The organism is Gemmatimonadota bacterium (genome assembly GCA_030747075.1).
Classification (GTDB): Bacteria; ARS69; ARS69; order ARS69; family ARS69; genus ARS69.
This window is the reverse complement of sequence record JASLLL010000018.1, coordinates 1-48,985: the sequence shown is the minus strand read 5'-3', so window position 1 is coordinate 48,985 and position 48,985 is coordinate 1. Positions and strand designations below refer to the sequence as shown.

38 protein-coding genes are annotated in these 48,985 nt (G+C 66.2%); 10 read left to right on the top strand and 28 right to left on the bottom strand.

Going from position 1 to position 48,985, the window contains the following annotated elements; genetic code table 11:
- Both QF819_07275 and QF819_07270 read right to left on the bottom strand, forming a co-directional pair.
- A partial coding sequence (locus tag QF819_07275) for a hypothetical protein (GenBank protein MDP6802961.1) occupies window positions 1-792 on the bottom strand: 792 nt, incomplete at its 3' end.
- A 404-nt stretch (window positions 793-1,196) separates the two neighbouring features.
- Window positions 1,197-3,488 carry a DUF5916 domain-containing protein gene (locus QF819_07270; protein MDP6802960.1) on the bottom strand — a complete coding sequence of 764 codons (2,292 nt, stop codon included), beginning with the start codon at window positions 3,486-3,488 and terminating at the stop codon, window positions 1,197-1,199.
- Between the two features lie 220 nt (window positions 3,489-3,708).
- Between QF819_07270 and QF819_07265 the strand changes: the two genes are divergently transcribed.
- Both QF819_07265 and QF819_07260 read left to right on the top strand, forming a co-directional pair.
- Window positions 3,709-6,675: a FlgD immunoglobulin-like domain containing protein gene (locus tag QF819_07265; protein ID MDP6802959.1), complete on the top strand. Its 2,967-nt coding sequence runs from the start codon at window positions 3,709-3,711 to the stop codon at window positions 6,673-6,675.
- Window positions 6,676-6,928: 253 nt separating this feature from the next.
- The gene (locus QF819_07260; GenBank protein MDP6802958.1) at window positions 6,929-7,666 is read left to right on the top strand and encodes a hypothetical protein; all 738 of its coding nucleotides are present in this window, start codon (window positions 6,929-6,931) and stop codon (window positions 7,664-7,666) included.
- 54 nt (window positions 7,667-7,720) lie between these two features.
- On the opposite strand, the gene QF819_07255 is transcribed toward QF819_07260, so the two are convergent.
- Window positions 7,721-8,116, bottom strand: coding sequence for a hypothetical protein (locus QF819_07255; GenBank protein MDP6802957.1), 396 nt, complete (start codon window positions 8,114-8,116; stop codon window positions 7,721-7,723).
- Window positions 8,117-8,322: 206 nt separating this feature from the next.
- Here QF819_07255 and QF819_07250 point away from each other — a divergent pair, with 206 nt between their 5' ends.
- From QF819_07250 to QF819_07240, 3 genes are all read left to right on the top strand, one after another.
- A complete protein-coding gene (locus QF819_07250; GenBank protein MDP6802956.1) occupies window positions 8,323-9,558 on the top strand; it encodes an argininosuccinate synthase in 1,236 nt (411 codons plus the stop codon).
- Complete coding sequence (argH, locus tag QF819_07245) at window positions 9,555-10,937, top strand: argininosuccinate lyase (GenBank protein ID MDP6802955.1); 1,383 nt, start codon at window positions 9,555-9,557, stop codon at window positions 10,935-10,937. Before QF819_07250 ends, argH begins: the two co-directional genes overlap by 4 nt.
- 308 nt (window positions 10,938-11,245) lie before the next feature.
- A complete protein-coding gene (locus tag QF819_07240) occupies window positions 11,246-13,531 on the top strand; it encodes an aconitate hydratase (GenBank protein MDP6802954.1) in 2,286 nt (761 codons plus the stop codon).
- Window positions 13,532-13,634: 103 nt separating this feature from the next.
- Here the strand turns inward: QF819_07240 and QF819_07235 are convergent, their stop codons facing one another.
- Window positions 13,635-14,729 carry a hypothetical protein gene (locus tag QF819_07235; GenBank protein ID MDP6802953.1) on the bottom strand — a complete coding sequence of 365 codons (1,095 nt, stop codon included), beginning with the start codon at window positions 14,727-14,729 and terminating at the stop codon, window positions 13,635-13,637.
- Window positions 14,730-14,998: 269 nt separating this feature from the next.
- Window positions 14,999-15,688 carry a MerR family transcriptional regulator gene (locus tag QF819_07230; GenBank protein ID MDP6802952.1) on the bottom strand — a complete coding sequence of 230 codons (690 nt, stop codon included), beginning with the start codon at window positions 15,686-15,688 and terminating at the stop codon, window positions 14,999-15,001.
- Window positions 15,689-16,020: 332 nt separating this feature from the next.
- Here QF819_07230 and QF819_07225 point away from each other — a divergent pair, with 332 nt between their 5' ends.
- The 4 genes from QF819_07225 to QF819_07210 all read left to right on the top strand — a co-directional run bounded on the left by QF819_07225 (window position 16,021) and on the right by QF819_07210 (window position 21,272).
- Entirely contained in the window at window positions 16,021-17,409 is a 1,389-nt protein-coding gene (locus tag QF819_07225) for a tetratricopeptide repeat protein (protein MDP6802951.1), read from the top strand.
- A gap of 334 nt (window positions 17,410-17,743) precedes the next feature.
- Window positions 17,744-18,892 carry a citrate synthase gene (locus QF819_07220; protein ID MDP6802950.1) on the top strand — a complete coding sequence of 383 codons (1,149 nt, stop codon included), beginning with the start codon at window positions 17,744-17,746 and terminating at the stop codon, window positions 18,890-18,892.
- 89 nt (window positions 18,893-18,981) lie between these two features.
- Window positions 18,982-20,313, top strand: coding sequence for an ATP cone domain-containing protein (locus tag QF819_07215; GenBank protein ID MDP6802949.1), 1,332 nt, complete (start codon window positions 18,982-18,984; stop codon window positions 20,311-20,313).
- A gap of 23 nt (window positions 20,314-20,336) precedes the next feature.
- On the top strand, window positions 20,337-21,272 hold the full coding sequence (locus QF819_07210; GenBank protein MDP6802948.1) for a hypothetical protein: 936 nt from the start codon (window positions 20,337-20,339) through the stop codon (window positions 21,270-21,272).
- Here QF819_07210 and QF819_07205 read toward each other — a convergent pair whose 3' ends face one another.
- The 23 genes from QF819_07205 to QF819_07095 all read right to left on the bottom strand — a co-directional run bounded on the left by QF819_07205 (window position 21,273) and on the right by QF819_07095 (window position 47,413).
- Window positions 21,273-21,734 (bottom strand): YaiI/YqxD family protein, encoded by a 462-nt coding sequence (locus tag QF819_07205; protein MDP6802947.1) that lies wholly within the window; start codon window positions 21,732-21,734, stop codon window positions 21,273-21,275. It abuts the gene before it with no gap.
- The gene (locus QF819_07200; GenBank protein MDP6802946.1) at window positions 21,735-22,562 is read right to left on the bottom strand and encodes an ABC transporter ATP-binding protein; all 828 of its coding nucleotides are present in this window, start codon (window positions 22,560-22,562) and stop codon (window positions 21,735-21,737) included. It abuts the gene before it with no gap.
- Window positions 22,559-23,440, bottom strand: coding sequence for an ABC transporter ATP-binding protein (locus QF819_07195; protein ID MDP6802945.1), 882 nt, complete (start codon window positions 23,438-23,440; stop codon window positions 22,559-22,561). Before QF819_07195 ends, QF819_07200 begins: the two co-directional genes overlap by 4 nt.
- On the bottom strand, window positions 23,410-24,657 hold the full coding sequence (gene larC, locus QF819_07190; GenBank protein MDP6802944.1) for a nickel pincer cofactor biosynthesis protein LarC: 1,248 nt from the start codon (window positions 24,655-24,657) through the stop codon (window positions 23,410-23,412). Before larC ends, QF819_07195 begins: the two co-directional genes overlap by 31 nt.
- The gene (gene larB, locus QF819_07185) at window positions 24,654-25,418 is read right to left on the bottom strand and encodes a nickel pincer cofactor biosynthesis protein LarB (protein ID MDP6802943.1); all 765 of its coding nucleotides are present in this window, start codon (window positions 25,416-25,418) and stop codon (window positions 24,654-24,656) included. The genes larC and larB overlap by 4 nt, the downstream gene beginning before the upstream one ends.
- A gap of 53 nt (window positions 25,419-25,471) precedes the next feature.
- Window positions 25,472-26,098, bottom strand: a complete 627-nt coding sequence (locus QF819_07180; protein MDP6802942.1) for a class I SAM-dependent methyltransferase — start codon at window positions 26,096-26,098, stop codon at window positions 25,472-25,474.
- A gap of 518 nt (window positions 26,099-26,616) precedes the next feature.
- Complete coding sequence (locus tag QF819_07175; GenBank protein ID MDP6802941.1) at window positions 26,617-28,047, bottom strand: NapC/NirT family cytochrome c; 1,431 nt, start codon at window positions 28,045-28,047, stop codon at window positions 26,617-26,619.
- Window positions 28,048-28,094: 47 nt separating this feature from the next.
- Window positions 28,095-29,576 (bottom strand): hypothetical protein, encoded by a 1,482-nt coding sequence (locus QF819_07170; protein ID MDP6802940.1) that lies wholly within the window; start codon window positions 29,574-29,576, stop codon window positions 28,095-28,097.
- A gap of 137 nt (window positions 29,577-29,713) precedes the next feature.
- A complete protein-coding gene (gene tmk, locus QF819_07165) occupies window positions 29,714-30,379 on the bottom strand; it encodes a dTMP kinase (GenBank protein MDP6802939.1) in 666 nt (221 codons plus the stop codon).
- Window positions 30,380-30,412: 33 nt separating this feature from the next.
- On the bottom strand, window positions 30,413-31,078 hold the full coding sequence (locus tag QF819_07160) for a CDP-alcohol phosphatidyltransferase family protein (protein MDP6802938.1): 666 nt from the start codon (window positions 31,076-31,078) through the stop codon (window positions 30,413-30,415).
- A 61-nt stretch (window positions 31,079-31,139) separates the two neighbouring features.
- The gene (gene rsmI / locus QF819_07155) at window positions 31,140-31,994 is read right to left on the bottom strand and encodes a 16S rRNA (cytidine(1402)-2'-O)-methyltransferase (GenBank protein MDP6802937.1); all 855 of its coding nucleotides are present in this window, start codon (window positions 31,992-31,994) and stop codon (window positions 31,140-31,142) included.
- On the bottom strand, window positions 31,991-32,818 hold the full coding sequence (locus QF819_07150) for an NAD+ synthase (GenBank protein MDP6802936.1): 828 nt from the start codon (window positions 32,816-32,818) through the stop codon (window positions 31,991-31,993). The genes rsmI and QF819_07150 overlap by 4 nt, the downstream gene beginning before the upstream one ends.
- Window positions 32,815-34,353 (bottom strand): DHH family phosphoesterase, encoded by a 1,539-nt coding sequence (locus tag QF819_07145; protein ID MDP6802935.1) that lies wholly within the window; start codon window positions 34,351-34,353, stop codon window positions 32,815-32,817. Before QF819_07145 ends, QF819_07150 begins: the two co-directional genes overlap by 4 nt.
- Window positions 34,350-35,405 (bottom strand): GntG family PLP-dependent aldolase, encoded by a 1,056-nt coding sequence (locus QF819_07140; GenBank protein MDP6802934.1) that lies wholly within the window; start codon window positions 35,403-35,405, stop codon window positions 34,350-34,352. The genes QF819_07145 and QF819_07140 overlap by 4 nt, the downstream gene beginning before the upstream one ends.
- Before the next feature lie 79 nt (window positions 35,406-35,484).
- Window positions 35,485-37,398 carry a selenocysteine-specific translation elongation factor gene (gene selB / locus QF819_07135; GenBank protein MDP6802933.1) on the bottom strand — a complete coding sequence of 638 codons (1,914 nt, stop codon included), beginning with the start codon at window positions 37,396-37,398 and terminating at the stop codon, window positions 35,485-35,487.
- 4 nt (window positions 37,399-37,402) lie between these two features.
- Window positions 37,403-37,531 (bottom strand): hypothetical protein, encoded by a 129-nt coding sequence (locus tag QF819_07130; GenBank protein ID MDP6802932.1) that lies wholly within the window; start codon window positions 37,529-37,531, stop codon window positions 37,403-37,405.
- A 145-nt stretch (window positions 37,532-37,676) separates the two neighbouring features.
- Window positions 37,677-39,752 carry an SUMF1/EgtB/PvdO family nonheme iron enzyme gene (locus QF819_07125; GenBank protein MDP6802931.1) on the bottom strand — a complete coding sequence of 692 codons (2,076 nt, stop codon included), beginning with the start codon at window positions 39,750-39,752 and terminating at the stop codon, window positions 37,677-37,679.
- A gap of 204 nt (window positions 39,753-39,956) precedes the next feature.
- Window positions 39,957-40,637 carry a zinc metallopeptidase gene (locus QF819_07120; protein MDP6802930.1) on the bottom strand — a complete coding sequence of 227 codons (681 nt, stop codon included), beginning with the start codon at window positions 40,635-40,637 and terminating at the stop codon, window positions 39,957-39,959.
- A 97-nt stretch (window positions 40,638-40,734) separates the two neighbouring features.
- Window positions 40,735-41,175, bottom strand: coding sequence for an Hsp20/alpha crystallin family protein (locus QF819_07115; GenBank protein ID MDP6802929.1), 441 nt, complete (start codon window positions 41,173-41,175; stop codon window positions 40,735-40,737).
- A 286-nt stretch (window positions 41,176-41,461) separates the two neighbouring features.
- Entirely contained in the window at window positions 41,462-42,568 is a 1,107-nt protein-coding gene (locus tag QF819_07110) for a tetratricopeptide repeat protein (GenBank protein ID MDP6802928.1), read from the bottom strand.
- Window positions 42,569-43,053: 485 nt separating this feature from the next.
- Window positions 43,054-44,415, bottom strand: a complete 1,362-nt coding sequence (locus tag QF819_07105; GenBank protein ID MDP6802927.1) for a sigma-54 dependent transcriptional regulator — start codon at window positions 44,413-44,415, stop codon at window positions 43,054-43,056.
- Complete coding sequence (locus QF819_07100) at window positions 44,412-46,052, bottom strand: HAMP domain-containing sensor histidine kinase (protein MDP6802926.1); 1,641 nt, start codon at window positions 46,050-46,052, stop codon at window positions 44,412-44,414. Before QF819_07100 ends, QF819_07105 begins: the two co-directional genes overlap by 4 nt.
- Window positions 46,049-47,413, bottom strand: coding sequence for a hypothetical protein (locus tag QF819_07095; protein MDP6802925.1), 1,365 nt, complete (start codon window positions 47,411-47,413; stop codon window positions 46,049-46,051). The genes QF819_07100 and QF819_07095 overlap by 4 nt, the downstream gene beginning before the upstream one ends.
- Window positions 47,414-47,534: 121 nt before the next feature.
- Here QF819_07095 and QF819_07090 point away from each other — a divergent pair.
- The coding region (locus QF819_07090; GenBank protein MDP6802924.1) for a hypothetical protein at window positions 47,535-48,985 on the top strand (1,451 nt) is incomplete at its 3' end.

Here is a 48,985-nt window from a genome sequence, read left to right as displayed (position 1 = left end):
CTCATCCAGGGCTCCCGTGCGCGCGCAGATGCGCGACAGGACAACCAGTGAACCGGCAACATAGGACTCTCCGTTGAGAGCCCTGTTCTTTCTAAGCGTTCTCTCGACATTCTGACGAGCCCGACCCAGCCATCCGAGGTACAGTTGGACGACACTCAGGCTGAGCAGGTCTCTGCATGCTTGCAACTCGGATCCGCTCTCTTTGAGGAGCGTGATTGACCGTTCTATGCGCTCCGCCGCGGATTCCAAGTGTCCCGATATCTTCTCGGCCCCCCCCAACGCGGACAGTGTCGAAGCTTCTTCCAGAATGGAACCGCTGCGCCGGGCTGTGATGAGCGATTCCCGAAGCAGTTCATCCGCTTGTTCGAGGTGTCCCATGCGGCGCTCGGCAAACGACATCCACCTGAGGACGCGAGCAAGCTCCGCGTGCTCAGCGGTGGGAGCCAGCGCCACACGTGCGGACTCACACCACCGCAGACACTCCTCGTATTCTCCCAGAAAGAACCGCACCCAACCCGAGAGTGCACGCACTCGCGCGGATGTCAGGACGGACACGCCGTCGATCTCCTCCAGTGTAGAGTCCAGGACCGTGCAGGCGTTCTCAAGGTCGGATGTCTCGAGGAGAGACTTCGCCAGCTTCCAGGAGATCCGGGCACGCTGCTCTCGATCTTCGCGGCCTGTGCCCTCAAGCTCCAACCGAAACCTCTCACTCGCCTGCGAGTACTCTCCCGCAGCGAGATGAGCATCCCCCGAAGAGAGAACCTTCGCAGCAGAACTCACCGAGCTTGCCATGGCAACCTCTCTACACCACGAGACCCGGAGGCGGGAGGAGAACCGCCTTCACGCGTCGCGGGAATCGCACTGTCCTCGTTCGACCACCTAATAAAACAAACCCCCACGCCGGGACTTGCAGCGAAGGGGGCACTTTCTTTCGTGGGGCGACGGGTCAACATCCGACTTGCATTCATCTCGGGCCTCGGTTTCGGATCCCGCCTAGCCCCCAATATGATATCGGCAACTATATCTCCTCATATGACTTTGTTGCAATGATAAAGAAGCGGTGTTGGCGTTTGGTTGTGTCGCGGCCGACAGGGCTGGCGGCGAAGCCGGAGGTTCCGGGGTGACCGGGAGGGAGTTGCCTGTAAGTAAGAATGTCGCCGCACTCAGCAAGGCGCGGCCCCACCCAATGCTCCCTGCTAGGGCGTCCAGGCGTACCCGAGCTTCACGAAGAAAGTCCGGTCCGTCCGCGCGAGGTCCGTGCGGAGATCCCCATGCGCGTTGTCGTCGTACCCGAGAAACAGCACCGTTCTCGGATTCACCTTGTACGAGAAGAGGAGTTGCGTGAAGACCTCCAGTTCGCGTTCCTCGGTATCCGGATCTTCGTGGTTGGCCGGGTTTCGCGTGACATGGCGAAAGTGCACAATCCCGCGGACAAACGCCCGTCGGCTGAAGTTTCCGACAAGTCGCGTCTCCAGGAAGTTCGCCGTGTAGAGCTTTTCTCCGTCAGCGTCCAGTTCCTCGTGCGTCAGGTCCGCCAGAAGGTGGACGCGGTCGGTGATGTCCCACTCCACGCGCGGACCGCCGCCGAAGCGCGTGGCGGGGCGGCCGTGTTCATAATCGATCGCGCCTCCCCCTCGAAGGCCTCCGCCGATGAAGAGATCACCAGTCGGCCGAAACCCACCATGCGTTCGCAGGAAGTTCATGTCGTAGGCTCTTCCGTCATACCACTCCCGGTCATCGCTCACGCCCGCCCACAGCCATGTGTTCTTCGTGGCCTGCAGGTTCACTTCCAGGCCCACCCCCCGATCCGTAAGGCGACCGGAGATGTCCGTCACGCGATCCACCTCCACACCCACGCCGAACTCCGTCCACCATCGCCCGGGTTCGGCGATCCACTTCCGCCACACTCCCGTCTCATACTCCAGCATGTCCACCTGCGGAACGAAACCGAGGTCGGCGCGAAACCGCGCGTCCCTTCGGACAATCTCGCTCCACGCGGACCAGTTCCGGCTGTCGTGCAGGAGCTTGGCGGTGACGGCCGATCCCCGGAACGCACCGACCGGCTGGCCCTGCTCTTCGGCCATCTCCGCCGGGTAGCGCGTCTCCGACCCCAGGAACTGCCAGCGCAGAGAGGTGGACTCCTCAAGCCGAAAGAGCCCGTCCGCCCCTGCCAGCAGAGAGCGATACGCTCCCGCATCGCGGGCGGTCAGCAGCACTCCCGCCGTCGATCGCGTGCCCACATCGCGCCGGATCCTCAGGGCGCCGTCGGTCACACCTCCCTCCAGCATCGCGAACCCGCTCCCCTGGTTCGACGGAAACAGCACGCCCGTCAGTTCGTCCCGGGCAACGAATCCGCCAAATGCCGTGGCGCCTGACTTGCCGCTGAGCTTCACGCCCCACGCCGGATCCGCCACCATGCGCGTGTGGACCGCTCGCTCCGGCGTCTCGAAAAGGTCCGCGCCCTCCATGAAGAAGGGGCGCTTCTCCCCGTAGAAAACCGCAAAGCGGCGGTTGATGTCGAAAGCCAGTTCGTCCGCTTCCACCTGCGAGAAATCCGGATTGATCGCGGCGTTCGCGCTCACCCCCGGGGTGATCCCCCACCGAACCGAAAGTCCTGCTTCGCCGCGTGACGGACCGTCTTCCCACGCGACTCCCGTGCGTTCGTCGGACCGGTTGGCGGTCCATGTGGGTGTCAGTTCGAGATTCCGCCCGTGCGAAATCCCCGCAAAGCCCGTCACCTGGTGGATCTGGCAAAGGACGCACCCGTTGTCCCGGTCGAAGGGCACGGTCGCCATCTGGTGGCGAATGTCGCGCGGCCATGAGCGCAATCCGGCCACGCCCCAGGTCATCGCTTCTCTGTCTTGTCCCTTCGGAAACCGGATTTCGCGGAAGGGGATTGCCATTTCCACGCGATAGCCGTCTTCGGTGATCCGCGCCTCGCACTCCCAGATGGCGTCCCAGGTCAGGTCCTCCATCCGTTCGCCCACTTCGTTTCTTGCGATGTCCATCTGTACACCCGCCGCCGTCACAACGAAGGTGTACCCGCGCCGCCCGCCGTTGAAGGGATCCAGCATGATGCCCACATAGTCGTCGGCGCCGGGAGTGTCCCGATCCGCAAGGTGCGCGCGGATGGCCGACGGATCGGGATCGAGCGCGACAAAGGCGGCGTAGAGTCGGTCGCGGTCGTGCGTGACGCGAAGTTCGGTCCGGACCGGCGCGGGGATGTTCTCTCCCGGCATGACTTCCCAGTCGAGCGGCAGTGTGAGGGCGCCGTTCCACCCGGGGTCGGAAAGATCGCCGTCGATCGTGATGGGACCGGCGGCCGCCCGGATGGCATGCGGCGGCACGGCGGGTTCCGGGGCAGCGGCCCCGCTCAGCAGGAGAACCGTGAGGCAGGACCATCCCAGCGTCTGGAGAAACACGCGCGGCGAGACACGGCAAGGCGGCACGGCAAACAACGGAGGAGTGTCCCGGCGAACAACCTGCATGAAAGCCTCCGGAATGCGAAGCGGACAGTCCGACCGGGAGAATACGACGCGATCGCGAGTATGTTCCCTGAAAACCGAGAAAACCGCCAACCCTCCCGAGTTCCGGAACGGGACACACTGCGGAACCGGGGTTCCTTCTCCGCCCGTTTTCCTGTAGAATGGTCGCCTGTTCATGCCTCATGCTTCCTCCCCCCGCTGTCCAACTTCCTGGAGATTCTCCATGCACGCTTGCGCCCGGTCTGTGATCCTCGGGGTGGTGGTGATCGCCCTGTCCGCTTCCGTTTCGGGAGCGCTGGTCGATGATCCCGCCCTCCACGACTTTGAGTTCCCGCTGGTCTATGACTCCTCCGAACCTGTCCGCACCACAGTCAAGTTCGAGCAATCCGGCTTCGCGCGGGGTTCCGCGCTTCCCGGGGACTGGTTCGTTCAGGAAGGGCCGCGCACGGGCCACCTTCATGCCGCCTACGGCGGGGATCTCTTCCTCACGGATGACATCGCCGATGCAGACCAGGCTACGGCGCTCGCACGGGACTTCCTCGTTTCGCAGGAAGAACTGCTCGGGACGAACCCGGGCAACATGGAATTCCGCAATGTCCTGGAGTTCAAGGGCCGGTACGCGGTCCACTTCCGTCAGATCCACCACGGCGTTCCTGTCTACCGGGGCGACGCGTGGGTTGTGATTACAGACGAAGGCAAGGTCGCCGCGTTCGGGTCCGACTTTTTCCCGGAACGCCACGCCATCCCGATGCACCCCACCATGAATGAGTCAGACGCCATCGCCGCTGCCGCGCAGTCCATCGGTGCGGTACCGCGCACGGACCGGCCGATTGACGCGTCACTCTCGTATGTCCCGGCTCCGTCGGGCGAGCTTCTGGAACTTACGCTGGCGTATCGCGTCGCGTTCGAAGCCGAGGCGCCGTTCGGTCGCTGGCTGACATGGGTCGACGCGCGCAGTGGCGCGGTGCTCGGCCGCACCAATGAGTACCATGCGGTGAATGTCGTCGGGACCGTTGCCAGCGAAGTGGAGGACTACGGCTACTGCGACGGCGTCACAACCGACCAGCTCGCCCATGTTGCCGTCAGCGTTTCCGGGGGCGGCACCGGCAACACCGACGAGAACGGCAACTTCGACATCTCCCACGCCGGCTCCGCCGATGTGACGGTGGATGCCTATCTCAACGGGCCTTACATCAATGTGAACCGATACAGTGGCCTGGGCGCCGATGCCCACTGGACCGGCACGGCCACGCCCGGAACGCCGCTCCAGATCGGGTTCAACTCCAGCAACGCACGCCGCGACGAGATGGACTCCTTCTTCCACGGCAACCGGGTCCACGATTTCATGAAGGGCGTCGATCCGTCCTTCACATCACTGGACTATTCCATGACCACCATCGTCGGGCGGAGCGACGGATACTGCCCCGGCAACGCGTGGTGGGACGGTTCGGGAATGAACTACTGCGACGAGGGCTCCGGATACGGAAACACGGGGCAGATGGGAAATGTCGTCTACCATGAGTACGGACACGGCGTGTCGCAGGAGTGGTACATCGACAACGGGTCCTCCCTGTCCAGCGGTGACATGCACGAGGGGAACTCGGACATTCTCGGCGCTTTTGTAAACCGTGAGTCGATCGTCGGGTTGGGGTTCTATCTGGGCAACTGCACCAGCGGAATCCGCAACTCGGACAACACGCTGCAGTGGCCCGGCGACAACAACGGCGGGCATTACGGCGGGCAGATCATCGCCGGGTTCTTCTGGGACAGCTGGCAGTCCATGCTCGCGATGTATTCGCAGGCCGATGCCGACACGGCCGCCTGGGACGCGTGGCACTACGGCCGGGGAATGGGCACACCCCACGCCCAGGACGATCAGGTTCTGTGGACCTTCATCGCCGATGACGATGACGGCGACCTCAACAACGGGACGCCGAACCATTCGCACTTCTGTCTCGGTGCCACAAACCACGGTTTCACCTGCCCGGAAATCCTGACGGGTGTGATCATTCTCCACAGCGCGCTGCCGACCATGGAGGCCGGTGGTGCCCCTGTGTCTCCGGATGTGACCGCCGTGATCACCTCTTCCTCGTCCACTGTGGATCCGTTGTCGCTTCGCGTGTCCTACAGCCTGAACGGCGCGCCGCTGGTGGAAGTACCCATGACCGCCACGGGAAACCCGGACGAGTACTCCGCGCCGCTCCCGACGATGGGCGGTACCGCGGAGGTTGAGTACTTCATCTACGCCGCCGACATGGCGGGGAACGAGCGGACGGATCCCTCGACGGCCCCGTCCACCATGCACGCGTTCGATGTGGTTCATCTGTACGATGACCTGGAGAGCGGGTCGGGCGGATGGACGGTCGGCCTTGCGTCCGACGGCGCGACCACCGGTCAGTGGGAACTGGCCGACCCGATCGGCACTCAGGCACAGCCGGAAGATGACTCCACTCCCGCTCCGGGGACGATGGCGTTCATTACCGGGCAGTGCTCCGGGTCGAACTGCTGGTCCGGTTGTTCGCTGGGCTGCAACGACATCGACAACGGCGAGACGACACTCCTGACCCCCATCTACGATCTTGCCGGCGCCTCGAATGTGAAGGTGAAGTATGACGCGTGGTACTCGAACAACACCGGCGCCACGCCGAGTACTGACTACTGGGTGGTCGATGTCTCCAACGACGGCGGATCCTCGTGGACGAATATCGTGAACACCAATGTGACCAACGCCTCGTGGACCTCGTATTCGATCGACATCGACGCCTTGTTCGGGACGCCGGACCAGGTTCAGGTTCGCTTCGTCGGAAGCGATCTCGGTTCCGGGTCGCTCGTGGAGGCGGCTGTTGACGAACTTCGCATCCTGGCGGACTACGGCGCGACCGACGCAGACGAAGTCGTCAGCGCGGCAGCCCCGGCATTCTCGCTGTCGCAGAATCGGCCGAACCCTCTGAACGGGACCACACGGATCGACTTCTCGGTTCCTGGCGCGATGGGCGTGGACCTGACGGTCTACAATGTGTCCGGGCAGACCGTGAAGCGTCTGGCGATCGGAAACCGCGATGCCGGCGCGTACCGTGTGGAATGGGACGGGCGCGACGCGGCCGGAACGAAGGTCGCCGCGGGTGTCTACTTCTATCGACTGACCGCCGGGGAGAAGGTCCTCACCCGGAAGATGACCGTCACGCGTTAGACGCGCTGACGGACCCGCTGCAGGACGGGGGGGGCACACTCCCCCCCCGCCGCTTCGGTCCGCGCCCCGGGAACCATCACCGCGCGTTTCCGGCCCCGCGCCGCCCTCAGGCCTGTGATATTTGAACCCGCTTGCAATTCATTGCTATCCTGAGGCGGTTGCTCGTGGATCCGCCATCGGCGACCTTCTGAAGTGCCTCCGAAGGGATGGCCCACATGATGAAGCACGCGACCCTGCTCTGACTGCCGGACTGTTGCTGGCATTCCCGGCGCTTGCCCTGGACTACGATCAGGATGTGACTCCCGATGTGATCTTCGGGGCGGGCAACACGAATGGCGCCTTCACCGTGGATGTTCAGTCGTATGTTGACTACAGCATCGAGCTTGGTCTGCGCGCCAAGCTTCGCTTCGATGCCAACAACGATCCGCAGAATGTCTACAACAGCAACGGCAACGGCACTTACAGCTTCCCCGCCGGGGCCGCGCCGGGAGGGTTTTCCTGGCAGCCGAACTCACCCACGACGCCTGTCTGGAACTTCGAGTTCGCTGTGAATGTCAACCAGACGAGTCTCGGCATCATGACGCTCGACGACTTCACCTACGAACTGGGGCTCGACCTGGACGCAGATCTGGCAGCTTCACTCTATCTGTCGTTCGACCCCATCACGCCGACGCTGGGGATGCCGTACTTCGACCACTCCATCGGCGACAACACAACGGACGAGACAAACGACCTGGTCGCGGGAGATGCCGTCACCTACGCGTCTTATCTGGCTGCGTATCCGGTGGCTCAGAACTCATGGAACTACGAGTTCTTCAACGAAGCCCCATTCGACGGATTCGATCCGGCCGATGATGGCGTCTACCAGATTTACCTGAAGGCGTTCCACGGCGGCGCCGTCGTGGCGCACACGGAGATCTCCGTGCTGGTCGGCGGCCCCGTAGGGACCGAGTCGACCAGTTGGGGAAGGGTCAAGTCGCTGTTCCGTTGATCGGGACCGCCACGGATGCGGTGAGGAACGCGCCCCACCGCATCCGGTTCTGACTCATTCCCGCACCATGCTTCCGACGATCCACCCGGCGATGCCCGTCTGGACCATCGTTCCCACGAACCATGTGAGCGCCATCGTGTACGGAATCGGCATGACCGAATACGACCCGTACGCCATGGACGCGCCGGTACCCAGACCGAACCAGAGGCCATAGCGCAATCCCGGACCGGGTCCCTTTTCCTTGAAGAACTTCGCGTAGACGGCCACAAACGCCAGTGCCGTGATCAGCGTGACAAGATACATGAGGCCCATCTTCATCTCGGCCTGGGGGCGCCACAGTTCCGGTTGGGCGGCATACTGCTCGGCAAGAAGCACATTGTGAATCACGAGGTCGAGCGCGGACCAGACAACAAGAAGAACGAGAACGGCAAGCAGAGCCTTCTTCGACATGGAGACAACCTCCCCGAGGATGAAGGACGGTCCCGGCCCCGGAGCGGGGCCAAGCACTTCCCGGATACCACGGGACCGGCCGAGCGTAAACCTGCGATGTGGTGAGAAAACCTGCATGGCCTGTCGTCTTTCGGCATACCATGTGGCCCGATCATCCCGCTTCCACATCACCGGTTCCTGTTCCATCCACCGACACCGGAGGGACCATGCCCACCTTCGTGCTTGCGTATTCGGGAGGACTCGATACTTCCTGCATCCTCGCCTGGCTTCGGGAGAAGCACGGAGCGGATGTCGTCACCGTCACGGCGGATCTCGGCCAGCGTGCGGAACTCGTCGGCCTCCGAGAGAAAGCCGCAGCTTCAGGAGCCGTCTCCGTCCGCGTCGAAGACCTGCGCGGAGAGTTCGTGGGTGACTTCCTCTGGCCGAGTCTGCGCGTCGGTGCGCTCTATCAGGAAGTCTATCCGCTCGCCACCGCACTCGGGCGCCCGCTCATCGCGAAGCGGTTGGTGGAGATCGCACGCGAAGTCGGTGCGGACGCGGTCGTCCACGGTTGCACGGGCAAGGGAAACGATCAGGTGCGACTGGAGATCGGCGTGCAGTCGCTGGCGCCCGAGTTGCAGTGCATCGCGCCACTCCGCGAGTGGGAACTGACCACGCGTGAGCAGGAGATCGCATGGGCGACCGAACGCGGCATTCCAGTCGGCGCGACCAAGGACTCGCCGTACTCCATCGACGAGAACCTGTGGGGTTCCGCCATCGAAGCGGGTGCGCTGGAGGATCCGTGGGCCGCGCCGCCGTCCGATTGCTGGATTCTGACGACCGACCCTCGCGAAGCCCCGGACGCACCGGAAGAAGTCACCATCGGCTTTGAATCGGGAACACCCGTCTCTCTCGACGGGGACATCCTGGACGGGGTCACTCTCATCGACCGGCTCAACACGCAGGCCGGCGACCATGGCGTCGGGCGGTTGGACATGATCGAAGATCGACTCGTCGGTATCAAATCGCGCGAGGTCTATGAAGCTCCCGCCGCCGTCACGCTTCATACCGCGCGCACCGCGCTGGAGCAGCTTACGCTCGATCGCGAAACCCGGCGGGTGAAGGGGTTGCTTGCGGCGGAGTTCGCACGACTCGTCTACGACGGACTGTGGTACACGCCGCTTCGCGAATCGATCCAGTCGTTTGCGGACTCCGCCTGCCACACCGTCACGGGAGAAGTCCGCATGTCGCTCTATCGGGGGTCCGCCACGCCCACCGGGCGCTCCTCCCCGCACGCGCTCTATGACCACTCGCTCGCCACCTACGGGGAAGGCGACGCCTTCGGCCATGCGTCCGCACCGGGGTTCATCGACCTCTTCGGACTGGGCGCGCGCACGGCGGCGCAGGTTCGGCACGGCGCGGACCCGCACTCTCTTCCCTCGGCAAGGGAGTCAACGCCATGACGAAACTCTGGGGCGGACGCTTTACGAAGGAGATGGCTCCGGAGTTTCTTGAGTTCTCCGAATCGCTTCGAGTCGATTGCCGCCTTGCGGCCGAGGACATCTGCGGAAGTCTCGCGCATGCAACGGCCCTTCGCAGCGCGGAAGTACTGTCGGAAGAGGACTTCAACGCGCTGGAGTCCGCGATGGAAACCATCGCGCGGGAGATTCGCGACGGTGTGTTCCCTCCGCCGTCGGAGAGCGCCGTGCACGAGGACATCCACTCCGCCGTCGAGGCGCGCCTCGTCGAACTCTGCGGCGAACCCGGACGCCGCCTTCACGCGGGGCGCAGTCGAAACGACCAGGTTGTCACCGACACGCTCCTGTGGCTCCGGGGGGCTTCTCGGGATGTGCGCGCGGCACTCCGCGAACTCCAGTCAACACTGGTTGCGCTGGCCGAGACGAATCAGCACCTTGTCATCCCCGCGTACACACATCTTCAGCGTGCGCAACCCGTGCTTCTTGCGCACCACCTTCTTGCGCACTTCGAGGCGCTGGACCGTGATGTCGCCCGCTTCGAAGACGCCGCCCGACGCGCCGACCGCTGTCCGCTGGGTGCCGCCGCCTGCGCGGGATCGACGATCCCGATCGATCGGGAGCGCACCGCGCAAACCCTGGGGTTCGCGCGCGTCGCGGAGAACAGCCTCGACGCCATCTCCAGCCGCGACTGGGCGCTTGAGTTCGTCTCTGGGTGCGCCATTGCCGCGGGACACCTTTCGAGAATCGCGGAGGAGATCGTCCTGTGGTCGTCTCGTGAGTTTTCGTTGATCTCACTTCCCGATGAATGGTGCACCGGATCCTCCATGATGCCGCAGAAGCGAAACCCCGACATCGCGGAACTCGTGCGTGGAAAGACCGCGCGGGTCCACGGCGCGCTGGTCACGCTGCACTCGCTGGTGAAGGGATTGCCGCTGGCCTACAACCGCGACCTCCAGGAGGACAAGGAACCGCTCTTTGACGCGGCGGACACCACGCGCACCTGCGCAAAGATGCTCGCTGCGGCGATGGCCGACGCACGCTTCACGGAACCGCCCGCCACCGCACTCGACATGGCGTGCGCGACCGACCTTGCGGAGGAACTCGTGCGACGCGGTGTCCCCTTCCGCGAAGCCCACGAGCGCATCGGGCAACTCGTTCGTGCGCTGGAGGAAGACGGACGCGCGCTCGACGGCGCCACCGACACCGAACTCCTGGACGCGGGACTCGCCGGCCTCGACCGCGCGCTTCTCACTGCCCGCGGAAGCATCGAGGCGAAACGAACGCTTGGGTCCACTTCGCCCGCGGAAGTCCAGCGGGCACTCACCCGGGCAAAGAGGCGTTTGGAGGCTGCACAGACGGACTGATGCCGCCCGCTTTCGTCGCGCCGGGCAACAGCGGGTGGGGCTTCGGGGGCTACCGGACCCGCATCTTCGCGAACCCGGCGTCGGCGGAGAACGGAAGGGCCGATAGAATCGCGCCCGTCATCGCGGCGACAAGTCGGGACAACATGGTTTCCCTCCGCTGGGCGGGTTACTTCCGGGCAGACTTGTATGACAGCATCCGGGGGGCCAGTTTTGAGCACCTTGCACGGAAGCCCTCCCGGGGGGTAGATTGGCCCCGAAAAGCGCCCTTTCAAAGATACGCGTCTGACCCCCAAGCTGCAGGAGTTCCCATGAGCGCCAAGAGTCACCCTGAAGACTTCGCCGCCATTGCCCGCGCTCACTACGAGTCGATCGGAAGCCGCCTCGATGCGGTCCGCGAACGCCTCGATCGCCCCCTCACCTATGCGGAGAAGGCGCTCTTCTCCCACCTCGACAACCCGCGCGAACAGGACCTTGCGCGCGGGAGCAGTTTCCTCCTCCTTCGACCGGACCGCGTTGCGTTGCAGGACGCGACCGCTCAGATGGCGCTCCTTCAGTTCATGATGACCGGGCGGCCGACGGTCGCTGTCCCCTCCACCGTTCACTGCGATCACCTGATTCGCGCGGAGACCGGATCGGGCGAAGACACCCTGCGCGCCGTCGACGAAAATCGTGAGGTCTACGACTTCCTCGCCGCGGTCGCCAACCGACATGGGCTGGGGTTCTGGAAGCCGGGGGCGGGGATCATCCACCAGGTTGTGCTGGAGAACTACGCATTCCCGGGCGGCCTCATGATCGGGACGGACTCGCACACGCCGAACGCGGGGGGGCTTGGGATGATCGCCTGTGGAGTGGGCGGTGCGGACGCGGTCGATGTCATGGCCGGGCTACCGTGGGAGGTGCTGAATCCGAAACTCGTCGGGGTGCGCCTTGTGGGAGAACTCTCCGGCTGGACCGCGCCGAAGGATGTCATCCTGAAGCTCGCGGGCATGCTCACGGTCAAGGGTGGGACAAACCGGATCGTGGAGTACTTCGGGCCGGGTGCCGCCAGACTGAGCTGCACCGGGAAGGCCACCATCACGAACATGGGCGCGGAGATCGGCGCGACCACCTCCACCTTCCCGTTCGACGAGAAGATGGCGGCCTATCTGGAAGCGACCGACCGCGCAAGCGTCGCCGCGCTCGCGCGAGAGCACGCCGAGCACCTTTGCGCGGACCCGGAGGTGGAAGCGAACGCTGCCGACTACTTCGACGAAGTGGTGGAGATCGACCTCTCCTCGCTCGAGCCACATGTCGTGGGGCCGCACACGCCGGATCATGCGCGGCCGATCTCGGAACTGGCGGCGGAGGCCGCGCGCGAGGGATACCCGACCAATCTCACGGCCGCACTCATCGGAAGCTGCACGAACTCGTCCTACGAGGATATGGGGCGCTCGGCCCACATCGCGCGGCAGGCGGCCGAACGCGGAGTGAAGACGCGCGCCGCGTTCCTGGTGACGCCCGGATCGGAGCGCGTGTACGGCACCATCGCCCGCGACGGACAGCTGGCGGACCTGGAGGCCATGGGCGGGATGGTTCTCGCGAACGCCTGCGGGCCATGCATCGGACAGTGGAATCGCACGGACCTCCCGAGAGGCACAGCGAACTCCATCATGACCTCCTACAACCGGAACTTCCGCAAGCGGAACGACGGCAGCCCGGACACCTGCGCGTTCATCGCGAGCCCGGAGATCGTGACGGCCATGGCGCTCTCGGGCGACCTGGCCTTCAACCCGCTGACCGACGAACTGGAGGATGCGGAAGGCACGCGCTTCTGTCTTGCGCCGCCCGAAGGTGACGAACTTCCCGCGGACGGCTTCGCCTCGGGGGATGCGGGCTATGCGGCCCCGAACCCGGACCGCGCACCGGAGGTGAAGGTAGACCCGCAGAGCGAGCGGCTTCAGCTTCTCACGCCATTTGAGAAGTGGGACGGCGACGACATGGAGCGGTTCCCGCTTCTCCTCAAGGCAAAGGGAAAGTGCACCACCGATCACATCTCCCCGGCGGGGCCGTGGCTTCGCTACCGGGGGCACCTGGATCGCATTTCGGACAACATGTTCCAGGGAGCGGTGAACGCCTTTACGGGAGAGACGGGGCACGGCGGCAATGCGGAGACCGGCGCGGCGGGAGCCACTTTCGCGGAGATCGCACGCGACTACCGGGATCGTGGTCTGCGGTGGGTCGTCGTCGGAGATGACAACTACGGCGAAGGCTCCAGTCGCGAACACGCCGCCATGTCTCCGCGACTGCTCGGTGCGGCCGCCGTTGTCGTGAAAAGCTTCGCCCGCATTCACGAAACGAACCTCAAGAAACAAGGCGTGCTGCCGCTGACCTTCGTGGACCCCGCGGACTATGACCTTGTGCGGGAGGGCGACCGCGTTTCGGTGACCGCACTCGCCACGCTCGCGCCCGGGTCCGCGCATACGGTTGTCTTCCACCATGCGGACGGCTCGGAAGACCGCGCGGAAACGGCCCACACGCTGAACGAGGAGCAGATCACATGGTTCCGGGCCGGTTCCGCGCTGAACCAGTTGCGGGCCGCGGGGCGCGCGACCTGACGATCCCCGACGCGGGGGCGCGCGCCGGAATGGGGTCGGCGCGCTCCCTGCCCACGAGCCGTTGCCGGCTCGTGGGCCATCCCGTTCTCAATCCGGCCCGGATTCACATACCGGGACCGTCTCTCCTGGCACCGGTCGGACAGAGATCCCGAGACGGGAACTCGTCGGCCTGATGGATATCCGGAAACGGGTACTCCCCGGGCTCCTTGCGGCCTACCGGCTTTCCCGCTCGTCTGCTGTCTCGCGGGAAGACGCTCCCCTGGATCAGGATTCCGTCCCATACCAGCGCCGAGGCGACAAAACGCGGCCCCTCCCAGCGCGCATCCTCTCCCAGACCGATGGGCGGCATCACCGAAGGCACCTCCCCGCACGGTGCCAGCAGGAATCCGCGTGCGTGCTCCAATGGAGGCGGAGAGTCGTTGGAGCCCAGCACTCCGGCGGCCGCATAGCTCCGGAGGAGCTGACTCCGAAATGCCGCGAAGACCTCCGGCGACTCAAACAGGTCCGCGCCCACAATCCGGCTCCCCACCGCGACCACCACCCCCCGTGTACTGTCGCTCAACACGATCCCGTCGAGGATTTCCTCCACGCTCCGGCGCACATTCGGATCACGGTCCACCGCGCCCAGATCCCCCGTCGATGACCGCACGCCGCGCTCCAGAGAGTACTCTCTCACCTGGCGCCAGACCTCGCCCTGATCGGCGCCGAACTTCTCGATCACGGGCGCCTGCCGCCACTCCTCGGCGAATCGGCGGCGGTGGATCTCCTCGGACTTCGCGCGGCGAAGATCCGGCGGCTCGAAGCCCTCGACGCGAAAGTGCCGGGCACCGCCCCATCGACCCTGCTCGACACAAGTGACCGGGATGTCCGTGACCCCCGGGGGGGCGAGCACCGTGGTATTGACCGACCGGTTCTGCTTCGCACCGGCGAGGCCCTCACCCTGCATGGCCAGCACCGGGAGTTTTCCCTGGTTCTCAATGCGCACCACCGGGACCGACCCCAATCCACCAACCTCCGTAACGCGGACCTGGCCCCGCTCCACCGCTTCCTTCAGCAGCAGATATCGGTCCGGAGCCCCGAACGGCCGCCCCGGAATCTGAAACACGGCGAGAGGGGCACTGACAACAGGGGGCGTGACATCGAGAGCGGGCCATGAGATCGGGGGCGCAGCCTTGGTTTCGAACTGATTCGGCGTCATGTGTCTCCCTACTTCCTGCGCGTTCACGCGCGGGCGGAGGAGAGCCACCATTGACATCCCACCCGGGCCATGGCTAGGCTTGTGGGGTGAGAGGTGACCCCCCGGGTTTCCTGGGGTGCTTTGACGCGGCTCCTGGTCTGCCAACCGATGCCGCGATCACCTTCTCCATAGGCGGGGTCCTTACGGGCCCCGTCGTCTTTTCCGGCGAAACCCGCTTCGCTTTGCGAATCCCGCCGTCACTTCGCCCCGACACCACGCCGGGTAAGCCTCTATTCTGTCGGCCCCTCCTCCTCTTCCGGGGCGAAAGCCCCCTCGTCCTCCTCCGCGAACAACTCACGAACCTGCTTCACCAGTTCATTCAGCTTTCGACGAAACGGGCCTCCCCCGCCCGTTCGATAGTGAATCTCCAGATCCGGAGTCACCTGAAGCCGTCTCCATGCCTCCGCGTTCTCCGCATGAAGCCCCCGCACCACCGCCCCCGGATCCGCATCCTGGCCGGGCTCGAACGGCAGGCACAGAGCGTCGTGAGCCATCAAATCCAGCTCGGATCGATCCGCCCGGAGCCTCCTCAGGTCGCTGTCCCGACGGGTCCGTCGAAGCGGCATATTCGCCGTGTGTTTCGCCAGCCGCCACAGAAGCGCCTGCGAGGGAGATTCCCTGCTTCCCCGCGGGGGCGGCAATCTCAGTTCCTCCAGAAGCACCGCCATCTCCTCCGGTTCCTTCCCCTGTAAGATCTCCCGGATTCCCTCGAGGCGGAGCCTCGCGCCCTTCAGGACCGCAATGAGCCGAAGCCTCAGCAGGTGTCCGTCGCCGTAGGTGGCGCTCGGCCCGGCTCCTTCCGCGGGGAGCAGGAGATCCCGGGATATGTAGTAGTGGATGGTCCGGCGAGACACGCCCGACCGCTCCTCAAGTTCCGAGATGGTGTAGCGAATGTCCGGATCGTAGCTGGGGTCCACCATTTCGATCTTCTCCCGCAAAGTACCAAACGCAACCCGAAAAGAATTCCGCCCGGAGTGGGGCCGGTTCGGCGCCGGTATAACTGGTTGCCACGACACCCGTTCCACCGCCCCCACGAACCACCCACCGTACAGTTGTAGTGTCAACATACCCGTGTTCATCGGTACCGTCAAGACCCCGGGCGGGACTTTCTTGCAAATCATCCACCATGGGTGAGAGTGAAGTCGTATGCCGACGCCGCGGGCGAGACCCTCAGACCGCCTTCCCGCTGCCTCTCGCGCGGATCTCTGCTAGGATGCCCCGTGACGCACACTGTGCTCCCCGGGAGATCGCCATGTCCTTCCTTGACCGCTTTCCTCACCGACGGGCTGTCCCGTCCTCCCTTCGCCCCCGCCTGGGGGCCGCATTTGATGCGGACGACGAAGTCGCCATCAGCCGTATGCTCGACGAAAACCGCGCAGGCGGGAAGGCCCTCATCCTCGAACTGAAGGACGAGATCGCCACGCTGGAGGAGGGTTCCCCGGGACGGGAAGAAGCGCGGCGGTTGATGATGAACCTCGTGGTGATCTACACGGAGAAGTTCTGCGACCCGGAACCCCTGGCCTGGTTTCGCAAGGAGGGGGTGCGGCTGGAGTTGGACATCGCCCGGGTCCGACTGGGCGACGCTCAGGAGCACTACAACGCGGAGGATCCTCAGAGCGCGCTGACTCTGGCGTTCCGTGGGCTCAATGTTCTCCTGAATGCCCAGGAGACGCCGGAGGTCTTTGCCCTGCGCAGCGGGCTCCTTCTGGTGGCGGTCGGTGTCGCCATGACGCAGGAGAACTACGGACAGGCTCGACAGGCGATGGAGGCAAGCCTGGAGGCCGCCAGAAAAGGGGAAGACGGCAGGGTTCTCGCCGACGCGCTTCTTGCGTCTGTGGATCTGGCGAATCTGGGGAATGCCCACGCCGACGCCACTGCGTTGCTCGACGAAGTTTGCGAGGTCTGTCAGAATCAGGAACCCCACAGGGACCGCCTCATCGGGCATCTGGTGAGACGCGGGGTGGACCTCCTGCTTCGGGAAGACCTTGCCGGATCGCGGGACTCCCTCACAAGGGCGATCGACCTGCGCCCGGAGTGGCCCTTCGGGTGGTATCAGCGCGCATGGACGCGTTTTCTCCAGGAGGACGACGAAGGAGCGCTGGCGGACTACCGGGAGTGCGCGGCGAGGCAGGCGGTGTTCTTCACCGTACAGCGGGAGATCCGATGCCTGCAGGAAGTCGCTGACGGGGACCTCCCCGCAGAGGTGTATCGCGCCTTCTGTGCGCTGCGCGAGCAGTCCACCTCCAAGCCGGATGCGGTTCTCCGCGCCACGAAGAAGATGCTCTCGGTCGCCCCGGCCTTTGCGCCCGCGCAACTCCTCTTCGCGGAGGCCCAACTCGCGTCGGGAGATCCGGAGAGCGGACGCGAGGCGACCGCCGCCACGCTGCGGATGGACCCGGACCCGGATACCGCTGCGGCCGCGCTCTTCATGGAGTGGAACCTCGCGCGCGGCCTGAAGGATGCACCCGCGCAGCAGGCCGCGGCCGATCGCCTCGCGTCCGCTTATCCCCGCCACCCGCAGACCGCGCTCATCGAGGCCGCCCGAAAGACGCCGGGAGAGGACATCCTGTTTCGGTGGACCTATGGCCTGGATGGCTCGCTCCGGATCGACTCCGGGAAGCCGACCGGGCACGCGCAGTAGCCCGCATCGCGCACGATGTTGTATGTATATATGCGCATTTCCGCATCTCTCTACTTCCCGACGCAGACATGACCGGTCTTCGAGGTTCCTCCCCTCTTTCCGGCCGGACCGTGCGGAATCCGCCGTCCGCCCCTTGACGAAAGGGGGGGGTGCGCGGGAGATTGGACAAAGTGGCGTCGACTCGCTCCCTGCTCCAACGCGGTCTCCGGAGGATTCGGCAGGCAGGAGTCCCGGCGTCGCCCGATCACACACGCAGCAGGCCAACGGCCCGGTCGGCGAGGAGATCCCCTCCGCCCGGTCGCGCCTTCGGCCGGCTCCACGGGAGGTCAGCAAAGTGTCACAGGCCACGTCTCCGACGACTTTTGTCCCCGGACTCGCAGGGGTCATCGCCGCCCAGTCCCATGTGGGGTTCGTGGACGGCGAGAACGGAATCCTGGAATACCGCGGAATCCGCATCGAGAATCTCGCGGAGCACAGCACCTTTGAAGAGACCTGCTTTCTTCTCCTCTACGGCAAGCTCCCCACCCGGACGGAACTGACGGAGTTCGAAGACTCGCTGTGCTCTTATAGAACCGTGGCTCCGCAGCTTCTCGAAATGATCCGCGCCTTCCCCCGCGACATGCACCCCATGTGCGCGCTCCAGACTGCGGTCGCCGCGATGGGCCTCTATCACCCACGCACCGGAGCGGTGGATGCGGCCCAACGCGACATTTCCGCGCGACGCATCATTGCCCAGGCGCCGACGCTTCTGGCCGCCATCGCGCGCAGAATGAAGGGGCTCGGGGCCGTTGCCCCGCGCGAGGACCTGAGCCACGCCGCCAACTTCCTCTACATGCTGAACGCGGAAGAACCGGCGGAGGTTGCCGCGCACGCGCTGGATGTCGCGCTCATCCTTCACGCGGAACACACGCAGAACGCATCCACCTTCACCTGCCGGGTGGTCAGTTCCTCGCTGGCAGATCCGTACGCGGCGGTCTCTGCCGGGCTCGGCTCGTTGGGTGGGCCGCTTCACGGCGGAGCCAACGAGCGCGTTCTCGATATGCTGGACGAGATCGGAGAACCCGAGAACGCGCGCGCATGGCTGGAGGACGCCATCGCCACGAAGAAGAAGATCATGGGGCTCGGACACCGTGTCTACAAGGTGAAGGACCCCCGCGCATACTCGCTGCAGAAACTCGCGACGCGCGTCTTTGAGGAACTTGGCTCCACGAAGCTCTACGACATCGCATCCGAGGTCGAAGCCGCGGCCGCCGAGAAGCTGGGACCCAAGGGAATCTATCCGAATGTGGATTTCTTCTCCGGCACCGTCTATCTGAAGATGGGGTTCGAGACGGTCCTGTTCACGCCGATTTTCGGGGTTGCCCGGGTCGCGGGATATCTGGCGCACTACTGTGAGCAGATGCAGGACAATCGCATCTTCCGCCCGCGCCAGGACTTCCTGGGTGAGCACGATGTCGCGTATACTCCGATGGCCGACCGCTAGCGCGCGGCGGACCCAAAGCGTCCGGTCCGGGGAGACTGCCGTCTCCCCGGGCTTCTCCATCACGCCTCTCCCCGTCCCCCGAGGAAACCGTGCCGGTTCAGGAAGTGCTCAAACGCGACGGCCGTTCCGTTCCCTTCGATGCGGAGCGCGTCACGCTCGCCATCTACAAGGCTGCCGCGGCGCAGGGCGGGCATGATCGTGCCCTCTCGGAGAGTCTGTCCGCGAAGGTGGTCGCACTGCTGGGGAAGGCCTATCCGGCGGATCAGCCTCCGACCGTGGAGGAGATTCAGGATGTCGTGGAGAGGGTACTGATCCACAGCGGGCACGCCCGAACCGCCAAGGCGTACATTCTCTACAGGCATGACCGCGAGCGCGTCCGGAGATGGAGTGAGTCTTCCCGGATCGAACCCATTCCGTACCGGACGATGTGGGAGCAACTCGACTGGAATGTGGAGCGAGGCTGCCACACGGTCGCGGGCCTGAATGAGATCGTCCGTAATGGAAAGCTCCCCGCGCTGATTCAGGAATCTGAAGCGCGCTACGAGTCCATCCTCGACGGCGCGGCGCGGGCCGTGGTTTCGCGCAGGGAGAACCTGCGGTTTGTGATCGTCGCGGGACCGAGTTCATCCGGCAAGACAACCACCATGCACAAGTTGTCCGAGAGGCTGGAAGCGGAGGGACTCCATGTCATTCCAATGTCGCTCGACAACTACTTCTTCAATCTCGAATGCCACCCTCAGGACGAGTTCGGAGACCATGACTTCGAAACGCCTGAAGCCATGGACTTGGCGCTCATCAATGAACACCTTGCCAGCCTGGATCAGGGGCGCGGCATCGACATGCCGAACTATGACTTCAAGACCGGCCTTCGCCTTCCGGAAACCACGCGTTTCAACCCCGGGCCGGACACGGTCATTCTGCTCGACACTCTTCACGGCCTGTATGGCGGACTCACTGCGTCTGTCCCGGATGAACACAAGTTCCGCCTCTATATCGAGACGATCAGCCAGCTCAAAGGCGAGGACGGCCGGTATGTTCGCTGGACCGACATCCGCCTCCTCCGGCGCATGCTCCGCGACTCCCGCCATCGGGGCTACTCCACGGAAGAGACTATTCTGCACTGGCACTTCGTTCGCCGAAGTGAACTGAAGCACATCATCCCGCACCAGGGTTCCGTGGACTATGTGGTCAACGGGTCGCTGCCGTATGAACTTCTCTATCTCAAGAAGTACCTCTTCGATCAGTTCCCGCCGTTCCTGGAGAAGTGGCGAGGCGACGATGCCCGAACCGACGCCGTGATCCGGGCAGAGAGAACTCATGCGCTGCTCGACTCGCTGGAAAATGTCGACGACGAGTCCATCGTTCCCGACTCGTCCATCCTCCGCGAGTTCATCGGGGGCAGCCGGTACAGCGTCCATTGACTCCGCAGGCGCCCGCGCAAACGGTGGTTCGCGCAACCGAGTGGTTGCTCACCGACCCGGGTCGGCTGGATCGCACGGTGACGGCTCTCCCGCCACCCGCGCCCGGAGAAGTACTGGTCGCCTCTCGCCTGGGCGCCATCAGTCCGGGTTCGGAGCGCGCCGCACTGCACGGCTCCTCCGGCGCAGGCCGATACCCAAGGCAACCGGGCTCCCTCAATGTCGTGGTGATCATGGAGGCGCAAGACGGAACGCTCGTCGGTGAGCGGGGAATCGCCACGCTCGGGCATCGGGACTTTTCGCTTCTGCCGTACCATCGCTTCCTGCGCATCCCCCCGGGCGTCCCGGACGAAGTCGCGCTGCTCGGCGTGCTCGCCGCGGATGCGCGCCATGCCGTCGACACGGCGGACCCCCGACCGGGCGAAGAGTGCCTCGTGCTCGGTGGTGGAATCCTCGGCGCGCTGACCGCATGGGAGGCCGTACTGCATACCCGTGGCCCGGTGCGCATTGTGGAGCGCCGCGCCGACCGCCGCGCACTCCTTGCCGGGATCCGGTGGCCCGGCGAGGTCGCCGTGGTCGAAGACACGGGCCGCGGAGAGGTCCAGTCCGCGTTCGACTGCGCAGGGTCGGCATCCGGCTTTCGATCGCTTCAAGGTGCCGTGCAAAGTGGGGGATCGATCGTCATCGCGGCGGACCGATCGCATGAAGAGTATGTGTTGAGCCGCGACTTTTTCGCGAAGGGGTTGTTTCTGGGCAAGTCGGGTTCGCATCCGCAGTTGGGCGCATTTCTCGCGGAGTACTTCGCCAGAGGTGCCGACCTCGGCGGACTGCCGGAGGCCGCTTTCGCGGACGACTGCCCCTTCAGCGAGTTTCCGCACTCCTACCTGACCGCACTCCTCGGCCCGCCGGGCGCAGGCCTTCTGCAGCGTGTGGTCTACCCGCCGCCGAGACGGATCGGCTAGTCACGAACTCTCCGCCTCCCGGCGAATGGCGCGGATCATCTCGTCCAGTTTGTGCAGAAACGAAGAGCGGTCGCGCTTCTGAAACGGCGGCGGACCCTCCGAAGCGATCCCCATCTCACGCAGTTGGGACAAGAGTTCACGGCTGGCGAGCGCTTCACCGATGGAGTCGGTGGTGAACGGCCGCCCCTTCGGTCCGACAACACGCGCCCCCTTCTCCAGGCAGCGCGCCGCCAGTGGAATGTCCGCCGTCACGACAATGTCCCGGTTCCCCGCGTGCTCCGCGATCCAGTCATCTGCGGCGTCAAGTTCATTGCCGACCACCACGAGGTCCACGCCCGGGTCGTGTGGAATGCGCATCCACGAGTTCGCGACGACGGTGACCGGCGTCTCCAGCCTGCGCGCCACGCGGTAGATTTCGTCCTTCACCGGGCAGGCGTCCGCATCCACCAGGATTCGCACCACTCAGACCTCGTTTCTTCGCTGCGCCAGCCAGGCCGCGGCCACCAACTCGGGATTCGGCGGGACCGCGTCCTTCAACACGCCGCGCCCCACAAGCCCCGCAACCAGTTCCGCGAGTTCCCCACCCCATGCGGCCGGATCCTCGCGCCACTGGGGCGGCAGCCCGGCCGGGAGATCCGCGGGCGCCCCTTCCCACGCAATGCAACCGCCATCCAGAACCAGAATGCGCGAACACTCGTCCGCAAGGAAGGAGAGATCGTGCGAGATGATGCCGACCGCGCGGTCATCCGCAGTCAGCCGCGCAATGACCTCGCGCAGGGAGCGAACGCCTTCCGCGTCCAGGCCGACCGTCGGTTCGTCGAAGAGAACCACCGGCGGATCGCAGACCAACACCCCGGCGATGGCTGCCCGGCGCGCCTCGCCGCCGGAAAGGGTATGCGGCGCCCGCGCTCCGTACCGATCGGGGTCCAGCCCCACCGCCACCAGCGCAGTACGCGCAAGGTCCACCGCCCGCGGTTCCGCGACTCCGGCATTCCTCGCGCCGAAAGCCACATCCTCCAGCACCGTCTCCCCGAAGAACGCGCGCTCGGGATCCTGGAATACAAGGCCCACGCCGCAGGCCTCCCCCGGGCGCATCACCTCTCCCGAGTCCGGCTCCAGGAGCCCCGCCAGAATCAGCGCCAGCGTCGTCTTCCCGGCTCCCGAGCAACCCACCAGCCCCACCGACTCCCCACCACACATCTCCAGATCCACTCCGCGAAGAACCTCCCTCGCTCCGGGGAGCGCGCGGTCAGCGACCCACCGAACCCCCACGGCCTTCAATACCGTCACGCCACACCCATTCCTTCCAGCACTTCCGCCACCTCGGTCCACCGGGAATCCAGAAGCCTCCCCGGAACTTCCCCTGTGGCACCCAGCCGCCGTCTCAGACGATGAAGGGGCGACCAGAGAATGCCGAAACGCTCCGCGTCCGGTTCGTCCAGAATCCCCCGTGAGGGTCCATCCCGGAGAATCACCCCCTCGCCGATCCCCACAATACGGTCCGCCTCCAGAAGTTCTTCCGAGCGGTGCGTCACATGAACCACCGTCACGCCCGTTTCCTCTCGCGCCCGGGCAATCGCCGCCCGGAAGTCTCGCCGCCCGGCGGGGTCCAGCCGGGCCGTCGGTTCGTCCAGAAGGAGGAGATCCGGCATCGTCACCAGAACCGACGCCAGCGCTAATCGCTGCTTCTCGCCCTCGCTCAGGAGATGCGGGGCCGCCTTCCTGCGCTCACCCAGTCCGGCCCAGTGCGCATATTCCGCGACCCGGGACGCCATCTCCTCCGGCGGGACCCCGCGATTCTCCAGCGCAAAGGCCAGATCCTGCTCCACCGTGCTTCCGACGATCTGATCATCCGGCGACTGGAAAACGATCCCGATGGAATCTCGAACTGCGGGCGGGGGGGAGGTGTACAGATTCGCCCTGGCGCATATCACGGCTCCGGCGGCCGGGGGGCGCAGTCCCGCCATCGTCTGAAGAAGCAACGACTTGCCCGTTCCATTCGGCCCGACAAGACCTACATATTCGCCACCGGCAATATGTAGGTCCACGCCGTCCAGCACGACGCGCCCCGACTGAGCGTGTGCACCCCCTCCAACGCCTTCCCGCCCCGCTTCGACCCGGAGCGACGACAGCGTGATCACCCATTCGCTCCGGCGGGGGGGGTCCATTCGGTTTCCTGAATGAGGTTTTCCACCTCCCGGAAGACCTCCAGAAGCGGCATTCCCGTCTGGTCGGAAATGGCACGGCACGACTCATACTCCGGCGTCACTCGAAGCTCACCGCCCGGAAGGCTTCCCAGCTTGATGCGGATGGGTCCCCATGGCGAAGACAGCTCCCGGGACTCCCGGACGAGCTTCCAGCGCGGGAGGACGCTGCGGCGGATTCCGAAGGTGGAGGTTTCGCGAAAAATGCGACGCGCAAGGTCCTCCGCCTTTTCCGGTGGGCAGGCCACCGTGAGAAGGTGCCCGGGACGGCCCTTCTTCATGAGAACGGGGGTCAGGTACGCGTCCAGAGCACCGTGCGCAAGCAGGTTCTCCAGCACGGAAGGGAGTGCCTCGGGCGACATGTCGTCCAGATTGGTGGAGAGGAGAACGACCGTGTCCTCCTCCAGCGTGGCATCGGGGGAGGGAAGCGAGTCCACCGCACCCCGGGTACCGAGCGTCACGCGAAGGACATTCGGGTGACCCTCGATCTCCCGGGTGCCGCAGCCCGTTCCCACCGCATCCGGCAGAAACACCCCCGGCTCTGCGGGCCGGCCCAGCGTGGTCAGAATGGCCGCGCCGGTGGGGGTCAGGATCTCGCCGCGAATCCCTGTCCGAAGGATGGGGATCCCGCGTGTCAGTTCCGCCACCGCGGGAACGGGGACCGCAAGCGTGCCGTGTTCGCATTCGGTGGCGCCCGTGCCCACGCCCAGCGGCGAATGGGTGACTTCGCGCACGCCGAGGAAGTGCAGCGCCAGCGCCACCCCCGCGATATCTACGATCGCGTCCACCGCGCCAACTTCGTGAAAGTGCACTTGTGTCGCCGAGATCCCGTGAACGCACCCCTCCGCGGTGGCAAGCCGACGGAACACCTCGGCAGCCGCTTCTTCCGCTTCGCCGGGAAGATCCCCCGCACGCAGAATGCGAATGATGTCGTCCAGGTGCCGCCGGGGCGGGTCGGGTGGGGTGGCCACGGAAACCCGCAACCCGCGAATCCCCCCGCGGCGATCCTCGGCCACCGCCAGTTCCACGCCGTCTACGGGAAGCGTGGCCAGTGCGGCGCGGATCTTGTCCAGCGGGGCGCCCGCATCCAGAAGTGCCGCCAGGATCATGTCGCCCGCGGCCCCGGTGGACGCGTCGAAGTGGGCGACGCGCCCGGCGGCCGGAGGCCCGCTCCCGGTCACTTCGCCCGCTCCTTCGCAAGCCGCCGACACACGAGTGACGCCGCGTAGCCGCCGCCGAAGCCGTTGTCGATGTTCACAACGGTGACGCCCGCCGCGCAACTGTTCAGCATGGCCAGAAGTGCCGCCACCCCGCCGAAACTGGCTCCGTAGCCGGTAGAGGTGGGGACGGCAATCACCGGCACATCCGAGAGTCCACCCACCACGCTTGCAAGCGCTCCCTCCATTCCGGCGACCACGACAATGGCATCCGCGCCCCGAAGGCGCTCCCCCTGACCCAGCAGGCGGTGGATTCCCGCCACGCCGACATCCTGCAGGCGATCCACTTCGTTTCCGAATGCCGCAGCGGTCACCACCGCCTCTTCCGCCACGGGCAAGTCCGCCGTTCCCGCCGATACCACAACAATCCGCCCGGGTGCTTTCGGATTCGGCGCACCGCCCCACAGCAGGGTCCGCGCGGTGTCGTTCCAGTCTCCACCGGCGTGCGCATCCAGCAGTGCGCGCGCGACCTCTTCCGACGCCCGGGTCACCAGCGCGCCCGACTCCCGCCCAAGCAGGCTCCCGACGATCCCCACCACTTGCGCGGTCGTCTTCCCTTCGGCCAGCACGACCTCCGGAAAGCCGCGCCGCAACACACGGTGGTGGTCCACGGTGGCGTAGCCCAGATCCTCGAACGCGAGGTTTCGGATGCGGTCCACGCCTTCCTCGACGGGGACTTCGCCCGACTTTACCGATGCCAGAAGTGCGCGAAGCGTCTCATTCATGCCGGGAATCTACCACGCCGAGCCGTGCGCCGGTACTGCGCCGCCAGGCGGAATCATGCGCCCGCGCGGCGTCTGCCGACCAGCACCCATGCGCGCGCCTCCTCGAATCGCCCCCGATCGAAGATGCTCGCCTCCAGCCGCACAATCTCGAAGTGCGGCTCTACTGCCAGAGTGATCTGGGCTGCGCTTCGGCGGGGCGGCCCCGCATCGGTGGGCGGGCTGTCTGTGGAGCCGATCAGGCTGAGCCAGGTTCCCCCGGGCACCAGAGCTTCCGACACGCGCGACGCATACTGCTCACGGATCTCCGGCTCGTCAAAGCTGTGAAAGCAACCGCGATCGTACACCATCCCGAACGGGCCGCCCGGGACGGGTTCGGACAGGAAGTCGACCACCTCAAACCGGCATTCGGCGGACGCGTGCGATGCCCTCTCCCGAGCGCGATCGATCGCCGTGCGTGAGAGATCCACCCCGCACACATCAAACCCGAGTCGGCGAAGGAAGAGCGCATTCGTGCCCGTTCCACACCCGACATCCAGAACGCGACACGGCGTCACCGCCTCGTCCCGCACAAAAGCCACAAGATGACCATCCGGCTCGCCCGTGTCCCACGGCAGGTCGTTGTCGACATACCGCTTCTCCCAGCGTTCCGTGTCCGCGCCGAGGCTGTCGCCGTTGCTCATTCGTCCTCCCGGGGTCAAAGGGGCGATTCACGCAGGGCGACCCTACCACACACACCATGCAGTTCGGGCGGGTCGTAACGCGCAGTCGCGAGGGTCTGCCGAGTGGGACCGTTGGCCCGTCCAAGCTCGCCAACCGAAGGTCAGGGGGGGGTCGTAACGCGCAGTCGCGAGGGTCTGCCGAGTGGGACCGTTGCCCCGTCGAGGATCGATTTCGTCCCAGCGACGCAGCCAGCCCCCTCCCGTCCAAGCTCGCGAACCGAAGGTCAGGGGGGGGTCGTAACGCGCAGTCGCGAGGGTCTGCCGAGTGGGACCGTTGCCCCGTCCAAGCTCGCCAACCGAAGGTTGGGGGGGGGCGGGGCGCTCGTCGCGCGGGTTTGTCGGGTGGGGACTGGCAAGGAGTCGGGGCGGGAGCGACCGGAGGCGGGGCCGTTGCCCCGTCGAGGATCGATTTCGCCCCAGCGACGCGGCCAGACCCCTCCCGGCGAAGCCGCAGCAGAGCGCCCCCGCCCCCCCCCAACCTAGAATAACTGGTCCAGAATCTCCGGGTCTTCCTCTTCCCATGCCAGCAGGTTGTGGCAGGTGTCGCAGTCCTGGCTGATGCTCTTTCCGTCGGCGGTGAGGTGCTCTTCGTCGTGGCAGCGGAAGCAGCCGCCGTCGTTGGCGTGCCCGATGTGGTTGGGATAGGTACCCCAGTCCAGCCCCATCTTCGGGAAGACGTTCTTCCTGTAAATCCCGACGATCTCGGTTTTCGCGGCGCGAAGTTCTGCGGCGTCCACCCACTCGGGGTGATGCTCCGCATAAAAGGCGTCGAGCGCGGCCGGGATTTCGGCCGCCGCCGCATCTCGCGTTTCGTACCCCGCCTCCAGCGCCCGCATCCCCTCGCGCTTGATATACGGGAGTCCGCGGGATATCGCGCCGGAGGAAATCGCCTTGTCCAGCGCATCCGCCGAGAGCTCAAAAGTGTGCGTCGGACGGTTGTGGCAGTCCATGCAGTCCATGCGCCGCACTTCGAAGCCTTCCGGAAAACCCTCCGGGGGGTCAAAGCCTTCCCGGAAGTATTCGCGGACTATGCCGTCGGGATTCTCGGACCGGACCCAGTGAACGGTTTCATGGGATTCATCCGCCACATAGTGAATCCGGTTCTCCAGGTTCATGTGCCAGTGGATTCCCTCCGCAAACCCGCTCTCCACGCTGCCGCCGCCGACCTTCAGGATGAGGACATTGGTGGATTCCGTGTTCTCCCGATCCTCTTCGTAGTGGTTCTTCACAAGCACCTTGTCGCCGTGGAACTTCTCCGGCCAGTGGCATTGTTCACAGGTTTCGCGTGCGGGGCGCAGATTGTGAATGGGCGTCGGGATGGGGCGTGAAAAATCACCCGTGGCGACGGCAAGCACCTGTCGCAGTCCCGAGATTTTGGACTTCACGAACCAGTTTGCACCCGGCCCGATGTGACAGTCCACGCACGCCACACGCGCATGCGGAGAGTTCGAATAAGCGATGTACTCCGGGTCCATCACTGCGTGGCAAACTCGCCCGCAGAAGGTGACCGACTCCATGAACTCCACACCCCGGAAGGAAAGCGTGGCCGCCAGCGTGAAGACCATTGTGATCCCCACCGCCAGAACCAGAAACCGCTGCCTGTGCTCCGGCAGGTTCAGATCCCACTGCGGGAAGGGGTGAAGCGGCCCCCGGTCGCCGGGACCGGAGCGGCGACGCACGCGCCAGCGCCCCACAAGAACAAGGACCACGCCCGCCACGAAGAAGAGCGGGAGCGCCAGAAAAGTGACAATGCCGAGATAGGGTGAGGTGTGAAACCCGAGGAGGTCCAGGCTCAGAAGAATGACCAGGAGGAGCCCACTCAGGTACATCACCAGGAGGCCGAGCAGCCCCAACGGGTGATTCGCATTCCTCAGGGAGAATATCCCGAACCGGCCAGCAAGCAAGCGCATGGGGTCAATCTACTGCAAGAACCGGGTGCCGGGTAAGCTAAAGTGGACTAACCCCTCTGGTTTTCCCCCCGCCGATCCCTGGACCCGCGCGAGCCGCGATCTCGTCTTTCGCGCCCCCCGCGCCCCCCACGCGCCCCACGGTTCCCGCGCCCTCCACGCGCCCCACGGCGTCCCCGGCTTCGTCCGCTTGAGTGCCGCCCTTCTCCCTGGGGCAAAGGGCGTATGCGCGGGGCATCCGGGCGCACGCGAATGAGTGCCGACAGCGCCCCGAGGCTGGCGGCCACAATCAGCGCAACCGGAAGCCAGGTCGTCGGTTGCGTGAGTGCAGGATAGGGCTTCAGCGCGCCCGCAACGGCCGCCAGAATGGGCAGGCTGACGAACGCGAGAATCCCCGCGCGCGCGACAGGAGTCCCGCCGGTTTCCCACAGCGCCCGCGACCCCCGCCCGAGCACCAGCATGGCGCCCGGCAGAACAGTGAGGCTGGCGGCCAGTGCGCGTGTTCCCGAGCCCCCTTTCGGGATTCCCGGAAGGAACGCGATGCACATGAGAAGCCACACCAGCACGAAGACATATTCCTGACGGCGAATCCGTCCGGGAGCAAGGCCTCGCAGAAGCAGCCAGCCCAGCCCCAGAATGAAGAGTGGCGGGACGCAGAACGGAATGCCCGTTGTCGGAGGCTCCGACGCGCCAAGTGCCGCCACATAGAGGATCATGAACGCCCAGGGAAGCAATCCACCATCCGCCCACGACTGGCCGCGCAGCCGCTCCACCAGTCGGATCGCGACCACGACCGCCAGTCCCATCACCACCAGCCCGTCCGTGGTCGTGCCCGGCGAGAGGACGCTCCGGTACACGGTCTGCAGTAGATCCCAACCCATCGCATAGCCTTCCGGCATCACCGGAACAGGGCGGAATGAACCGCCTTCGCCCAGAGCGACCGTCGCCCCCCATGCCGCGAGAACCGTCACCGCATACAGCGACACCGTACCGAGAACCGCCGGGACGATGGTGTGCCTGCGGCCTTCCATGGGGTGCATCGAGAAGCTGCTGCGGCGCAACCCGAGGAAGAGCCACACGGTGAGTGTCGCAAGGAATGTCGCGAAGGTGGCGGGGGAGACCGTCGCGGCCACCCCGAAGAAGAGACCCGCGAACGCAATCCGCCCGATGCTCCGCCATGTGTAGGGCACCTCCCGGTGGCGGGCGGCCTCTCGAATCATCCACGCGGCTCCGATCAGGACGAGCACTTCCCCGATCATGAGCCTGGGTGCCGTCTGTGCGGCCTCCATCCAGGGCGCGGACACCGCAAGAAGCCCGGCCGCAAAGATGGCCGGTGCCGCGCCGCAGATCTGCCTCGCTATCGCGAAAAACACGAACAGTCCCATCAGGGACGCAAGGCCGGCTCCCCCAGTCAGCGACATCGGGTCTCGAACAAGCTCCCGGCCCATGGGAAGCCAGACCAGCGTCAGCCCCGCGAGCGCTGCCGGAACCCAGGGAAACCGAGTTGGCCCGCTGTTCAGTTCGCGGAGCATGCGGTTGGTTGGATCCTCCACTGGAACCGGTGCGTGGCTCCGGGTGCCTTGCCCCCCGGGGTTCCGCCTGCGCCCGCGTCCACCCCGACGCCCGCGCGGACGGCCCGGACGGCCTCTCTCTGCGGATGATCCCTCGCTCACGACATCTCCTCTCGTGTGACTTCCAGCCTCTTCATGGCCGCTTCCATTACCGGACGAATCCGTTCCCAGACCGCTTCCTCGCCGCCATGGGTGGGCACGACATGGAACCGCTCCGGGTACCGTCCGGCAATCGCCAGATAGGTCCGGCGCACCTGCTCGTGAAACTCCAGCGCCTCTCGCTCGATCCGGTCGGGCTCTTCCGCACCCGATCGCCCCTTCATGCGGGCCAGTCCCGTCTCCGGCGCGACATCAAAGTAGAACGACACATCCGGGGACAACCCACCCGTCGCCCAGGCGTTCATCTCCTCCACGATCGCCTCGCCGAGGCCTCGTCCGCCCCCCTGATACGCGGTGGAGGAATCCGCAAAGCGATCGCACACCACATCCGTCCCGGCCTCCATCGCGGGCCGGACCCGTTCTTCCACAAGCTGGGATCGGGACGCGAGATACAGCGCAAACTCCGCCCTGGGCGACAGCGAAGACACGCGATGCAGGAGGATATCGCGGATCATCTCCCCGGCTTCGGTGCCGCCGGGTTCGCGCGTTTCCAGAACCTCCCGCCCGCGCGCGCGGAGGAACTTCACGATTCGCACTCTCTGGGTGGTCTTCCCCGACCCCTCACCTCCCTCCAGGGAGATGAACACGGCTCTTCGGCTTCCCATTCCCTCTCCCCTCCATCCACACAACCGAGCCGCTCAGGCTGGCGGCAGCGCTCCCGCCTCGCGGGCCTCCATGGGAGGCTGTTCGCCGGGGTCCTCTTCTTCGGCCCGGGAATGCCCCCCGCTTCCGCGAAGGGACATCCGCACGCCCAGAATCCGCTGAAGCGTCGTCCCGTGCGTCAATCCCGCCATGATCCACAGGACGGTCCGCAGTCCGGCCTCGCCGGCCAGCGAGCCCAGCACCAGAAGCAGAACGCGCTCCGGGCGCTGCAGAAGCCCACCGGATACCGATTCGCCCAGCCCCTCCGCTCGTGCCCGGGAGTAGCTCACCATGAGGCTGCCCGTGATGGTCAGAAATGCGGCCAACTGCGTCCAGGGTGACTCCGTGAAGCGCACGAGAATGCCCAGAAACACGACGATTTCCGCGTATCGGTCGATGTTGGAATCCAGAAACGCCCCGAACTTCGTGATGCGATGCCCTTCCCGGGCAACCGCGCCGTCCAGCACATCGAAGAGCCCCGCGAGCATCAGCACTGCGCCAGCCCACACCAGTGATCCGTCCGCGTAGATCCATGCGGCCCAGCACGACACCAGAAGGCCGACCATCGTCAGCGCGTTCGGGTGAATGCCGGATCGGATGAAGGCGTTCGTCAACGGCCGGATGATGGCCAGTGCGCGCGGCTTGAGGTTTTTCGCGAACAACGCATCCTCGCGGAAAGGGGCGATACAACCCGGTCCAGAGTGGACTTTCCGCCCTCCGGGGTCAAGCGGAAGGGTCTTTTCCTGCCTCCCGAGCGAGACGGGTGAGCTTCCCGCGAGGAAGACCCGTCGCCCGCGCCAGCACGCGAGCCGCGCGATCCGGGGAGAGTCCGGCCTCCACCAGCAGCCCCAGAGCCTCCTCCGGGGGCAGACGAACCTCTGTCGCGGGCGGCGTGTCGCTCCCCTCCACCACGATCACGATCTCCCCCTTCACGCCGAATGCGAAGCGCTCCGCCAGTTCCGCCAGCGTTCCGGTGGCGATCTCCTCGTGGAGTTTCGTCGCCTCACGCACTACGGTGCCCCGTCGATCCGGACCAAGTACATCGCGAAGGTCGACGAGCGACGCGGGCAGTCGGTGCGGCGCTTCGTAGAGGACGACCGTCCGTGCCTCCGCGGCAAGTTCCGCATATCGTTTGCGTCGCGCGGCGCCACGCGACGGCGGAAACCCCTCGAAGACGAAGCGCCCGCCCGAATGCTCGCCCGAGACCGACAGTGCAAGCGCCACCGCCGACGGGCCGGGGACGGGTTCCACGCGAATGCCCTCCGCGTGCGCTCGCGCCACCAGATGCCCGCCGGGATCGGAGACGCCGGGGGTGCCGCCGTCCGTCACGAGTGCGACGGTCGCACCTTCGCGCAGGCGCCGGAGAACCGCTCCGGCCTTCGCCTTCTCCTGCGGAGCGAAGTACGACAGGAGCGGACGCTTCGCCAGCCCGAGTCGCGCCAGAAGGGCACCGGTGCGGCGCGTGTCTTCGGCCGCGATCGCATCCGCGGTGGCCAGCGCGTCGCGGGCACGCGGCGAGAGATCCGCCAGATTCCCGAGCGGCGTCGCCACAATCCGGAGAAGTCCGGGCGAAGTCACTCCTTGTCCGGGGAGGCCGCGGGGGGCGAGTTGGGCGCGACCTGTTCGACCCGCGCGATGCGCGGCAACCGCCCCTTGTAGCGATAGCGTCGAATCCGCTCCGTGGTGGCCCGGAGAAACTCCGCGTTCGTCCCGCGCGCAATCATCTCCTCCGGAGGGATCTTCCGCTCCACCAGGTCGTACAGCAGCCGGTCGTATTCCTCGTACGACCCACCGAGTTCGTCCTCATCCTCCTGCCCTTCCCACAGATCCGCGCTCGGCGCCTTGGTCCGTATGCGCTCCGGAATGCCCAGGTGCTCCGCCAGCGCGCGCACCTGCGTCTTGTACAGGTTGCCCAGCGGATTCACCGCCGACGCCAGGTCCCCGAAGAGCGTCCCGTAACCGAGGAGAATCTCCGTCTTGTTGCTGGTGCCGAGCACAAGCCCGCCCACCTCCGCGGAGACATCGTAGAGCACGATCATCCGGCACCGCGCGAAGACATTTCCCCGGCGAACGCGGTCCGCGTCCGGCGCGGTGGCAAGGAAGGCATCGGCCATCGGGCCGATTCCCACGATACGCGACTGAACTCCGGTGGACTCCGCCACGAGCAGAGCATCCGACAGGCTGGCGGGGCTGGAGGAGGCCGCGGGCATCAGGACTGCGTGAACATTCTCCGGGCCGAAGGCGTGCGCCGCCAGCGTGCAGACGACCGCCGAATCAATGCCGCCGGAGAGCCCGATCACCGCTGTGTCAAAACCGGCTGATTCGTACTCTTCACGCAGGAAGTCCACAAGAACCCGCGCCAGTTCCCCGGAATCCATGCGACCGTCGAACGATGGCGTCATGGCGCCTTCTCCCCGGATGAGCAGCCCACGAGAACCGCGTCGATACGGTCCGCATTGTGCCGCGACGGAAGGAAGTTGACCAGCAGGTCCTGCCCGGGACCGCCGGGGGCCGCGTCCTCCACTTCCTCCACAAACGGCAGCGCGGCGACTGCCTCCGGCGTTGCGCCGGGGATGCGGAGGGTCGGCGGGGGGTTCCCCCTTCCGTAGGGAGCCGCGCATCGCACATCCTCTGCGAAGGCGGGGGAGAGGTCGGCGAGCGCGACGGTCGCTTCCGCGCACGGTTTCTGTCGAGGCGGAGCCGGACCGGAGAGTTCGTCCGCGAGCCTCCGGTGGATTTCGTCGGCGTTCGCGGGGTCCGCCGAAAACCCCGCCGCCACCTGGTGCCCCCCCCAGCTCGCGAGGAGTGTGCGCATCCCGGAGAGCGCATCCACCAGCCGTGAACCTTCAGGCCCGCGCAACTCCCCGTGGAGGGAACCGTCCACCACAAACAGCGCGGCCGACGCACGACCCGTTCGCTCCGAGAGCCGACCGGCGGCCTTCCCCAGCATCCGCCGGGTGAACCCCTCCACCCGCGCGACCGCCGGAGCCCCGTCGTCGATTCCCAACTCGCGCGCAAGCCGGTCGGCTTCCTCGGACGCGCGGTGCATTTCCTGATCGGACTCCGCCAGCGCCGTGAGCAGCGCATTCACATTCGCCTTCGTCTTCGCGCGTCCGAGCAGCGCGTCCAGTCCCCGCGAACACCCGTCCACCGACGGCACGCAGGCGAAGAGCACCGCGAGTCGTCGCGCCTGCGATTCGCGCGGAGCAATCCCGCATCCAAGCGATTCGCGCGCCATGCCGATGGCCGCACGGTCTCCCCTCGCGACGGCGTCCATCCCGCACGCCACGCCGATGCGGTTCGTGCGACCGAGATCCCCGAAGTCGCCGATCGTGCCCAGCGCAAGAAGATCCAGAAGCCGCGCGAAGCAATCGCCGCGCCCCGCACGCTCCAGGAGTTCCCGCGCGAGCAGCGCCGCAACGCCCGCGCCCGTCAGGTCTCCGTACCGCCGCGCCGTTTCCGGATCCGCCTTCGGATTCAGCAGCCGGTCCGGCGGCGGTCGGTCAGCCGCAATCTCGTGGTGATCCGTCACGAGCACATCCATCCCGAGCGTCGCGGCCAGTTCCGCCTCTTCGCGATTCGCGGAGCAGCCGTCGGTCGTCACGAGAAGCGTCACACCTCGGCCCGCAAGACGCCGGACGAGATCCGGGTACAACCCGTGCCCTTCCAGATTCCGGTCGGGAATGTACGCATCCGGTTCCGCGCCGAGTGCCTCCAGCGTCTCGATGACGATGGCCGCCGAGGTGATCCCGTCCGCGTCGTCGTGCCCGAATACGCCCACCCGCTCTCCATCCGCAAGTGCGGCTTCCACGCGGTCCGCGGCCTCCGCCATGCCGGGGAGCACGGACGGTTCCGGGAAGTTCTCCTCGCGCGCGGCAAGGAAGCGATCCGCCGCCGCTTCCGATCCAAGTCTCCCGGCGTACGCACGGCGGATCATACGGCCAGCACCTCCGCCACGCACGCTGCCGCATGCCGCACATTTTCGCGGGTGACATCGAAGTGCGTGACCGCACGCACGCGCGTCCCCCCGATCGGGATGACCAGTACGCCGCGTGCCGCCAGATCCTCCGCGAAGGCCGACGGGTCCAACCCGGAGCGCGCGATGTCGAAGATGGCAATGTTCGTCTCCACGGACTCCGGGTCGATCTCGACTCCCGCCACGCCCGCGATCGCCTCCGCGAAGCAGCGTGCGTTCGCGTGATCTTCGGCAAGCCGGGGGAGATGGTGTTCCAGCGCATAGAGCGCCGCCGCCGCGAGAAGTCCCGACTGCCGCATCCCGCCACCCATGCGCTTCCGCGCGATCCATGCGCGCTCGACAAACTCCGTCGGCCCCGCAAGGAGGGAACCCACCGGCGCGCCAAGCCCCTTCGACATGCAGACGCTCACCGTATCCGCGTGCGCGGCGATCTCGGCCGGTTCCGTCCCCTGTGCGACGGCCGCGTTCCAGATGCGCGCCCCGTCGAGGTGTAGCCCGAGGCCGGCGTCGCGGGCCAGCGCGTGAAGGGCGGCCAGTCGATCCAGCGGCCACACGGTGCCGCCCGCCGCATTGTGCGTATTCTCCAGCCAGAGGAGCGCGGTGCGCGGGTTGTGCGGGAACGGCGGGCGAATGCTCGCGCGGACCGCGTCGACGGAGAGAAGCCCGCAGTCCCCGTCCAACGGCAGAAGCGACGCGCCGGACAGCGCGGCTGCCGCCCCCGCCTCAAAGAGCAGCACATGGGAGTTGCGCTCAAGGATCACTTCATCGCCGGGGCGAACATGGCAGGCGATCGCCGCCTGATTCGCCATGGTCCCGCTGGGAAGAAAGAGGGCCGACTCCTTTCCGAGCATGGCGGCCACGACGCGCTCCAGTTTCTTCACGGTCGGGTCGTCGCCCAGAACATCGTCGCCGACTTCGGCCGCCGCGATGGCCTTTCGCATCAGGGCATCGGGGCGCGTCACCGTGTCCGAACGCAGGTCGACGGGTGCGGCACGGTCTTCCGTTCGATCCATGAGGCTCCTCCAGCAGAGCGAAGATACCGGATGCGGGGCGGCGAGGCCAGTTTGGGGAACGGTGGCCGAGCGGCAGCCCCTACCCGGCCGGTGCGCGCGGCGTGAGCAGCGCCCGTTCATCTCCGGACCGTCGCGTCACGCGCACTTCGTCGAAGTGCTCCAGAAGCGGCACCGCGTGCTTGCGCGAAATCCCGAGTGCGTCGCGGAAAGCGCCGACGGTGATCCCGCCGTCCCGCGCGGCGATCGTGCCCAGCGTGTCCTTCGCGTCGGCATAGGCGTCGCGGTGCACGAGAAGGTCCGGCGCCAGCTTTACAAGGTCTCCCCGGTCGAGAAGGGCCGCAAGGACTTCCTCCGCAAGACGAGCATCCGCGCCACCCGCGAGTGCCGCCGCTACGCTCGGAGGCGAACACCCGGACTGGCGGAAGAGCGTCTCCTGTCGGTCGCGCTCCCGGGCGGCCTGGCCCTCAAAGACCACATCGCCCCCGCCGGTGCGGATGAGTTCTCCGCGCAGTTCGACGGCACCCTCCGCTTCCAGTTCCGTGAGAAGTTCCGCCAGAAGCCCGGGTGCGGTCTCGCGACCGAGAGCCGTGCGCACTTCTTCGCGAGGGATGCCCCACCGGAGCGTGTGCTCTTCCAGAAAGCGCGTCGCCTGCGCGACCACCGCCCGCCGCGATGCCTCCCACACCCCCTCGCTCACCACGCGGCGGTTCGCACCGATCCGGAGTCGGCCTTCCGTGACCTCCTGCTCGACGAGTGTGGCGACTTCGTCGCGGGAGAGACCGGTGGCATCCGCAAGATCCTTCGTACGCATCCCGCGAAGCGCGCCCGCCTCCACCGCATCCGTAACAAGTGCCACCGGGCCACCGCCTTCGCGGTGCGCCACCGACTGCAGTTCGTCTTCGCGGAAGCGGCGGTGCTTTTTCGGGCGCGGGTCAATGACAACGCCGCCCGCCATCGCGCGCATGGGAGAGTACGATCGCAGCACGAATCGATCGCCGACCGCGGAGACGGCCGGAGTCTCCATGCGAAGCTGCGCGAGACAGTCCTCGCCGGGCAGCAGTTCGTCGCGATCGAGAAGAACGATTCGCGCCAGATCCTCCGACGCGCCCAGGTGGAATCGCACACGCTCGCGATTTCGAATGGGACGCGACCAGCCCGGAGCGACGCGGACGCGGACATCCAGCATGGGCGCGGACTGGAGTGACCCGGGGGTGACGACCTGCTCGCCTCGCCGGACCTCCTCCCGGGAAACGCCGTGCAGCGCAAGTGCGGTGCGCCGACCCGCTTCCGCGCACTCCGCATCCTTGCCGTGAACCTGTACGCGACGAACGCGGACCTCCCGCCCCGACGGCAGGATTTCGAGACGGTCGCCCACCTCGACGGACCCGGACCACGCCGTCCCCGTGACCACGGTCCCGTACCCCTCCATCGTGAAGACGCGATCCACCGGCAGGCGGAACGCGCCACAGGAGGAACGCTCCGGCACCCCGGTCGCCAGTTGCCCAAGCGTCTTCTTCAGCGCGTCGAGCCCGTCACCGGTGATGGAACTGACCTCCTGGACGGGTGCGCCTTCCAGCGAAGTGCCCTCCAGAAGTTCCTCCGCGTCGAGGCGGGAGATCTCGCGGGAGTCCTCGTCGGCAAGATCGCACTTGGTGAGCGCGACCACGCCGCGATCCACCCCGAGGAAGTCGATGATGTCCAGATGCTCGCGTGTCTGCGGCATGACGCCTTCGTCCGCCGCCACGACGAGCATCACAAGATCAATCCCCGCAGCACCCGCAAGCATGTTCTTCACGAAGCGTTCGTGCCCCGGAACATCCACAATCCCGAAGCGCACCCCGGCCGCCACGAGTTGCGCAAAGCCGAGTTCGATGGAGATGCCGCGCCGACGCTCTTCTTCGAGGCGGTCGGTGTCGACGCCGGTGAGCGCGCGCACCAACGCCGTCTTCCCGTGGTCAATGTGACCGGCGGTCCCGAGGATGACCGACCTCACCGGGTCAGCCTCGCCCGAGGAAAGGGACCAGGACGAACCACGCGACCACGAACGCGGACGATGCGGTGAATACCCACGCAAGTGCGCTCTCGGCGCGTGAGGGACGATAGGATGAAGCGGGCTTCAATCTCACGGCAACCTCCGGGGACGGAGAGTACCGGATGCGCGGCGCTGCGGCTAGGAGGGGAAGAGGTTCGCGCCGAAGTCCGGTGCTTCGGGGTGGGGCGACCGGGGGCGCAGCGGGCCGCGCCCCAGGTCAGCCGACTTTCAGAACGCCGTCACGGTGCCAGTCGCACAACCCGGAAGCCGACGCCCAGACTGACGGCCGTGGGGTCGCTGTTGCTCCGGTATGCGGACCGGGCGTAGCGGGACCGACCGCTCCAGAGTCCGCCACGAATCACGCGGTTCGCTCCGGTCTCCGGGCCGGTCGGATCCATGACCGTTCCGAAGGGGTAGTTCCCGTAACGGTCCCAGCACCACTCGTAGACATTCCCGTGCGTGTCGTAGAGGCCCCACGCGTTGGGGGCCTTCTGCTGCGCGGGATGGGTCGTGCTTCCCGAGTTCCGGCAGTACCATCCGGCCGCGTCAAGGCTGGGGTCCAGCATGGTGCAGGCCGTGTTCACGATCGGGCCGGTGTAGAACGCCGTCCCCGTCCCCGCACGGCAGATGTACTCCCATTCCGACTCTGTCGGAAGGCGATACCCGTCCGCGTCGAAGTCGCAGGTGGTGGCGTCTCCGCTCCCGGAGTAGCACGGCGTCAGTCCCTCATTCACCGACAGCGCGTTGCAGTACGCCACGGCATCGTGCCAGCTGACCTGCTCCACCGGGCAACTCCCCCCGCAGGACAAGAAGGACGACGGGTTCGTTCCCATGATCAGCAGGTACTCGGCCTGCGTCACCTCGTGCACGCCCGCGAAGAGGCTCCGCGTGAAGGTGACCGTGTGCTGGGATTCGTTGGAGTAGCGGCCCGGCTCCGTCACCGGGCTTCCCATCACGAAAATGCCGGACGGGATCTGCGCAAACCCCGGCGGCGGTCCCTGGCACGCATCGCCCGTGCCGTCGTTGTCAGAGTCCTCCTGCCCGGGGTTTGGAACGCTCGGGCAGTTGTCGCAGATGTCGCCGACTCCGTCGCCATCGCCGTCATTCTGGTCGGTGTTCCAGTCGTCGGGGCAGTTGTCCACCGCGTCCGGCACGCCGTCTCCGTCGGAATCGCAACCCGTTCCGTCCCCCGGCACGAGTTCCACTTCCTCCCGCACTGCCACGCCGGTCTGCGGGTGCGTCACCTGGAACGCCACCGAGTACGGGCACGGCCCCGCGTATTCGTGCAGTTCGTATACCGGCAGGTTGGAGTGGAAGGTGGTCGAGTCCCCGTCTCCCCACTCGATCAGCACATCCATCATGTCGTTGTGGAAGTTGGAGTAGGTGGCGGACACCAGCGCAATCATCGAGCCCGGAACCGACAGCACGATCTGCAGCGACGCAATCACCGGCGGCGCGTCCGACGCACGAAGCGCCGACGATACGGTCAGCGGGTAGTTCGCCACGCCGTCCGTGAACCAAGAAGCGCGCACGCTCTGCCGAATGAGCGCCTTCCCGGGAGCGAACACCTCCACACGGGTCGTCATCCACGGCGTGTGAGCTTCGTCCGCGTCGTAAGCGATGCCCGGGGGAATCTGGAACGCCACATCGCGCCCGCTCCCGATGTCCACCGCGCCCAGCGTCTCTTCCACGCCGCCGGGAGAAACGGTCCCCTCGCGCGTCCGCACGGAGAGGCTCCCGTCGAAGGAACCGGCCCCGCCGAACTCCAGCCGCTCGACCGCAACCGGAAGCGATGGGTCCGCGTCAAAGACAAGATCCAGTCTCAGGCTTCCATGCCGCTCCGTGATCTCCAGATCGATCCCGGGGCCGTAGAGGTCGGGCACCCGGTATGCGCCGCCCGCGTACTCTGCCGCGTGAGTCGCCGGGGGAGAGGACCAGACGGTCATTCCCCACTCGTCCTTCCCGACCAGTTCGCCGGGCCGCCATTCCAGTTCGCTCTTCCCGCTCTCGAGCCGGATCATCACTCCACCCGCATCGGAAGTGATCGTCCAGTCGCCGTTCTTTCGGCCTTCTCCTGCGGGGGTTCGACCGGAAGCCGCCGCATCGTCTGATTCCGCCCCTTCGGACGCATCCCCCGCGGGGGGCGGCGAATCCGCCGGCGGCGTGACGGGGACATACCCCGGGACGCCGGTCGGCGACTGCTCCGAAGGTGACGAGTCCCGACCGCAGCCGAGACTCGCCACCAGCGACAGGATCAGGCCGAAGAGAAGAAGGGACGAGAGGGGTCGGGTCGAGAAACGCCGCGAGAAACGCATGTCGTCATGCTCCGGGGCTTGAGGCTTGCTGAAGCGCTCCCTGTCTGGAATCGCACCACTCGGAAGGGACCGTAGCCGACCGTGCGAAAATCCGCAAATGGTGAATAACTGTGTCTGAGTGCGTTCGTTCGTGGACGGGACGACGGTGGCCGTCTCTCCATTGCCCGGGTTGCGTGGGGGGAGGTTCTTCGTCCCCCCGCTTGCTTACCGGCGGCGTCCCGAGAGGAGGAGGAAATAGGCCAGTTGCGCAATCGCCGAAAGCGTCGCCGCCACATAGGTCAGCGCGGCCGCGTCCAGCACTGCCGCAACCCCTGCGCCTTCGCCCTGCGTCTGCACGAGGCCCATCGTCCGGAGGGTCTCTTTGGCGCGGCGGGACGCGTCAAACTCCGCCGGAAGCGTGATCAACTGGAACACGACGAGAATCGCAAAGGCGGCAATCCCCAGCAACACGAGATTCTGCATATGCAGGATAAGGCCCAGGAAGATCATCGGCATGGCAAGACGAGAGCCGATGCTCGCGACCGGGACAATCGCGTTCCGCAGTGCCAGCGGCGCGTAGTGTGTGGCGTGCTGGATGGCGTGCCCGGCCTCGTGGCAGGCAATCCCGATGGCCGCGACGGAGCGACCGGAGTACACGCGCTCCGAGAGCCGGATGCCGCGGGTGCGCGGGTCGTAGTGGTCTGACAGGAACCCCTTCGACTGTTCGACCGTCACCTGTGACAGCCCCGCCTTCTGCAGCATCGCGTGCGCCGCCTCCGCGCCGGTGATGCCACGCAGGTTGGGAACGCGCCCCCACTTTCCCATGGCGCGCTTCACGCGCCACTGCGCCCAGATTGTCAGCGCAAGCGTCGGGCCGATGAAGAGCCAGTAGACGGGATCGAACATTCCGAAAAAGTACACGGGGCGTTCTCCTTCGCAAGTGCGTCGGCGAAATCAATCAGGGCGGGCGGGCCGTCCACCCGCCCCGCGATTCCCGGTCAGGCTAGCGGATCTTCACATCGATCTTCTTCGGTCGCGCCGTCTCCGCCTTCGGCAGGGTGACGGTGAGGATCCCGCTGTCCAGCGTCGCGGCGATCGCCTGCGCGTCCACATCCGCACCAAGGCGAATGATACGCCGGAAGGGCGCGCTCCTCCACTCGTGAATCCGGAGGCTTCCCGGTCCGTCGGCGTTCTCTTCCGCCGATCCCGAGAGCGTCAACTCCCGCCCGAGGAGCGAAACCTCGAGCGCTGACATCGAAAGCCCCGGCACGCGGGCGCGCACCACGAACGCCTCCTCGTTCTCGTACACATTCAGCGCGGGCGAGGCGGTCCCGCACGCTGCGGGGGCCGCAGCACCTGTCTCAAGCAGCTCGTCGAAGATCCGGGCAAAGCCGCTCCCGGGAGCGACCGCAGGCCGGAAATCGTTGGTTCGGATGGTCAGCATGGCTTTCTCTCCTGTTCTCTTCCGCATCGCGGAAGGGGTGTGGGTTGACTACTGCCCCCCGACCATGCAGGGGGCGTGCCAGTTATGGAGAGATTCGTAACTGAAGGAATCCTAACGCGTTGCGGGAACTGGCCCGGATGCTGTGGGACGATGGCCGGACGGGCGTGTGTCAGTGTGGCGGGTTCCGGAGGGGGGGGTGGCGCGTGGGCTGCCAAACTGGCAGTCCCTCGGACGGAGAAGCCCGGGAGGAATCGCTTCCCCCCGGGCCCGTGGCGGGGTGGATGTCTCAGCGATCCTGTGCGGTCTCGCTTGCGACGATTTCCATCGGGTCTTCGGCATTCTCCGCGTTGGCGGACCGGAGGGCGTCACCGTCAGCCACCGGCTCATCAGCCTTTTCGGATTCCGCCGTCTCCACCTGCTCGACCATCTCCACCGGACGCGGCGCCTCGGGCGAATCGGGAATCGCCTCCACGCGCGCAAGGCTCAGGATGGCTTTCTCATACGCGGAGTCGAGTTCCACTGCGCGGGCATAGGCTCCCGCCGCTCCGTCATAATCGTGCACTCGCTCCCGCGCCACTCCGAGGTTGTTCCAGAAGGTCGGCTGCGTGTCATCCAGCGAGCAGGCCTCTTCCAGACAGCTCCGAGCCTGCACGAACCTCTCCTCCTCAATGAAGAGGAAGCCCGCGTTGTTCCACGACCATGCGTCCGTGGAGTCCGCGTCGAGTGCCGCCTCGAACGCCGCCAACGCGCCGCCACGGTCGCCCTGCGCGTGCCGCACCAGTCCGAATACCCGAAGGGCCTCTCCCGACTCCGGGTTGATGTCGAGCGCGTTCCGCACCGACGCGAACGCATCGTCCGGACGCCCTGCATCCAGCAGAACGCGCGACAGGTTCAGGAGGCTCTTCCTGTGACCGGGGTCGATGGAAAGCGCCACGACCAGCGCCGCCTCCGCACCGGCCAGGTCCCCGGCATGACGCAGCGACACGCCGCGCATGTACGGCCCCCAGACACTCTCCGGGTGTTCTGCGCCCCACGCCGCGAACATCGCGGCGGCGCGGGCATACTCGCCCTTGCCATACGCCCCCATGCCCCCGTCGAAGGTGGCGGGTTCGACCACGGGTTCCGCGACGGCCGTCTCCGCGGACACCTCGGGCGCGGATTCCGGCACTTCTGCGATTTCCGCGGGCATCGCCGCGGACGACGGCGCGGATTCCGCAACCGCCGGTCGTTGTTCCGATTCCCCCGGGCCGGACGCCGTGTCGAGCGTCGTCAGAAGCACTCCGACGCCCAGCGTCGCAAGCAGCGCGATTCCCAGCGCGATTCCAATGCGTCCCGGGTTGCCGTCCTTTTGGCTCCAGCTCTGTCTCACGGGTCGAGTCTCCTTCGCTTTCATGATCTCCTCTTCCTTTCCGGGCGGGTCCCCGCCCTTTGCCGGACGACGGACTCTTTCGCAAGAAGGCGGCCAGATCGGCCGGTGTCGCCCGAGGGGGGGCAAAGGGACGCGCATCTCGTGTGGAGGCAACCAGTTCGGCGGGGGGGGAGGCTTCGTGCCGCGACCGGCGGTGAGGTCCACGCAGCCGGACATTGTGTCCCGGCGGACCGGGACCGGTCCGGAGGAACACGGCCCGGCTGTCTCTTCGACCGACTCCGGTGGAAGACCTGCTACGAGGAGAAACTCCGGACGCCTTCAGTACCGAATGCGCCTCCGCGCGCCTTGAAGTAGGCGTTTTGGGGTGGGGACGGGCGAGATGGAGGGGTGAATCGGAAGTGCCGCCTCCAGGCCGCCCGAATGGGGGGCGACCCGAAGCCGGGAACTGGCTCACCGAAAGGGCAACGGGGAAACCCGCTCGGGAAAAACAACAACCTCCGCAACACCACTTACGCCTCGCGGTGGATGCCCAGCCGCGTCAGGATCTTCGAGAGGCTCGCGTGATCCGCCAGCCCCAGTTCCGCGGCCGCGTGCGTGAGGTTTCCGTCATGCCGCGTAAGCGCCGCCTGCACGATCGCGCGTTCCGCCGCGTCCCGCTGATCGCGAAGTGTCCCGCCCGCCAGCTTCGCGGACGCAACTCCGGGCCGCGCTCCCATGGCCTCCTCCACATGCGCCGCCTCCACGCGCCCGCCATCGGCCGCGATCACGAGCCGCTCCACGACATTGCGCAGTTCGCGAACATTGTTGCGCCGCCACTCTTCGGCTTCCAGAAGCGCCACAGCGCCCGGCGCAATCTCCGGAACGCGCCGACCGAACCGGCTCGCCGTCTCCCGCAGGAAGTGATCCGCAAGCCGCACCACATCCCCGGGGCGCTCGCGAAGGGGCGGCACGGTGACCGAATGCACATTGATCCGGTAGAGCAGGTCTTCACGGAATCTCCCGGCCTCGACCTCCTTCTCCGGGTCGCGATTCGTTGCCGCCACGATCCGCGCGTCCGACTCCACTTCCCGGCTCCCGCCGACGCGGGTGACCCGTCCGTCCTCCAGCACGCGGAGAAGTTTCGCCTGAACGGACAGCGGCAACTCCCCGATCTCGTCGAGAAGAAGCGTTCCACCCGACGCTCGTTCAAAGGCCCCGCGGCGGACGCGATCCGCACCTGTGAATGCGCCGCGCTCGTGGCCGAAGAGTTCGCTCTCCACAAGCGCATCCGGAAGCGCAGCGCAGTTCACCGCGACGAACGGCCCGTCCGCGTGCGGGCTGAGCCCGTGGAGGTCCCGCGCAACCAGTTCCTTGCCGACGCCGCTCTCGCCCAGCACAAGCACGGCACTCGGCACCCGCGCAAGACGCACGATCTCCGCTCGAAGCGCACGCATGGCTGGGCTCTCGCCCACCATCGTCCCCGGCAATCCGGCACGGGCCCGCAACGCCGTCACTTCCTCCGCAAGGCGCACGCGTTCGAGCGCGTGGTCCACTTCGCGAAGGACACGCTCCATCGGTTCCGCCTTGTCGATGAACCCGTACGCGCCCAGTTCCACCGCGCGCACACACCGATCGAAGTTTCCTGTTCCCGTGTACACAATCACCGGCACATCCAGCCCGCGTGCCCGACGCGCTTCCAGAAACCCGAACCCGTCCGCTCCCGGCAGTTCCAGGTCCAGAATGACGCAGTCCACCGCTTCGGTCGCAATCAACTCCAGCGCCCGCTCCACGCTGTCCGCTTCCAGCGCTTCATGTCCACCAAGCCGCCGGAGGTCGTAGGCGTACTGCTCCCGAAGCGGGGCAACATCTTCCACAATCAGTATCCGGCTCATGAGTCCTCCTCCTGACCCGCGACCGGCGCCGCCGGCAGCGTTACGGCAACCGTCGTCCCGGACGCGGGCGCACTCTCCACGCTCACCACGCCTTCAAGGTCGGAGACAATGCGGCGGACAATCGCCAGCCCCAGTCCGGAACCGCCGCCCCGGGTGGTGTAGAACGCTTCGAAGATACGGCTCCGGTCCTCCGCCGAAATCCCCGGGCCGTCGTCGGTCACCGTCACCCGGACACCGGGGGCTCCGTTTGCAAGCGCGCACTCTCCCGCCGCGACGACCACCGACGAGCCGCCCTCCTTCACCGCGTCCCGTGCGTTGGCAATGAGGTTTTCCACCACGCGGCGAAGGCCCAACCGCTCCGCCATCACCGGCGGCAAGTCCGCCGGGATCGCCAGCCGCACCTCGCCCCCTTCCTCCGCAAGAAGCCCGGCGGTCGCTTCGCGAAGAACGCGCTCGACATCGCAGGCGCGTCGTTCCGCCTGGGTGGAGAGCCGCGCGTAGTTGCCCGCCAGTTCGTCGAGATAGTCAAGCCCTGCCGCAAGCGTCGCTTCTCTCTCCTCAAAGATGCGCGCGAGTTCGGCGGGAGAATCCGCCGCCGTCTCCGACAGGTGCCGCACGACATTGCGAATGGGTGTGAGCCCGTTGCGGAGGTCGTGGTTCACCTGCCTCGCGAGGTCACCCAAAGTGGCGCGTCGTTCCGCCTCGCGAAGCCCGACGGCTCCCGCGCGAAGGCGTGCCGCCAGCTCGTTCAGTACGCGCGAGAGCGTTCCCACTTCGTCGCGTGTGTCTTCCGGGAAGTCCGTCCGCAGGTCCTCCCAGTCAAGGCGCGCCGCGCGGGATGCCAGTTCCTCCACCGGAGACGCCACCTTCGCCGCAAGACGGCCCGCAAGCAACAGCGTACCCGCCGCCGCCACCAGCCACGCAAGGAGCAGTGCGGCGTCCAGATCGCGCAGTGTGTCTCGTGCGGGATCGTCGAGCGCGGTAATGTCGAGCGTTGCGGACCCCGCCGCGCAGGGAACTTCCACCTTCCCGCCCGGATAATCGAGCGTCACGGCCACGCCCCCCTCCGGCACCAGCTCCTGGAGGCCGTTCGCGTCCATCCGGGATCCCCCGAGCAGGAACACGCGCCGCGTACCAAGATCCAGTGAGTGCGCGCGGGCAAACACGAGAAGTTCGCCTTCCGGGCGGCGGGCCGTCACAAGGCTTCCCTGGCTCTGGCCCCGCAACTCGTTCAGCGTGGCCTCGTCCAGGGTGTCGTACTCGTTTCGGAAGTGCCCGGAACAGAGGATGCGTCCGTCCGCCGTCTGAATCCGGAGAAAGTCGAGACCCGTCATCGACATCGCGGATTCGGCAAAGTCGAGACGAGCGGACTGCAGGTCTTCGCGATCGGTCGCCACGGAGAGGCGAACGCGATTGTCAGAACTGATGGTGTTTGCGATCGCGGCCAGGCGTGTCTCCAGTCTGGTGTTCAGTGACCTCAGCGCACTGGATGAGTGAAGCAGGCGTGCCGCCTCGACCCGGGCCTCCCCTTCGAGAATGCGGTTCTCCACCTGGGTGTGAATCCACCACCCAAGGAGAGACAGCGGCAACAGAATGAGCGCCGTCGCACCCACGAGGGTCCGGCGCCGGAGGGTCATGGTGATTGCCTGCCGATCTCGCGACCGGCAGCGCGCAGGCGCGGCACCGCATCAAAGCCCGGCACGATTCCCGCGACGCCATCCCTGACCGCCATCCACGCTCCGGTCGTGACCAGAGGAATGGAAGCGCCCGGCCAGGACGACCACGCCCCGTCCACCGCAACATCTCGAAGCGAAACCGGCGCCACGAAGGTGCCCTTTCCACGCGCAACGGCATCGGGGAACACCTCGGCGGGAATCGCCTCCACCACGGGAGTGTCGCCACCGGCTTCCGCGAACAGAGCGGCGAGTCGCTCGGCGATGCGTGCCGCGTCCGCGTCTTCGGCGGAGTAACGCACTCGCTTCGGATAGCGAACGCTCAGCGGCGGCGCAGCCTCTGAGGGCGGTGCGGGGCGAGCGTCCGCCCGAACCACGCTCGTCGCAAGGTCGAGAAGCGCACCCTCCCCGAGTGCGGCCACGACCGCCGCCTTCAACCGCACGGGAAGAAGAAGGTCGTAGCGCACATCCGCCGGAAGCGGGACAACCCGGAAGCCCCCCGCGTCGTTCAGATATCGCGCCGCCGCACCGTCCCGCAGGAGAAACGCGTCCGCCCGGGACAGGTCGCGCGGGTCCGCGCCCGGTTCCACATGAAAGGTGACGGACGATGGGCCTCGCTCTCCGTCAGATACCGAGTCCCACCGAATCTGACCCCCGCCCCGGGATTCGTGGCGGTCGTCGGTGATCCATCCGGTGGTGCTGAGCGGCCACTCGTCCTTCTCCACGCGATGAAGCACCGAGAACGCAGGATGCGAAAGAAGACGCGGAAGATCCCGACGAGGCGGGTCCGGTCGGATGACCAGCGTCAGAAGCCCCGGCATTCCCATGTCCTCGGGATGAATCCCGACCCAGGGCGTGCGCCCGCGACCCGTTTCCTGTGCTCGGCGGCGCGTCCCCGCCCACGCATTCACCACTTCCCTCGCGGAAATGAGCCCACCGTCCGCATAGTGCACATCCGGAACGAGCGTGAAGATCCACGCGCGCCCGTCCTCGATCGAGTGCCACTCCCGTGCGAGACCCGGCGTCACATGGCCGTTGCAATCGACTTCGGTCAGCGTCTGGTACAGGTGCCGGAAGACGACCGCCTCGGAGGCATTGGCGGGCACGGGTGCGCGCGCCGCGGACACGCCGCTCCCTGTGCCGAAGAGAAGATCCGCACCGGCGTTCACGCTTCCGGGAATGCCCGCGCAACGGTTCGCGCCGGGTTCGTCCGCGAAAGCCGCAACATCCGACGGATCCACGGGCGGAGGAGATGGCGGACCGCAGGAAGTCACCGCAACGGCCAGCGCCAGTCCCGCTGACATTGCAACCGCCGAAAACCGCATCGCACCCTCCTCGCATGAGAGTCGACCCCAGCATGGCCGACGATTCGCGAATGTGCAACCGGCGCGGCGATGGCGGCGCCCCCCCGCGCCGTGGTATTCTGAAGATCGCCCGGAGGCTAGCTTGGCTTTTTCCCATCCCCTCTGTTTCCGGCGCCGTCTGATCGTGTCCTCCGCGGCCTTTCTGGCCTGCGTGGGATCGGTCCGCGCAGCCGCCCCGGACACGCCCTACGATCAGGCGGTGTTTCCCACCACGCACAACTCCTTCTGTCACTCTCCGGACTTCTGGTTTCCAAACCACCACTTGGACATCGCCACGCAGTTGGACATCGGCGTGCGTGCGCTCATGCTGGATGTGTACCTCCAGTCCGGCCAGGTCGTCGTCTATCACGGAACCCCCCTGATCGGGAGCGAGCCGCTGCAGAACATTCTCGACGGCGAGATCCGACCGTTTCTGCAAGCCAACCCGGACGAAATCGTGACGCTCATGCTGGAGTGCTATGTGTCCAATGACCGCATCGCGGCGGAGATCCAGACCGCCGGGCTCTCCGGACACCTCCACACGCAGCCACCCGGCGCGGCATGGCCGACCCTTCGCGACATGGTGGACGCGGGCGGGCGCCTCGTCGTCTTCTCCGATGAGAACGCCGGCACCCAGTACGACTGGTACCACTATGTCTGGGACTACTGCGTGGAGACGGAGTTTTCGGTACACGACCTGCACGACCTCGACTCCACCTTCAATCGAGGCGATCCCGAGAACGACCTGTTCATCGTGAATCACTTTGTGACGGACGCCTCCATTGGCGTCGCTGTGGAGGCCGAGGCGAGAAAGGTCAACGCAAACCCGTTCGCGCTGGATCGGATGCTGACCGCGTGGCGAGAGACCTCCAAGCGTCCGAACTTCCCGACGGTGGACTTCGTCTCGCACGGGCATCTCTTCGAAGCGTCCGACATCCTGAACCGCATCACCTCCGCCGAAGCCGCCGACGGAATGCTCGATCGGTACGCGCTGGACGGATCTACGGAGGACGCCAGTGCAATCGGAGCGCAACACGGCACCCCGCTTGGCGGTGTGTCCTTTGTCTCCGATCCCGAGATGGGGTGGGTGGCGTCCTTTGACGGAACGGACGACGAGATCGAACTGCGATCCGGGTCTGTCTCCGGAGCCGTCCTTCCCGTGCGGGCCATGACCGTTTCCGCGTGGGTGAAACCCCGCGCTTTCGACGAGTGGGGAGGATATGCGGGACTGGTCCTGGACACCGGATCCACCGAGAACGGTTGGGTTCTGGGAACCCGTTTCGACCACTTCAGTTTCGCGTTGAAGTCAGAGGGGAACGCCTCACTGACCTACCTCCAGGCGCCCGCCCCCGCGACTGCAAACACCTGGCAGCACATCGCCGGAACCTACGACGGGACCGCCATGACGCTCTTTGTGGATGGCGCGGCGGTCGCCGGATCGTCGGCGCAGAGTGGGTTTGTCGACTACCCGGAGAGTGGGTGGTGCGTGCTCGGCGCGTACCACGACGACAACGAGTTCTTCCCCTATGACGGTCTGCTCGCCGATGTCCGCAT

What these genes read in the sequence shown, in the direction of transcription:
- QF819_07105 (MDP6802927.1), bottom strand. Translation starts at nt 44,415, where the DNA reads ATGAGCCGGATACTGATTGTGGAAGATGTTGCCCCGCTTCGGGAGCAG.
- QF819_07270 (MDP6802960.1), bottom strand. Translation starts at nt 3,488, where the DNA reads ATGCAGGTTGTTCGCCGGGACACTCCTCCGTTGTTTGCCGTGCCGCCT.
- QF819_07120 (MDP6802930.1), bottom strand. Translation starts at nt 40,637, where the DNA reads ATGTTCGATCCCGTCTACTGGCTCTTCATCGGCCCGACGCTTGCGCTG.
- QF819_07170 (MDP6802940.1), bottom strand. Translation starts at nt 29,576, where the DNA reads ATGCTCCGCGAACTGAACAGCGGGCCAACTCGGTTTCCCTGGGTTCCG.
- QF819_07240 (MDP6802954.1), top strand. Translation starts at nt 11,246, where the DNA reads ATGAGCGCCAAGAGTCACCCTGAAGACTTCGCCGCCATTGCCCGCGCT.
- QF819_07095 (MDP6802925.1), bottom strand. Translation starts at nt 47,413, where the DNA reads ATGCGGTTTTCGGCGGTTGCAATGTCAGCGGGACTGGCGCTGGCCGTT.
- QF819_07225 (MDP6802951.1), top strand. Translation starts at nt 16,021, where the DNA reads ATGTCCTTCCTTGACCGCTTTCCTCACCGACGGGCTGTCCCGTCCTCC.
- QF819_07255 (MDP6802957.1), bottom strand. Translation starts at nt 8,116, where the DNA reads ATGTCGAAGAAGGCTCTGCTTGCCGTTCTCGTTCTTCTTGTTGTCTGG.
- QF819_07250 (MDP6802956.1), top strand. Translation starts at nt 8,323, where the DNA reads ATGCCCACCTTCGTGCTTGCGTATTCGGGAGGACTCGATACTTCCTGC.
- larB (MDP6802943.1), bottom strand. Translation starts at nt 25,418, where the DNA reads ATGAATGAGACGCTTCGCGCACTTCTGGCATCGGTAAAGTCGGGCGAA.
- QF819_07195 (MDP6802945.1), bottom strand. Translation starts at nt 23,440, where the DNA reads ATGGACCCCCCCCGCCGGAGCGAATGGGTGATCACGCTGTCGTCGCTC.
- tmk (MDP6802939.1), bottom strand. Translation starts at nt 30,379, where the DNA reads ATGGGAAGCCGAAGAGCCGTGTTCATCTCCCTGGAGGGAGGTGAGGGG.
- QF819_07140 (MDP6802934.1), bottom strand. Translation starts at nt 35,405, where the DNA reads ATGGATCGAACGGAAGACCGTGCCGCACCCGTCGACCTGCGTTCGGAC.
- QF819_07110 (MDP6802928.1), bottom strand. Translation starts at nt 42,568, where the DNA reads ATGAAAGCGAAGGAGACTCGACCCGTGAGACAGAGCTGGAGCCAAAAG.
- QF819_07145 (MDP6802935.1), bottom strand. Translation starts at nt 34,353, where the DNA reads ATGATCCGCCGTGCGTACGCCGGGAGACTTGGATCGGAAGCGGCGGCG.
- QF819_07235 (MDP6802953.1), bottom strand. Translation starts at nt 14,729, where the DNA reads ATGACGCCGAATCAGTTCGAAACCAAGGCTGCGCCCCCGATCTCATGG.
- QF819_07175 (MDP6802941.1), bottom strand. Translation starts at nt 28,047, where the DNA reads ATGCGCTTGCTTGCTGGCCGGTTCGGGATATTCTCCCTGAGGAATGCG.
- QF819_07115 (MDP6802929.1), bottom strand. Translation starts at nt 41,175, where the DNA reads ATGCTGACCATCCGAACCAACGATTTCCGGCCTGCGGTCGCTCCCGGG.
- QF819_07230 (MDP6802952.1), bottom strand. Translation starts at nt 15,688, where the DNA reads ATGGTGGACCCCAGCTACGATCCGGACATTCGCTACACCATCTCGGAA.
- argH (MDP6802955.1), top strand. Translation starts at nt 9,555, where the DNA reads ATGACGAAACTCTGGGGCGGACGCTTTACGAAGGAGATGGCTCCGGAG.
- QF819_07100 (MDP6802926.1), bottom strand. Translation starts at nt 46,052, where the DNA reads ATGACCCTCCGGCGCCGGACCCTCGTGGGTGCGACGGCGCTCATTCTG.
- QF819_07265 (MDP6802959.1), top strand. Translation starts at nt 3,709, where the DNA reads ATGCACGCTTGCGCCCGGTCTGTGATCCTCGGGGTGGTGGTGATCGCC.
- QF819_07150 (MDP6802936.1), bottom strand. Translation starts at nt 32,818, where the DNA reads ATGACGCCATCGTTCGACGGTCGCATGGATTCCGGGGAACTGGCGCGG.
- QF819_07180 (MDP6802942.1), bottom strand. Translation starts at nt 26,098, where the DNA reads ATGAGCAACGGCGACAGCCTCGGCGCGGACACGGAACGCTGGGAGAAG.
- QF819_07125 (MDP6802931.1), bottom strand. Translation starts at nt 39,752, where the DNA reads ATGCGTTTCTCGCGGCGTTTCTCGACCCGACCCCTCTCGTCCCTTCTT.